The sequence below is a fragment of the Novosphingobium endophyticum genome, assembly GCF_014640675.1.
Taxonomy (GTDB): Bacteria; Pseudomonadota; Alphaproteobacteria; order Sphingomonadales; family Sphingomonadaceae; genus Novosphingobium; species Novosphingobium endophyticum.
The window spans coordinates 57,672-115,342 of sequence record NZ_BMHK01000001.1 but is presented as its reverse complement, the minus strand read 5'-3'; the positions used below and the strand labels follow the sequence as shown (position 1 = coordinate 115,342).

Here is a 57,671-nt window from a genome sequence, read left to right as displayed (position 1 = left end):
CACGGTTTCGAACCCGTTGGCGATGACGCGCGGCAGCACCAGCGCCGCAAGCCGGGCGTCATCGGCCTCGCGCAGGTAGTGCCCGTTGAGGTTCTGCAGCTTGGCAAGATCGAAGCGCGCGGGTGACTTGCCGACGTGGGCGATGTCGAACCACTCGACCGCCTGCTTGCGGGTGATGATTTCGTCGTCGCCATGGCCCCAGCCGAGGCGCAGGAGATAGTTGAACAGTGCCTCGGGAAGAATGCCGAGTTCATCGCGGTAGGCGTCGACACCGAGCGCGCCGTGCCGCTTCGAAAGCTTCGCGCCGTCAGATCCGTGGATCAGCGGGACGTGGCCGTAGGCCGGCACCGGCCAAGCCATCGCGTTTATGATCACGAGCTGCCGGAAGGCATTGTTCAGGTGATCGTCGCCGCGAATGACGTGTGTGACGCCCATGTCGTGATCGTCGACGACGACCGCGAGCATGTAGGTCGGCGTCCCGTCGGAGCGCAGGATGACGAAATCGTCAATCTCCGCATTCTGGACGGTAACCCGGCCCTGAACGAGATCCTCGATCACCGTCTCGCCGTCGCGGGGCGCCTTTATGCGCACGACGTAGGGCCGGTCGGCCGGGAACGTCGAAGGATCGGCGTCGCGCCATTCGCTGGCGATCCGGAACGGGCGGCGCTCTTCCTGGGCCTTCTGGCGGCGCTCGGCGAGTTCCTCGGATGTCAGATAACAGCGGTAGGCGTGGCCCGTTTCCAGCAGCTGCGCGGCCACTTGCGCGTGGCGGGCGGAGCGCGCGAACTGGAACACCGGCTCCTCGTCCCCCTGCAGTCCCAGCCAGGAGAGCCCGTCGAAGATCGCCTCGATCGCTGGTTCGGTCGACCGGGCACGGTCGGTGTCCTCGACACGAAGCAGGTATTTGCCGCCATGATGGCGGGCGAAGAGCCAGTTGAACAGCGCCGTGCGGGCGCCACCGATGTGCAGATAGCCGGTAGGCGAGGGGGCAAAGCGCGTCACGACGGCCTTGGTGCCGTTCGCTCCGCCCGATGCACTGCCGCTTGCCATTGTCACTACCTTCCTCTCCTATGCGCGCCATGGCCAGCCAAGCCACGACGCAAGATGAGCACACGCCTCCGGAAACGCCCGGTAGCGCTGCAATGCAGCATGGGCAATGGAACAGCGAGAGCCACTTGTCGAGGGGTTTGGCCGGCATCGAGCGATTTCTTTGCAATGCCGGATTCGACAGGGGGCCATGGCTCGTCGTCGCGTTCGGGACCGGAATCGCGGCCTGGTTCGGGTTGCCGCACGCGGGTTACTGGACCTGGTTGATCCTGGGATGCCTGGGTCTGGGCATGATCGCGAAATCGCCGTGGCGTGGTCGGGACGGGTTTTCGCACCTGAGGCAGGCGATTTTCGCGCTTTTCCTGCTGGTTGCCGCCGGCTGCCTGACGGTTTGGGCCAGATCCGCCATCGTCGGTCAGGAGCCGATCGCCGGACCGCTGTCGGGCACGTTCAAGGGCAGCGTCCTCGAAGTGGAAGAGCAGCCGGCCCTTGAACGGACCCGTCTGGTTCTGGCCATGCGCGAACCCGGTTCGGCCCGGGCGATCAAGGTGCGGGTAAACGTGCCCGAGGGTTTCCATTCGGAAAATGTCGCGCCGGGTGCGGTGATTCGCTTCGAAGCCCGGCTGATGCCGCCCGCACCGCCGATCTTTCCCGGCGCATACAACTTTGCGCGCACCGCGTGGTTTTCCGGGCTGTCCGCAAGCGGAACGGTGACGCGGCCGGTGGAAGTCCTCAAGGCGGAAGCGGGGGGCGGCCTGCTGGCCCGGGCCAGGGTGGGGCTTTCCCGCCACGTCCGCGCGCGCCTGGAGGGATCGGAAGCGGGGATCGCCGCTGCCCTGGCGACCGGAGACCGGGGCGGCATCGCCGAGGACGATGCCCAGGCCATGCGCGATGCCGGCCTTGCGCACCTGCTTTCGATCAGCGGGCTGCATGTGAGCGCGGTGATCGGGGCCGTCTACCTGCTGTCATTGCGTGTTCTGGCGCTTTCTCCGGGACTGGCGCTTCGCGTCCGTCTGCCGGTGGCCGCCGCCGCATGCGGCGCCCTGGCCGGGATCGGCTATACCTTGCTGACCGGCTCCGAGGTGCCGACCGTGCGGTCCTGCATCGGCGCCCTGCTGGTCCTCGCGGCGCTCGCGCTGGGACGAGAGGCGCTTTCGCTCAGGATGCTGGCCGTCGCCGCCATGTTCGTCCTGTTGCTCTGGCCCGAATCGCTAACCGGACCGAGCTTCCAGATGAGCTTTGCCGCGGTTCTGGCCATCGTCGCGCTCGCCACGGCAGGGCCGGTGCGACGCTTCCTGGCGCCGCGCGAGGAGGGCATCGCGTTTCGCGTGCTGCGCCATCTGGCGATGCTGCTCTTGACCGGATTCGTTATCGAGCTGGCGCTGATGCCGATCGGCTTTTTCCACTTTCACCGCGGCGGCGTTTACGGGGCCCTGGCCAATGTCGTGGCAATCCCGCTGACTACATTTCTGGTCATGCCGCTCGTCGCCATTGCGCTCGTGCTCGACATTGCCGGTCTCGGCGCTCCCTTCTGGTGGCTTGCGGGGCAGTCCATCGATCTGCTGCTGGGGCTCGCGCACTGGATCAGCTCGCGTCCTGGCGCGGTATCGTTGCTGCCCGCGATGGGGACGGGTGCTTTTCTGTTGTTCGTGGCCGGCGGTCTCTGGCTTGGCCTGTGGAGCGGACGGATCAGATTGCTTGGCCTGGTTCCGGCGGGGCTGGGCGCCTTCTGGCTTACCATGCTTACGCCCCCGGACGTGCTGGTCACGGGCGATGGGCGTCATGTCGGCCTCGTCGTGGACAAGGGCGCCCGCCTCATCACCTTGCGGGACACGCGCAGCGACTATGTGCGGGACAACCTTCTCGAACTCGCCGGCATGGAAGGCGAGCCGCAGCCCCTCGCAAGCTGGCCGAGGGCGCGGTGCAACCGGGATTTCTGCTCGGTCCGCCTCGTGCGCGAGGGGATGGCCTGGGACCTGCTTATCGCCCGAAGCCGAGACGCAGTGCCCGAACGCGCCCTTGCCGCGGCCTGCGACAAGGCGGACATCGTCATCGCCGATCGCTGGCTGCCCCGCAGTTGCCGGCCCCGCTGGCTGAAGGCGGATCGGCGGATGCTCGATGAAACCGGCGGCCTTGCGATCAGACTGGCCGACCGGAAAGTGGACACGGTAGCCCGCGGGCAGGGCGACCACGGCTGGTGGCGACGCCCTCAGTGGAGCCGGTAGCAAGGACGCTAACGGTCGTCCCCGGTATCAGTGATAGCGGCGCAGCAGCCCCGCAAGCTTGCCCTGGACCTCGACTTCGTCCGGCCCGAAGATCTGTGGCTCGTAAGCCGAATTGGCCGGGACGAGCCGCACCATGCCGCCATCGCGTTGCAGATACTTGAGCGTCGCTTCCTCGCCGCGGACCAGCGCGACCACGATCTCGCCGTCGCGCGCCGTATTGGTACGGCGGATGAGCGCGAAGTCCCCGTCGAGGATGCCGGCCTCGATCATCGAGTCGCCTGACACCTCGAGCGCATAGTGTTCGCCGGCACCCAGCAGGGCGGCCGGAACCGGCAGGGTAGTCTGCCCTTCGAGCGCTTCGATCGGTACGCCGGCGGCAATGCGCCCATGGAGCGGGATCTCCACCACGTCGTTCGCCGGCTCGGGCATACGCTGCGGCGCGCGGATCGAAGCGGTGGGATCGTTTGCGGGGGCAGGCTGCGCCGCCGCCTTCGTCGACACGTCCTCGGGCTGGCGCAACACTTCGAGCGCGCGGGCCCGGTTGGGCAGGCGGCGGATGAAGCCACGCTCCTCAAGCGCGGAAATCAGCCGATGCACGCCCGATTTCGACTTGAGATCGAGCGCTTCCTTCATTTCCTCAAAGCTGGGCGAGATGCCGCTTTCCTCAAGCCGGGCCTGGATGAACCTGAGCAATTCGTGCTGCTTGCGCGTCAACATCTTCGCTGCCTCTTCTGCTGCCTGCCCCGGCGATGTTCCGCCTGTGAACAATGAGAGAACAATTAAGCAACGAATTCTGGAACGTCAAGCAATACCGCCATTCTGGAGGAGGAACCCGCGAACCTCTTCACCCGCGTCCGCCTCTGGGGCATGGGCGGCGCGGTCGATCAGGACGTTGCTCGCGGCCAGCGCGGCCAAGGCGCCGCTGTCCTGCAAGGTCGTCGGCATAACCGTTTCGCCATCCCAGAACCCGCGCAGAAATTCGCGCCTCGAGCCGTTGGCCCTGACCGGTGCGCCGAGCCGGGTCGCGATCTGCATGGGCAGGGGCTTGTCCGCGCCCAGCAATGCGCGCAGCAGCGGCAGTACGAAATGGTAGGCCGTCACCATGCTGGAGGCGGGATTGCCAGGCAGGCCGATGATGATCTGCCGCGCCGAATCGCGCTCGCGCGTGGCTACGAGCAGCGGCTTTCCGGGCTTGATCGCCACTCGCCAGAAGTCGAGCCGGGCGCCCCATTGCTCCAGCGCGGGGCGGACCAGATCGTGGTCTCCCACCGAGGCCCCGCCGCTGGTGACGATGACGTCGCAGTCGGCGGCAGCGTCGAAAGCGGCGGTCAGCGCATCGAGGGTATCAGCGACCGGCCCGATCCGGCGGGCCTCGACCGCGAGGCCGCGAAACAGCGCGGCGAGCATGGTGCCGTTGCTGGCGGGGATCTGATGCGCTTCGCAAGCTTCCGGATCGGCGGCGAGTTCGTCTCCGCTGTCGATCACGGCCACTTTGGGCATGCGGCGCACGGGCAAGTGCCGATGCCCGGCCGCGAGCGCGAGCGCCGCCTGCGCGGGGCCGATTTTCACCCCAGCCGCCATTACTTCGTTTCCGAAGCAGAAATCCATGCCGCAGCGGCGGATATGCTTGTGGGGAGGAGAGGGAAGCTCGCCGGTAAGCGAAATCCGCCCGTCGTCGCGCGCGAGATCTTCCTGAAGGATCACCGCTTCGGCTCCGGCGGGCAGAATCGCGCCGGTGGAGATGCGCACGGCCTCTCCGTGGCCGACCGTGCCCGCATAGGGATGCCCGGCCGCGCTTTCACCGATCACGCGCCAGGGACCGGCAAGGTCGCTGGCCGTCACGGCATAGCCGTCCATCGCCGAAAGGTCGGCGGCCGGCTGCGTGCGCCGCGCCTGGAGCGGTTCGGAAAGATAGCGGCCGATGGCGCCTTCGACGTCGACACGCTCGACCGGCAGCGGCTCGACAAGAGCGAGCAGGCGAGCCTGGGCTTCCTCCAGCGGGATCGGTGCGTTCTTCTTGCTCATCGCTCGAGATCCGGCGCGCGCCAGACGCCGGACTTGCCGCCGCGCTTTTCGATCAGGCGGATCTCGCCGATGACCATGCCCTTGTCGAACGCCTTGGCCATGTCGTAGATTGTCAGGAGCGCGACGGAAACGGCTGTAATCGCTTCCATTTCGACGCCGGTCTTGCCGGTGATCGCTGCCGTCGCCGTGGCGCGGATGGCGCCTTCCTCGAACCCGAAATCGACGTTTATCGCATCGATTGCAAGCGGGTGGCACATCGGGATCAGCTCGCTGGTCTTCTTGCCCGCCATGATCCCGGCGATGCGCGCGGTGCCCAGAACATCGCCCTTTGGCGCATTGCCCGCGCGGATCGCTTCGAGCGCCTGCGCAGACATCGCGATCCGGCCCGAGGCTATGGCAAGGCGCTGGGTTTCCGCCTTGGCGCCGACGTCGACCATGCGGGCGTTTCCGTCCGAATCGACATGGGTGAGGCTCTTGTTCATGTCAGCAGTCGCAATTCCGTCATGAGGGTTCGATGGCAGACTTCTGCCGCGCAGGACAGCCCGCACGAACGATCTGACCTACACGCCGCCCAGCAGCGCGCGCGTCGCCGCTTCCACATCGGCCTGACGCATCAGGCTTTCCCCGACCAGGAAGGTGCGAGCGCCGCAGGCCGACAGCCGTTGCAGGTCTGCGTGGGAGTTGATGCCGCTTTCGCTCACCAGCAGCGTGCCTTCAGGGGCGAGCGGAGCGAGGCGCTCGGTCGTGGCGATGTCGGTCACGAAGCGCTTGAGGTCGCGGTTGTTGACGCCGATCAGGCGTGACATGAGCCGCGCGGCGCGCTCCATTTCCGCTTCGTCGTGAACCTCGACGAGGCAGTCCATGCCCCGTTCGAGCGCGGCGGCCTCGATCTCGGCCATCAGCGCATCGTCAAGCGCGGCGACGATGATCAGGATCGCATCGGCGCCGATCGCGCGGGCCTCGGCGACCTGCCAGGGATCGACCATGAAGTCCTTGCGGATGACGGGCAGTGAAACGGCCGCGCGGGCATCGACAAGGTAGTCTTCGTGCCCCTGGAAATAGGGGGCGTCGGTCAGGATCGAGAGGCAGGTGGCGCCGCCTTCTTCGTAGGCAAGGGCATGTTCGGCCGGCCGGAAATCGGGGCGGATCAGACCCTTGGAGGGACTGGCCTTCTTGATCTCGGCGATCAGCGCGAAGCCGGTTTCCGCCTTGCGGCGTAGTGCCGCCTCGAACCCGCGCGGAGCGGTCTGCAGCGCGGCGCGCGCATCGAGGTCGTCAAGAGTGGCGAGCGTCTTGCGCGCCGCGACTTCCTCGCGCTTGGTGTCGCAGATCTCGGTGAGCTTGTCGGACATTGTCGGCCTATCTGAGCGCTGCGATCCAGCAGTTGAGCAGGGCATTGGCGAGGCCCTTGTCGATAGCCTCGGCCGCTTCCTCCACGCCTTCCTGCCAGGACTGCGCCTCTCCCGCGACGATCAGGGCGCCTGCGGCGTTGAACAGAACGGCATCGCGATACGGGCCGGGCTCGCCCATCAGCAGGCGGCGCAGGGCGTCGGCATTGTAGGCGGCGTCGCCGCCACGTATCGCCTCGACCGGAGCGGCCGACAGCCCCGCGTCTCCCGGCGAAACGCGGCGCATCGAGAGTTCCTGGCCCCGGATCTCGGCCAGTTCGTTGCCGCCGGCGAGACTGAGTTCGTCCAGCCCTTCGTCGCCCGACACGACAAGCGAGTGCTCGGTGCCGAGGCGCAGGATCGCTTCGGCATAGATTGGCACGTAGGCGGGCCGGGCAATGCCGACCAGCTGCCGCCTGACCCGCGCGGGATTGGCGAGCGGACCCATCAAATTGAAGATCGTGCGGCGGCCGAGCTTCCTGCGGATCGGCATGATCCTGCCCATCGCCGGATGGTGCTTCCCGGCGAAGAGGAAGCAGATGCCGAGGTCGTTGAGGGTCGCTTCGGCCGTTTCCATCGCACGGTCGAGATCGAGGCCGAGGGCTTCGAGCGTATCGGCCGCGCCTGCCTTGGAGCTGGCGGCGCGGTTGCCGTGCTTGGCGACGGGCACGCCGCAGGCCGCGACGACCAGCGATACGGCGGTCGAGACGTTGAGCGTGTGGTGTCCATCGCCGCCGGTGCCGCAGACGTCTATGGCGTTCTCCGGCGCGGATATGGGGAGCATCCGCGCCCGCATCGCCCGCGCCGCGCCGGCGATCTCGCTGGCGGTCTCGCCCCGGTCGGAAAGGGCGATCAGAAATTCGGCGATGGCAGCTTCGGACACTTCGCCGTCGAGAATCGCGCCGAAGGCCGCTTCCGCTTCGGCTTCCTCGATCGGGTGGAGCGGATCGGGCAGGGTCATGCGACGGCCTTTGTCTGGATGCCGCAGAGCTTCAGGAAATTCGCCAGCATCTCGTGGCCGTACTGCGTGGCGATGCTTTCCGGGTGGAACTGCACGCCATGGATCGGCAGGCTCTCGTGGCGGAAGCCCATGACGTGGCCGTCGTCGGAGCGGGCGTTGACCTTGAGAACGTCGGGAATGTCCTCGACGATCAGCGAGTGATAGCGCGTGGCGGTAAAAGGCGAAGGGATGCCTTCGAAAACGCCGGTATTGTCATGCGTGACGGCCGACGTCTTGCCGTGCATCAGCCCGCCGCGATTGACCTTGCCGCCGAAATACTGGCCGATCGACTGGTGGCCGAGGCACACGCCGAGCAGCGGTTTTCCGGCATCGGCGGCGGCGCCCACCAGGTCCAGGCTGATCCCGGCTTCGTTCGGGGTGCATGGCCCGGGCGAGATCAGGAAGCCCTTTGCCCCGCTGGAAATCGCCTGCCCGGCCGAAAGCGCGTCGTTGCGCACGACTTCAACTTCGGCGCCCAGTTCCATGAGGTAATGGACGAGGTTCCAGGTGAAGCTGTCGTAGTTGTCGATGACAAGGATCATGGTTTCGCCTTCGCGCGTTTCTCGACGACGATCAAGGGGCCGAGCGGCGGTCCGCCGTCGACGCGGCCCATGTGCGGATCCCAGAGGGACGAGACGCTACCGTCGAGGAACAGTGCGTTCGGGCATTTCAGGTCGTCGCGGAAATAGCGCGCGAGCTTGCCGAAGGAGATCGGCTCGTCGGAAATGACGAAGTGCGCGCGCCCCTGCCGATCGACGCCGACGCCGTTGCGCAGCTTCTTCGATACGCCGTCGTGGTCGATCGCCGGATGCAGCTTGCCCGCGATCACCAGCATGGGGCCGGACTGGGTCCCGAAGTCGGGACGCCTGGCGACGTTGCTTGCAAAATCGTCGCTGGTGCGCACGTTCCAGTGTCCGCGGGCATCGCCGTAGAAGACGCCATTGGGCAGCATATGGAAATTGCCCGGTCCGTCATTGCGGTTGAGCTTGTGGAGGCGCTCGCCCTCCTCGACGTAGTAGCCGATCGGCTGACCCGCCCCGTCGAACATGCCGCCATTCGTGGCGAAGGCGAGTTCGTGGCTCTTTTCGGGCCGGTCGATGGCGAGCTGCGAGAGACTGCGATAAGGCGCGCCGCCCTTGGGGCCGAGCACCATCTGGATGGTGTGCCGGCCCGGCGTGGCGGTACAATGGGTCAGCGCCACCCCTTCGAACGTGGCGCTCTCGCAGGGCGGCGGGGGCGCCGCGTCTTCCTGCCTCGCGTTGGAGGAGCAGGCGGCGAGAAGCAGGAGGGCGAAGGCAGTGGCGCTTCGGATCACTGCCCGAAACCCGGCTCTCCAGCCACGCGCACGGCCTCGCGCGCGGCGGCGAAGAGCGCGCCGCTCTTTGCGTCGCATTCGCGCTGTTCATAGTCCGGGTCGCTGTCGGCGACGATGCCCGCGCCGGCCTGGACGTGGAGCACGCCGTCCTTGAGCAGGCCGGTGCGCAGGACGATGCACGAATCCACCGATCCGTCCGGCGCGAAATAGCCGACGCCGCCGGCATAGGCGCCGCGCGTTTCGGGTTCGAGTTCGGCGATGATCTCGCAGGCATGGACCTTGGGCGCGCCGGAGACGGTGCCGGCCGGAAAGCCCGCGAAGACCGCGTCGATGGCATCGTGCTTTTCGGTATCGAGCTGGCCGACGACGTTCGAGACGATGTGCATGACGTGGCTGTAGCGCTCGATCGTGTAGCTGTCGGTCACTTCCACCGTGCCGCGCCGGGCCACGCGGCCCACGTCGTTGCGACCGAGGTCGAGCAGCATCAGGTGCTCGGCGCGCTCCTTCGGATCGGCTAGCAGGCTGACCTCGTTGGCCTTGTCCTCCGCCGGCGTGTGTCCGCGCGGGCGGGTGCCGGCGATCGGGCGGATCGTGACTTCCCCGTCGCGCACGCGCACCAGGATCTCCGGGCTCGAACCGATCAGCGCGAAGCCGGGAAGGTCGAGATAATAGAGGAACGGCGAGGGGTTCACGCGGCGAAGGCTGCGGTAGAGCGCCAGCGGCGGCAGCGTAAATTCGCAGGTGAAGCGCTGCGCCAGCACGACCTGGAAGATATCGCCCGCCTCGATGTAGTTCTTGGCCTTGAGCACCATCGCCTTGTAGTCTTCGGCTGCCATGACGGGCCGCTTCACGGGGTCGGGCAGATCGGCCTGGACCGGCGAGACAGGCGCTGGCGCGGCGAGGCGGCGCAGCGCCTCGTCGATGCGTTCGGTGGCTGCGTCCGCGATGCGCTCGGGCGCCCCCCCATCCGGCCAGAGCGGCGCGACGCAGAACATCTCGTCGCTCAGGCGGTCGAAGACGAGGATCAGCGAGGGGCGCACGAACAGCATGTCGGGCACGTCGAGCGGGCTCTGCGGCGCGCGCGGAAGCTTTTCGACGAGGCCGATGGTCTCGTAGCCGAAATAGCCGACAAGGCAGGCGAGCGCACGGGGCAGTTCAGCCGGCACGTCGATACGGCAGGATGCGACGAGGCCGCGCAATTCCGACAGGCTGTCGCCCGGCAATGTCTCGAAAGCCTCGCGGTCCGATTGCCACTTGCGGTTGATCTCGCAGGCGGCTTCGCGGGCGCGAAACACCAGGTCGGGATCGAGACCGATCAGGCTGTATCGTCCGCGCGTCTCGCCGCCTTCGACCGATTCCAGCAGGAAGTCGCCGCGCCCGTCCTCGAAGAGCTTGAGCGCCGCCGCGACGGGCGTTTCGGTATCCGCGACCAGCTTGCGCCAGAGCAGGGCCGGCTGCCCCGCCGCCAGCCTTGCCAGTACTTCTTCCCGGTCCGCCTCGCGTCGCATGTCAGTCATCGAAGCCCGCGATTACTCAGCGCTGCCCGTGCCGGCGAGCTGGTCGCGCACGGCCTTGATCGTCTTTTCGTGCTTCTCGACGCCGACGTCCCTGCGGACCGCCTTGCCGAGCGCGTCGGCGAAGGACTGGCCGAGCTGCCGGCCGAGTTCGCTTTGCGCGTCGGCCACAAGATCGTCGGATTCGATTTCGGCGGGTGTGATCTTGCCGAGCGAAACCACGAACCAACCGCGTTCTTGCGGCGCCGACTGCACTTTCACGGTGTTTTCGGCCATGTGGAACAGGAGCGAGACCGGCGGGGGAACCTGACGGCCGCTTTGCAGCGCGGCGGTCAGCGTCGGGCGCGACATGGAGACGGATTCCGCCGGCGGTAGGCGCTTGCCAATGGCGGCCACGGCCTTGTCCAGCGGCGTACCCTTGCGCACCGCCGCCTGGACCTTGAGCGCGGCAGCCTTGGCGGCCTGCGAACCCTTGTCGAACGCCCAGGCCTGCTTGACGTCGTCCTTGATCTCCTTCAGCGGCGCCGGGGCCGAGGGCGTGATTTCGGTAACGTCGTAGACCATGAAGGTCTTGCCGCGTTCCACTTCGGCGACCTGCGGTTCTTCCTGCTCCATCGAGAACGCGGTCTTGAGTACCGGGTTCAGGACTTCAGGCGCGGTCTCGCCCGGCTTCATGTAGACCCGTCCATCGGCGGTGAGGGGCGCGCTGGATTTTATTTCCGTGCCGAGTGACGCGGCAACGTCGGTCAGACTGGCGCCGCCGGCGAACTCGTCCTCGATGCTTGCGATCTTGTCGGTGAAAGTGGCGCGGCGCTTTTCCTGCGCGATCTGGGCGGAAATCTCGTCCCTGACCTCGGCAAGCGTGCGCTCCGCTTTCTGCTGACGCTCGTCGACGCGGATCACATGCCAGCCGAGCGGGCTCTTGCCGGGCGCCGCGAGCTTGCCGTTCTGCGTCGCGAACACGGCGTCCGCCACGGCGGGTGAGAACTGTTCGGACAGTTCATCCTTGCTGAAGAATTCGAGCCTGGCGGCGGAAAGCCCTTTTTCGGTGGCCGCTGCCTCCAGCGACTTGCCACCTTCTACTTCGGCGACGATCGCCTTGGCCGCCGCTTCGGTGGGCACGATCATCTGGGTGATCTTGCGCTTGTCCTGCGCGGCGTACTGCGCCTTGTTCGCCTCGTAGCGGGCCTTGATTTCCGCGTCGGTGGGCGCCGGCGGGTCCTTGATCGCGTCTTCGCCGAATGTGGCGTATCGGATCACGCGGCGTTCCGGCCTGACGAACTCGTTGATGTGGGAATTGTAGAAGGCCTTCAGTTCGGCGTCGGTCGGCTCCTTGTCGGGCAGGAACGCGCTGGAGGGGAATGCGGCGATCATGCCGCTGCGTGTTTCGCCCAGAAGCGAGGCATAGTGCGCGGCGGCGTACTTGGGCATCGTCGTGCCATACTGGGCGGGAACCATCAGTTGCTGCGAAACCAGTCCCTGGGCGATGTCCTCGCGTAGGACCTGTTCGGATAGACCCTGCTGGGCGAGCGCCTGGCGGAAGGTGTCCTGACTGAACTTGCCGTCGACGCCCATGAAGCCGGGGATCTGCGCGATCTCGCTGTCGATCAGCCGGTCGCCGGCGACGATGCCGTTCTTCTTGCCGAAGACGAAAAGCGCGGTGCGCTCGATGAGGTCGTCCAGAACCTGCTCGACACCGCCCTGTGCGACCATCATCTTCATCGTCGCCGTCGGCTGTTCGCGCTTCACGCGTTCCAGCGCGGCGTTGGCGGACTGGGCCAGTTGCGGCGCTTCGATATCTTCATTGCCGACGGACGCGACGCTGGAAGCGCCGCCGATTCCCGACGAGGAACCGATTCCCGCGATATCGCCGCTTGCGAATGCGATGGCGATGAGCACGAGCAAGGCCAGCGCAAGAGCGGCGCCAATCTTGGATTTGAGCGTTTTGCGGAAAATGGTGAGCATGAACCGTGCCGATCAGCGATTGGTGAGCGAAAAACGGATTTTCGCATGAAACGGGCGCAGGCTTTAGGGGGCCTCACGCATTCCTGCAATGCCGACTCGCACTTCACGTGAGCCACGGCGCACAGGAAAGTTTTACCTGAACAAAGCCTGCACGTTTTTTGACAAGCCGGGTATGCCTGTCCTAGCTGCGCCGCGCAAACGAAGCCCTGATTCTTTCGGTCGACGGATTCGGCGGCTTCGTGCCGGGGTTGATTCAAGGGTTTGAAATGGCTGGACTGCCTTACATTGTCGGAAACTGGAAGATGAACGGGACGCGCGCGATGCTCAATGAAGCGCGCGCGATCGACCGGGCAGCGGCGCGCTTTCCCAAGGTGCAGGTCGCGGTCGCGCCGCCGGCGACGCTCATCTACCGCATGCGCGAAGCGGTCGACATCATCGGTGTCGGCGGGCAGGACTGCCACGCTCAGGAAAGCGGCGCCTTTACCGGTGATGTCGCAGCGCCGATGCTCAAGGACGCGGGCGCCGATTTCGCCATTATCGGTCATTCGGAGCGTCGCACCCTCCATGGCGAAAGCGACGCCGACGTGCAGGCCAAGGCAGAGGCCGCGCTTGCGTCAGGCCTCGGAGTGATTCTCTGCGTTGGTGAAACCGAGGCCGAGCGCGACGCGGGCAATGCCGAGGGCGTCGTCTGCGCCCAGCTCGAAGGCTCCTGCCCCAAGGGCGAAGGCGCGCCGGAAAAGCTCTCGGTCGCCTATGAGCCGGTCTGGGCGATCGGCACCGGCCGCGTGCCTTCGGTGGGGGACGTGGCGGCCATGCACAAGGCGATCCGCGAAAAGCTGGTGACGATCTATGGCGCGGGCGGTGCGGATGTGCGCATTCTCTATGGCGGTTCGGTCAAGGCCGACAATGCCGCGGAGCTGCTTTCTATCCCCGAAGTGGGCGGCGCGCTGGTCGGCGGCGCGAGTCTGACGGCCGAAAGCTTCCTGGCGATCGTCGGCGCGGCGGCTTCGCTGGTGGCCGATTGACGAGGGGCGGGTTGCGCGGCCGGCGTGATGCGCCTATCTGCGCGAGCGTGTGATGCGGGCGTGAAGCTCCCCAGAAAGCTGAGACTGAGATGTTCCTTTTCCTGACCGTGATCCAGGCGCTGATCGCAGCGGCTCTCGTCGGTGTGATCCTGATGCAGAAGTCGGAAGGCGGCGGCCTGGGCGTCGGCGGCAGTCCTTCGGGTCTGATGTCCGCTCGCGGCGCGGCCAATTTCCTGACCCGCGCGACGGCGATCCTAGCGGTTCTCTTCGTGGTACTCAGCATCGTGCTCGCGGCGCTGGCCGTCGATGTGACGACCGGACGCGATATCGACACCTCGCTTGAGCGCGGCGCAGCGCCCGCCGCGCCGACCCAGCCGGCCGACCCGCTTTCGGGCGGCGCCAATCCCGGCGCGGCTCCCGGCGAAGCCAATGGCGGTTCCGCTCCGGAGCCTGCCGACGATCCGCTCTCGGGTGCTGCACAGCAGTAATCACGGCATCGTCTTGTAACCGGAATGCCGCCTGACGCGGTCAGGCGGCGTTTCAAATACATTGAACTGTGGATTCAGGCTCAGGGCGCTTGCCCATGGGCCCCCATGCAAGTTAAGGCCCGACTCCCATGGCGCGGCATATATTTATCACCGGCGGCGTGGTCTCCTCGCTTGGCAAGGGTCTCATGGCAGCGAGCCTCGCGGCGCTCCTGCAAGCGCGCGGATTCAAGGTGCGGATTCGCAAGTTCGACCCCTACCTCAACGTCGATCCGGGCACGATGAGCCCCTATCAGCACGGCGAGGTCTACGTTACCGACGACGGCGCCGAAACCGACCTCGATCTGGGGCATTACGAGCGCTTTACCGGCGTTTCAGCCAGCCAGGCCGACAACATCACCTCGGGCCGCATCTATCAGGACATCATCGCCAAGGAGCGCCGCGGCGACTATCTCGGCGCGACCGTGCAGGTGATCCCGCACGTCACCGACGCGATCAAGGATTTCGCGATGGCCGAGACCGATGATCTCGACTTCGTCCTGTGCGAGATCGGCGGTACTGTCGGCGATATCGAGGGGCTTCCTTTCGTCGAGGCCATGCGCCAGCTTCGCAACGAACTCGGCCGTGAGCAGACCTGCTTCGTCCATGTCACGCTGGTGCCCTACATCGCCGCCGCCGGAGAGCTGAAGACAAAGCCGACGCAGCACTCGGTCCGCGAACTGACGGGCCTCGGCATCCAGCCGGACATTCTCCTGTGCCGCTGTGATCGCGAACTGCCCGAGACCGAGCGCCGCAAGATCGCGCTGTTCTGCAACGTGCGCCGCGAGGCCGTGATCCCGGCGCTCGATGCGCCCAACATCTATGCAGTGCCGCTGCAGTACCACACGGAAGGTCTGGACGCGGAAGTCCTGCATCACTTCGGCCTCACATCTCCGGCCCCGGACATGGCCCGTTGGGACGACATCACCGACCGCTACGAACACCCCGAAGGCGAAGTGACCATCGGCGTCGTCGGCAAGTATGTCGGCCTGCCCGACGCCTACAAGTCATTGAACGAAGCGCTCGTCCACGGCGGCATGGCCAACCGCGTCAAGGTCAACATCAAGTGGATCGACGCCGAGCTGTTCGAAAAGGCGGATTCCGAGATCGCCGCCGAACTCGAACCGATGCACGGCATTCTCGTGCCGGGCGGCTTCGGCGAGCGCGGGACGGAGGGCAAGATCGCCTCGGTGCGCTTTGCCCGCGAGCGGGGTGTGCCGTTCCTCGGCATCTGCCTCGGTATGCAGATGGCCTGCATCGAGGGTGCCCGCTCGGTCGGGATCGCCAAGGCCGGCTCGACCGAGTTTGGCCCGACGGATGAGCCGGTGGTCGGCATTATCACCGAATGGATGGGCAAGGCCGGCCTTGAGAAGCGTGCTGCCGGTGGCGACCTCGGCGGTACCATGCGCCTCGGCGCCTATCAGGCGCAGTTGTCGCCCAACAGCCATGTGGCCGCGATCTACGGTTCGACCTCGATCAGCGAGCGACACCGCCATCGCTACGAAGTCAACGCGGCCTATCGCGAGAAACTCGAGGGGGGAGGACTCATCTTCTCGGGTATGTCGCCCGACGGCCTGCTGCCCGAGATCGTGGAGCGGCCGGAGCATCCCTGGTTCGTCGGCGTGCAGTTCCATCCCGAGCTCAAGTCAAAGCCCTTCGATCCGCATCCGCTGTTCGCCGGCTTCATCGCCGCGGCCCTGCAACAGGCGCGCCTCGTCTGACCCATCGCCTCGGGCCGGCGAGGATTTGCCGCAGCATCTCGACTTCGCAAACAATATGGACACCAAAAAGGACCGGCTCGAAAGCCGGTCCTTCATGTATCCACGCGTATCGTTGACGCTTCGGAAGGCCTGGATCAGAGCAGCTTCCAGGTAAGCGGCAGGACCACGGAACTCGTGCCGGCCGGCGGCGCGGGAAGGTTGCCCACGCGGCTGAAGACGGCGACGGCTTCCTTGTCGAGGGTGCTCGATCCGGAGCTGCCCACCAGTTCGGCCTTTTCGACCTTGCCCGAAGCCGAAACGTAGACCTTGACCTTGGCGGTCCCTTCCTCGCCGCGCATCTGGGCGGTACGCGGATAGGTCTGCTTGGCGGCGACGTTGCGCTTGACCGAACCGACCCAGTCGTTGGCAAGGCCCGGAGTGGCGGTCATCGCCAGTACGGACAGAGCGGCAGCAATTTTTACAACAAACTTCATCGTTCACTTCCCTCCTTGGTCATAGTCGGGCCGGTGGCCCCCATTTCATTGTTCAGAATTCGGTCCAGTCGTCTTCCAGGGCCAGGGCCGCGTTGCCGGCGAACGCGGGAGCCGCAGCCGCCCGTGCGGGCTGCACTTCGCGTGCCGTCCGGGCGATTTCCGTGACCGGCCCCGCCTCGGAAAGTCGATCGTGGGATACCGACGGCTCGCCCGAGGAAGCCCCGTCCTCGATCCGGAAATTGGCCATTTGCGTCATGAGTTGCTGCGTTTCCTGGGACAGGTTGCGGCTGCCCGCAGAGCTCTCCTCGACCATCGCCGCGTTCTGCTGCGTGAAGGCATCCATGCCGGCGACCATCGAGGAAATCTCGGTGATGCCATCGGCCTGCTTCTGGGCAGCGCTGGCGATTTCCTCGACGAGCGAGGATACCGCGACCACTTCGCCCACGATCTGGCGCAGGGCATCGCCGCTGCCTTCGACGAGCGACACGCCGTCGCTGACCTGGCGGCTGCTGCGGTCGATGAGCCTGCGGATGTCGCTGGCTGCGTCGGCCGAACGCTGGGCGAGGGCGCGCACTTCGGTGGCGACGACGGCAAAGCCCTTGCCGGCTTCGCCCGCCCGTGCCGCTTCCACGCCGGCATTGAGCGCCAGCAGGTTGGTCTGGAAGGCAATGCCATCGATGACGCTGATGATGTCCGCCATCTCGCGCGAGGTCGTTTCGATGCCGCGCATCGCATCGACGGCCTGGTGTGCGATTTCTCCGACCTTGTCGGCGGTTTCGCGCGCGACATTCAGTCGCGTGCTGGTCTGCCGCGCATTATCTGCTGTCACCTGAACCACGTTGGTGAATTCGTTCAGCGTGCGCGCCGTGTTGGCGAGCGAGTTCGCCTGCTGCTCGGTGCGTTCGGCCAGATCAGACGTCGCCATTGCGATTTCATCGGTGCCGATGCTGATCGAGTTGCAGCCGTCGATGATCCGGCGCATCGTTTCACCCAGGCGAGAGACCGCCAGGTTGAAATCGACGTGAAGCTGCGCGAGCGGACCATCCTCGATCTCGGGAACACGATTGACGAGGTTGCCTTCCGCGAGCTGCGCCAGCCCGTTGGCGATGGCCTCGACGGTGTGCTGCAGTTCGCGGGCGCGCTTCTGTTCTTCCCGGGCGCGTTCCTGGTCGGCCGCGGCCAGCCCCTGGAATCGTTCGAGTGCGCGGGCGAGGCTGCCCAGCTCGTCCTTGCGGTCGCCGCCCGAAATCACGACGTCCGTGTCGCCATCGATCAGGGAGCGAACGGCAACGTCCAGACGCTTTACCGGACGTGCGATGGAGCGCATCAGGTACAGCAGAAGCAGGATCGCGCCGGCCAGGCCGCCAGCGGCGGCATAAATCATGATCTTGCGCGCCTTGGCGAAGATTTCCTGGCCGTGAGCGGAAGCGGCATCCGCGTTGGCGGTGTTCAGTTCGACGAGCTTGAGGAGCTGATCTTCCAGATTGTAGAACGCATCCAGTCCCTCGCCGTCCAGCATGTCCTGTGCCGCGACCTGATCGGTCTGGGCCAGATCGAGCAACGCGTCATTCTGCAGGGCATAGGCCTTCCAGCTCTCGCGGACCTGATCCAGCGCCTGAACCTGTTCCGGATTGCTGATATGCTTGGCATAATCGCCGAGCACCCCGTCGATCACCGCGCCGGCATTGCGCAGCACTTTGACCTGGCGGTCCCAGGCCGGCGTCCCGGCGGCCTTTACGGTATCGGACTGGTAGATCCGGTACTGCGAAGTGTAGGCATGGAGATCCCCAAGTGCCTGCGAGGCCGGCAGCGCGTGGCTGGTCAGCGTGTTCGTCAGTGAATTGACTTCACCGATCTGCTTGAGCGCGAAAACACCCATCCCCCCCATGATCGCGAGGAGGAGGCTGAAGGCGAGCACAAGTCGGTGACTTATCTTCAAACGCTTCATCGGCTTGTCGACCTCATCTCAATCTCATCTCAATTGCGAGTGTCGATATAGAACGGTAGAAGTTGGGTTCGATTTAAGTGCGGCGAAGGGCCAACACCGTATCGAGAGGTGCAGTGCCCTTAATCGAACTTTCCCAGATGCTGCGTCATCTGGTTAACCGCCGATTCACTTGAAGCCTGTTTGGGAGAGGCGGACCGGTGCCTGACGCATCAAAAAGGGCGGCCCGGATTTCCGGACCGCCCCCAGACGTCAGTCAGTTCAACAGACGCGCGCTGTCAGGCCGCTGCCGTGCCCTCTTCGGAACCATTGTCGACAACCGTGAGCGTGTTGCCGCCAATGGCGATCTTCTTGGGCTTCATTGCTTCGGGCACTTCGCGCACGAGATCGATTACCAGCAGGCCGTCGGCAAGGTCCGCGTGGTCGACGCGCACATAGTCGGCCAGTTCGAAGCGACGCTCGAAGCCGCGCTGGGCGATGCCGACGTGAAGATATTCACCTTCGACCGCGTCATCCGGCTTGTTGCCTTTCACGATCAGCAGATTGGCCTGTGCGGTGATGTCGATGTCGGCCGGCTTGAAGCCAGCTACGGCAAGCGTGATGCGATAGGCATCTTCACCACGGCGTTCGATGTTGAACGGGGGGTACTTGTCGCCGGCATTTGGGCGGTTCTGGTTTTCGATCATGTCGAACAGACGATCAAAACCGACCATAGTGCGGCGATAGGGCGTAAAATCGATGCGGTTCATGACAAAAATCCTCCAACGAGCAATCTTCGTATTGGCGGGGTCCGGGAACCCGGCACCCCTTGATCGAGTCATTCCCGGCAAGGGCCATGACTCGCCTTCATAGATATGATAGCGGCGCCCCGTTTCAAGAGTGGCACGCGCCGTGTTTCAAGGAGCTTTTCCGCATGAACCAGCCCAGGGTCGAGATCTACACCAAGTGGGGTTGCCCCTATTGTGTTGCGGCCAAGTCGCTGCTCGACGACAAGGGGGTGGCTTACGAGGAGTACGACGTGACCATGGGCGGGGCGAAGCGAGCGGAGATGGTCGAGCGCGTTCCCGGCGCCCGCACCGTGCCACAAGTTCTGATCGAAGGGACGCCCTACGGCGGCTTCGACGACATCAATGCGCTCGATCGGCAAGGCAAGCTCGATCCCATTCTCGGCCTGTGAGTCGGAGCGACCGGCAATGACCCGCGCAGCCCTGTTCCAGATGACGAGCGGCATCGATCCCGCAGCCAACGCCGCGGCCATCGTTTCCGCCGCGGCCGAGGCGAAGGCTGGCGGGGCCGCCATGCTGTTCACGCCCGAGATGTCCGGCATGCTCGACCGCAAGCGCGCGCGCGCCGCCCAAGCGATCCGGAACGAGCAGGAAGACCGGGTGCTCGCCGCTGTGCGCGAGGCGGCGGCACGCGAGGGCATCTGGATTCATCTGGGCTCGCTTGCGGTTGTGCGCGAGGACGGACGCTGGGCAAACCGGGCCTTCGTGATCGACGCGGATGGCAATATCCGCGCGCGCTATGACAAGCTGCACATGTTCGACGTGGACCTGGCGTCAGGGGAAACGTGGCGGGAATCGAGCGCCTATGCCGCCGGCGACGAAGTGGTCACGGTGGAAACGCCGCTCGGCCGCCTCGGCCTGACGATCTGCTACGATATTCGCTTCCCGGCCCTGTTTGAGGCGCTGGGACAGGCGAAATGCGACATGATCGCCATCCCGGCTGCTTTCACCGTGCCGACCGGCAAGGCACACTGGCACATATTGCAGCGCGCCCGCGCGATCGAGGCGAGCGCCTATGTTCTTTGCGCGGCGCAAGTCGGCACGCATGAGGATGGCCGGGAAACCTACGGGCACTCGCTTGTCGTCGATCCCTGGGGCGAATTGCTCCTTGATATGGGCGGGGAAGCGCCGGGCATGGGTTTCGCGGAGATCGATCCGGCGCGCATCGCCGAAATTCGGGCGCAATTGCCGAGCCTTGCCAATCGCCGCGCAATCGCCAAATAGGCACCATCATGATTGTCTACGATCTCCACTGCCATTCCGGTCAGCATCGATTCGAAGGCTGGTTCAAGTCTTCGGACGATTTCGTGGAGCAGCAGGAGAGGGGGCTCGTGATGTGCCCCCACTGCGGTTCGGCGGATGTCGGCAAGGCTGTCCAGGCCCCTCGCGTGGGACGCAAGGGCAATCAGCTTTCCGCAGTGGTGCGCAGGAAGCAGCGGGACGAAACGACCGACGAGCCGACGGCGCCGGTGGCGAACGTGCCGCTTCCCCCGGCGGCGGTCGAAATGATCCACAAGCTGGCCCGAATGCAGGCCGACGCGCTCAAGTCCTCGCGCTACGTAGGCACGGACTTTGCCGAAGATGCCCGCGCGATGCACTACGGCGAGCGTGATGCCGAGACGATCCACGGCCAGACCACCTTGGCCGAGGCGCAGGAACTTGCCGAGGAAGGCATCGCAGTGGTGCCGCTGCCATTCCCGGTCGTGCCGCCCGAACAGGCAAACTGATGGCGCCGATTGCCAATCTCGCCGGGCCAAGCTAGGACGCGCCCGAGTGCGCCCGTAGCTCAGCAGGATAGAGCATCAGATTCCTAATCTGGGGGCCACTGGTTCGAATCCAGTCGGGCGCACCATATTTTCTCCCTCCATGGTCGGGCGCGGGTATCCGTCCACTTGGCTTTCGTCGCAAAAGCTCGGTCAGCCTTGCGAACCCTTGCGGGTTCGAGCTTGATCCTACGGAGCCAATCGACCTTCGATCGGGTCGGCGCGCCATTCCGGACATATTTGAAGTGATGCGCCGCCTATAGCTGAGCCGAGACCATCAGACGGTCGCCGCCGGCTTCGTAGCGGATATCGAAACCGGCTGCCCGCAAGTCCGCGAAGCTCACGTATTCTGACGCGGCGGTCGAACCGGCCATGCGCTCGAACGTGTCGGGTGCCATCTGGGTGCGGACAGGCGCCAGCAGATCGGACAGCCGGACGGACAGGTCTCCGCTCATGCCAATGCGCACGGAGAGATTGCCGCTCGGCACGCCCTCCAGGCTCAGCGCGGCCACGTGGATGATATGATCGCCCACGATCCGGTCGGGTACCCTGGCCACGCGTGGCAGGTCCGGCGTTCGCGGAGACGACCTGCCGGCGGTTGCGGCCAGGGCGTTCGCCGAGGCACGGGCGAGACTCTTCGCTTCGGGATTGCCGGGGCCGATCCGTGCGAGATCGAACTTGCGAACCTCTTCTGGTGCGGATGAAAGGCTGAACGGCTTCGATTGCGACAATGCTCCCGGAGCAGGAACGGCAAGAACTTGCGGCGACGAACTGACGGCAAGCGGCTGCGCGTCCGGATGAGGGGCCGGTGTCGACGGCTCGCGGTCCGTTGCCGCGTCGCTGCCGAGCGTCGCTTCCGGTTGCATAACGCCTGTCAGGCCGTGTTCCATCGTTGCCGGGGGCAGGACGATGCGGACTGCATCGAGCGGCGCGCCCCGATCGACGGGAGTTCGTTCCGAGCCTTGCGGAACCGTGGTCCTGATGACCGGGCCGTGGGCGCTGTCTTGCGACGATTTCGATGCAACGAAATGCGGATTCCCGATGAAATTCCGGGCTACGGCTCTTGGCGTAATTTCCGGTACGATTCCCGCCGGTTCCTTCGCCGCGCTGCGCGCGAACGAGGTGATTTGCGGCGCCAGCGCATTGGACAGGCCAAGGCTGCCAGCCCTCATCACATCCGCCGCCCCTTGCGCGGAATCGAGGAACGTCGTCGTTATCGATACGTCTCGAGCGATCGCTGGAAGCGCGAGGAACGGGGACTTTGCCTCAAGTCTCCCCGCCAATGCGTCTATAGTTCCGTAGCCCACGGTCGCGGTCGGGTAAGCGACGGAAAGGCCGGCGATTCCCGAAGCCAGTGCAAGGGCAAGAACACGCCCGTCCGTAACGATCGATTGCGATCTGCTGAAATCCATTCGCGCTGCGATTTGCATGACGCCCCCCCAGGCCCTGTTTCGATCGCGACCCCCTGATGTCAAACGAAAGGTATCGCTCAAAAGCGGAAAATTGACAAAACTAATATTTGCGCGAGCGGCAGCGGAAAGCCGGAAGGGACATGATCCCGTTTCAACTATCTCATAAAAACAGTTGGATATGGCGAAAATCGCGGCTCATACGCCTCTTAGGAGTTACCGATATTGGGTACCTGCAGTGTGCGAATATCGGACATCTCGCTGTTAATTTTAGTTAACATCCTTGTCGCTGCTAAGTTGCTGTGGTGACGTGTTTTCAGCTGGTTAAGCCAACACCGAGTCGCGACGCGGCGGAAAAGGAGGCGGCCAGTCCGGTACGGGCGCGATGGTATGGGTTAGTTCGTCTCATTTCGTGCAGAGCATACCCGCTGACCATTTCGCTGCTGGCTGTTCTTTCGGTGTTGGCCCTTGGGCAGCAAAGACAGGGGTGTGGTCATGGATTTTCAGGATGTGCGCGGTTCCCAGGGCGATGCGCCGGAAACCAACCTGACGGACGATAACGCCGCGGCCGCAGTTGCCGCGCAAGGCCAGGGGCTCGTTCTGCTGCCCAACGCGGATAACGTCGTCATCCTGCCCGAGGGCGCCACGCTTGACGATCTTTCGGTCCGGGGACGCGACATTCTCGTCACTATGCCGGACGGCCGCGTCTTCGTCATTCCCGACGGCGCGGTATATGTGCCGCAGATCGTCATTGGCGACGTCGCGGTGCCGCCGCTCAACCTTGCCGCGCTGCTGACCGGTAGCGAACCGCAACCTGCGGCAGGCCCGGTCCAGAGCTCGGGCGGCAACTTCTCCGATCCGACCGGCCGGATCCAGGCGGCGTACGGTCTCGGCGACCTTCTGCCTTACACAGAACTGTCATTCGCGGCGCAGCAGGACGAGGAAGTTCTGCCGCAGCTCGTCGAGGACGAGCCGGAGGATAATCAACCCGCCGTCCTCATCCAGGTCGATGGCGAGACGCCCGGGGTACAGGACGCGATCGACAGCGTGGACGAGGCGGGTCTTGAGGCCGATCGACCCAACGGCAATCAGGAGAGCCCTGGTTCCGCCGCCGGCAATGGGTCCGATGGAACCACCGGCACCATCCTCGTCACGTCCCTCGACGGGGTTGCGTCGATTACGATCAATGGCGTCGTCGTCACGGGCGCCGAGGGGCAGCAGGTCCAGGGGTCGGCCGGTGTGCTCACGCTCGGTGCGCTGAACGGCGGTCAGATCGCTTACACTTACACCCTGTCCGACAATACCGCCGGCGATGCCTCGACGGACGAGTTTACGGTTGTCATCACCGACAACGACGGCGATACCGCGACCGCGACGCTTACCCTCGACATTGCGGACGATGTGCCCACGGCGCGGGCGGATTCCGACACTGTCCCGGCCGGTGATTTTGCGGCGCAGAGCGGAAACGTGCTGACCGGCGAAGGTACGACGAGCGGCGCGGCCGGCGTCGACACACAAGGCGCGGACGGGGCATCTATCACCGGCATCCACGCCGGCACTTCAGGCGAATTCTCGGGCACGGATTCAGCGGTAGCCGGTCAATACGGCATGCTGACCGTTTCCGCCGACGGCTCCTACAGTTACGTGCGCACTCCGGGCACCCCGGGCGCCGTCACGGACGTGTTCACGTACCGGCTGGCCGATGGTGACGGGGACGTCTCCACCGCCACGCTGACCATTTCCGTCGATAACAGCGCTCCGGCCATCGTCTCGGTACCCGAGGTTGGTGACGGCACCGAAGTCAACGAAAACCGGCTCCCGTCGACGACCGATACGCGCAGCGATGAAGCTCCAGGCTCGCAGTTCGTCAGCGGCTCGGAATCGACGACCGGCACGATCACCTTCCATTCCGTCGATGGCGTTGCGAGCGTCTCGCTGGGCGGCACGGTCATCACGCCCGGTGGCTTGCCGCAGGTCGTCTCCAGCGACGCCACGGGCACCCTGACGGTCACCGGCTATGTCTACGATCCGGCGACCGGCGATGGCAGCATAACTTATGTTTACACGCTGAACGACAACACCGCGAACACCGATGACTCGACCGTTTCGTTCGAGGTCATCGTGGTTGATGCGGACGGCGATGAGGCGTCGGATACGCTCGACATCCAAATTATCGACGACGTGCCGGATGCGGTTGACGATACGGCGGTAAGCGTTGCCGAGGATGCTTCGGGGACTGTGGGCGGCAATGTGCTGGCCAATGACACGCTGGGGGCCGACGGGGCGAGCGTGACGTCGGTCACGATTGGCGGCACCAGCTATGCCGTTGCCGCTTCGGGCACGACCAGCGTGAGTACCGCCAGCGGCGCGTACACTTTCGATGCGGCAGGCAACTGGACGTTCGATCCGGCCTCGGGGCTCGACCACGTGGGGGGCGTGGTCGATGCCTCGTTCACTTACACGCTGACCGATGGCGACGGCGATACCGATACGGCGGTGCAGCCGATTTCGATCACCGACGGCGCCGGGCCTTCGGCGGACGAGCCGGTCAGCCTGACGGTGGACGACGAGAACCTGGCCGAAGGCTCGAACCCGGCGACCCCGGTGACCGCCTCGGACGCCATCGTGTTCACGGCGGGCTCGGACGCGATCGCCACGATCGCCTTCGGCACCGACCTGTCGGGCCTCGACCCGAGCCTGACCTGGGCGCGGGTGGACGACGGCACGATCACCGGTTCGGACGGAGGCACGCTGATCGTCACGCTGGCGCTCACCCGCAGCGGTGACACCGCAACGGTCACGGCGACGCTGTCAGGCAACTACGACGCGCATCCGACAATCGATGTCGACGATTTCCAGGCACTTGGCTCGGTCGATGTCGTCGCCACCGACAGCGACGGTGACACTGCGACCTCCTCGGTCTCGGTCTCGGTCTCCGACGACGTGCCCGAGGCGGCTGGCGAAAGCGTTTCGCAGGCGACTGAAAATGTCGCGTTCACCATCGATGCACTTGCCAATGACACCTTCGGTGCCGACGGCGTCGATACCACCGACGCGACCAAGGTGTTCGTCTCCTCTCAGGCGAGCCAGGGCACGGTGACTTACGATGCCTCGACCGGGCTATTCACCTATACGCCTGCTCCGGGGGCGGGCAGCACCAGCACGGCCGACAGCTTCGAATACACGATCGTGGACGGTGACGGCGATACGTCGAGTGCCATTGTCAACGTCACCTTGCAGCCCGACTCCGAACCCGAGGGTGGCGAGCGCGTGGCGACGGTGGACGATGACGGTCTGCCGAGCGGTAACGCGGCCTCGGTGACTGGCGACATCGACGCGAACGTCGACGATGATGCGCTCGACATCAGCGAGGCGAGCTTTACCGGTACCGTTGCCTTCGACGTGGGCAACGACACGCCGGCGACCGTGACTTTCGCCGCATCGCGCGACGGCTCGACCGGCATGGTCGGATCCGAGACCGTTACTTACGCCGTCAGCGGCAGCACGCTCACCGCCACGGTTACCGGAGGCGCACGCGACGGCACGGCGCTGTTCCAGATCGAGATTCTCGACAGCCAGACCGGACAATACAAGGTCACGCTGCTGACCAATGTCCTGCACGAAGGCGGGCCGAACGATGAGGGGCAGAACGCGTTCGCCTCGATCGACTTCACGGTAGCCGACAGCAACGGCGACACCGCCACGACGAACCTCGCGATCGTCTTCAACGACGATGCACCGACTGCCTACGACGACACCAATGCGGTGGAAGAGGGAGGATCGATCGGCGGCAACGTGCTGAGCGACGGCACCGCCGATGCTTTCGGCGCCGATGGCCCCGGCGGCATCGTCTCCTTCGCCCAGGGCGAGCAGACCAAAGGACCGGGCGAGACGATCGAGTCGGCGCTCGGCTTCCTGACGGTGAATGCCGATGGCAGCTACAGCTACCAGTCGAAGCCCAATTCGACCGCCGGCGATACGCAGGACAGCTTCACCTACACGATCGTCGATGCCGATGGCGATACCTCGACCGCGACGCTGACGATCGACATCACCGCGTCGTCCGGCAACGTCTCGGACAGCGACGTCATCGTCGATGAATCCGGTCTCGCGAGCGGCAGCCAGATCGTGCCTGACGGCGAATTCGACACCGATGGGCAGATCACCGTTTCCGGGGGCACGCCGCCCTACAGCTACGTACTGACCAGCCCCTCTGACGGGACCTACGGCACGCTCGCGCTGAACGCGGCTACCGGCGAATACAGCTATACGCTCGATACGCCCTTCACGGACTCGGTCAGCGAAAATTCGCGCAATGTCGTGAACGGTGCCGAGAGCTTCGGTTATGAGGTCTACGACGACCTCGGCAATCTGATCGGCAGCGGCTCGATCTCGGTCAGCATCGTCGACGACGTTCCGACCGCGGCCGATGATGCGGCGGTGAACGTTGCCGAGGATGCGGTGGGCACGGTCGGCGGGAATGTTCTTGCCAACGATACTCCGGGCGCCGACGGCGCGATGCTGACTTCGGTCAATATCGGCGGAGTGGAACATGCCATTGCCGCGTCAGGCACCACCACTATCCCGCTTGCCAACGGCACCTACACCTTCCAGGCGAATGGCGCGTGGACATTCGATCCCAATCCGGGCCTCGACCAGAGTGCCGGCCCGGTCGATGCTTCGTTTACCTACACGCTGACCGACGGGGACGGAGACTTCGATCAGGCGGCGCAGCCGATCTTCGTCACCGATGGTGCCGGCCCCACCGTTGGCCCCGACATCGCGCTGCGGGTCGATGACGAGAATCTCGCGGACGGGTCTGATCCGGCGGCGCCGGTTCAGTCTTCGGGCGACATCGTCTTCACGCCGGGTTCCGACCCGATCACCAGCATTGTCTTCGGCGACATATCGAACCTTGGAGGCGGGCTGACCTGGGTGAGGGTCGATGATGATACGATCACCGGTTCGGACGGGGGGCGTCTGGTCATCACTCTTGAACTGACGACCCTTGGCAAAACCGCCACGGTAACGGCCACGCTCAACGACGAATACAACGACCACCCGATCATCGACGCCGACGACCTTGCCGATCTCGGCACGGTGGAAGTGATCGCGAGCGATGGCGAGACCGGCGGCGAACAGGACAGCGTCAGCGCCACCGTCTCGGTCTCGATTTCCGACGACCTGCCCACGCTGTCCACCTCGGCGCCTTCTGCCGGTGCGCTGACAGTGGACGAGAGCGATTTCGCCGTTGACGCGACGGCCGACTTCTCCGGCCTGTTCACACCGGACTACAATGCGGACAATCCCGGCACCGTGGGCAGCTACACGCTCGGCATCAATGCCGGCGCCACCGGTCTGGTCGACACACTCTCCGGCGAGGATGTCGTCCTTGTCATGAACGGCGGCGTGGTCGAGGGGCGGACCGAAACCGGCAACGATCTGGTGTTCTCGGTCTCGGTCGATGGGGGCGGAACGGTTACGCTCAACCAGGAACGCGCCGTGGTGCACGCCGACGGAGCGAACCCGAATGACCCGGCCAACCTTGCAGCGACGAACCTGATCACGCTCACAGCCACGGCGACTGACAGCGACGGAGATACCGCCAGCGCGACCGCCAATATCGGCGGGGCCTTCACGTTCCTCGACGACGGGCCTTCCATCGATGCCACCGTGACCGATGGCGACACCGTAATGCTCGTCACGCAGGACGCCGATACGATCGGGGCATCCACGGATTCGGCAACCTCCACGGCCAATTTCGGCGGTGCCTTTACCGTCGCTTCGTCATCCCATGGCGCGGACGGCGCGGGCAGCATCGTCTGGGAATACGCGCTGGAGATCGAGAATTCCGTTTCGAACCTCAGCCACGAAGGCGCGGCGATCAACCTCTACCTGATCGCCGGCAAAGTGGTCGGTTCCACGGCCGGCGACGCGGCTTCTGTGAACGCCGGGAACACCGTGTTCGACATCGCGGTTTCCGGTGCGACCGGCGTGGTCACGCTCAACCAGTACCAGGAAATCGACCACGCGCTGCCCGGCGATAACGCCGCGCCTTATGACGGCCAGCTCGCAACGCTTGCGGAGAACCTCGTCAATCTCGTCGGCAAGGCCACCATCACCGACGGCGATGGTGACGAAGCGAGCGATACGGTCAGCCTCGACCTCGGCGGCAATATCGGGTTCGCCGACGATGGGCCGAGTGTCTCCGGCGCCGAACTCGGCAGCAGCGTATCGGTGGACGAAACGGTGGCGGGCGATCCCGCGGGTTTCCCGATCAGCAACACCAGCGCCGCTCCGATGCTGATCTTCACCAGCGAATATGGCGCGGACGATGGCGGCACGACCACGTATGCGATCGCAATCGTGGGCGATGGCACGACCAGCCTGCAGACCGCCCAGGGCGACATGGGGATCACGCTTCTCCAGACTTCGGGCACGGTCATCACCGGCGTTTACGACACCGACGACAAGACGGCGTTCACGGTGACGATCAACGCCGACGGCACGGTCACGCTCGTGCAGAACGTACCGCTCGAGCATCTGACGGACGGGCCGGTCGATCCCGATGACTACAACGACGCGCTGGATCTTTCCGGCCTGATCGAGGCGACGGTCACGGTGACGGACGACGATGGAGACAGCGCATCCGACAGCGCCCAGATCGGCGGCGCGATCACCTTCCATGATGACGGCCCGAGCGCCGCCAACGACACCGACGCGGTTACCGAGGACGGTCCGCTGGTGGCGAACGGCAATGTCATCACCGGCGCCGGCAGCGATGGCGATCCGGGCGGGGCGGACAGCTTCGGCGGTGACGGGGCGGGGGCCGTCACCGCCGTCACGGGCAATGCCGCCGGCACGGTTGGTGGCAACACGGGTGGCAGCTATGGCACTCTCGTGCTGAACGCGAACGGCGGTTACAGCTACACGCTCGACAACGCCAATGCCGCCGTCCAGGCGCTCGCTTCGGGCGAGACGCTGACCGATACCTTTACCTACACGATCACCGACGCGGACGGAGATGCCGACACCGCAACGCTCACCGTTACCATCAATGGCGCGAACGACGCGCCGGTGGTGACGGGAAGCACGGTGGCGGTTTCCGAAGAGGGGCTGCCCGGCGGCATTGCCGACGACGCGCCGCTCTCTCCGACCGATGCCGACACGACGGACAGCGCCACCGCGAGCGGTTCGATCACCATCAGCGACGCGGACGCAAACGACACTCTGACGGTGACGCTCGGTACGCCGGTCGCGACGCTTTATGCGCCTGACGGCGTTACCGCGTTGACCTGGGATCTGAGCCCCGACGGTCAGACGCTCAAAGGCTATTCGGCGAACATCAACGACCCGGAAATCCTCGTCACGATCGACGACAACGGGAACTATACCGTTACCCTTGGCGGACCGATTTTGCACACCGACACGGGAATCGAGGATCTTACGTCGTTCGTGGTTCCGGTGGCCGTCAGCGACGGCACGACCACCACGAACAGCGGGATTACGGTTACCGTCGAGGATGACATGCCAGTGGCGGCGAACGACGCCAATACGCTGGACGAGGATACCGCTTCGGTTGGCGGCAATGTTCTGGCCAATGACGCCTTCGGCGCCGATGGCTCGCATGCGACGCAGCAGATCTCGGTGGTGAGCGGGACGGCGGCCGGCACGATCGGAGGCGCTACCGCGGGGGCTTATGGTACATTGCAGCTGAACCTTGATGGCAGCTACACTTACGAACCCGATACAGCGGCCGTGCAGGGGCTCGACGATGGTGAGCAGGTCACCGACACGTTCAGCTACACGATCAAGGACGCTGACGGCGATACCAGCACGGCGCAGCTGACCGTCACGGTCACCGGCGCGAACGATGCCCCGGTGGTAACGGGAAGCGCGGTCGCGGTCTCCGAAGAGGGGCTGAACTTCGGCAATCCGGATGACGATCCCGTCTCACCGGACGATGCGGATACGACCGACAGCGCCACCGCCAGCGGTTCGATCACCATCACCGACGCCGACGCGGGTGACACGCACACGGTTGCGCTCGGTGCGCCGAGCGAAACGCTTTACACGCCCGACGGCGTGACGCCGCTGACCTGGCATGTCAGCGGTGACGGTCACACGCTGACAGGCTATTCGACCGACTTCAACTTCCCGGAGGTCGTGGTCACGATTGACGACAACGGGAACTTCACCGTCACTCTGGGCGGTCCGGTCCTGCATGCCGACATGACGACAGAGGATCTGACATCTTTCGTCGTTCCGGTGACGGTTGGCGACGGCACGACCACCACGAACAGCGCGATTACGGTCACGATCGAGGACGACAGCCCGATTGCCGTCCCCGATTCCGAAACCGTGCTTGAGGGTAACGTCACATTCGGCGACGTGCTGCTCGGTTCGAAGGTCGGCGGGGATAGCACGGCCGCTGCGACCCACGGGACCATCACGGGCGTCGTCAGCCAGAACCTGGGCACGAGCGACACGATGGCCGACGGCTCGGGCGACTTCGTGCTGGCGGGCGAGTTCGGGACGCTCACGCTCAACCGCGACGGCGGCTACACTTACCAGTCGACCGCGAACGGGCTGACCGCGAGCGATCAGGACGTGTTCGAGTTCACCATGGTCGATGCCGATGGCGACCCGGCGACCTCGACCCTGACGATCGACGTGCTCGACGTGACGCTGGTTGCGGACAACCAGACCAGGCAGGTCGACGAAGCCGCACTTGACACGACGACGAGCGGGGATGACCTCGGTAACGGTACGGTCACCGGCAGCAATCCCGGCTCCGCGGCGGAAACGGTGACGGGAACGCTGAATGCCATGGGCCCCACCGGCGCCGTCACCTATGTCCCGCAGAGCGTGACGACGGCCTATGGGATCTTCGACTTGAACAGCGACGGCACCTACACCTACACGCTGACCAATCCCTACACGACATCGCCTGACTCGAACGATGGCGCGGTTGTCGAACCGGCTGTGGAGACGTTCACCTACACCGCACAGGATGTGTTCGGGAATTCGGTGACGGGCACGGTGACGATCGACATCAAGGACGATGTGCCGACGGCGACCACGCCTGCTTCGATCGCGGTGACCAATACCGCAGGCGGAAGCAACACGGCATATCTGGACGCGGACCTGAGCGTTGCCAACAACTATGGGGCTGACGGCGCGGGGGCGGTGATCTTCACCACGGCCAGCATTGCCAGCCTGGAAAGTCAGAGCCTGACTTCCGGCCTCGTGTCGCTTGAATACGCGATCTCGGCGGACGGAACCGTTTTGACGGCGTCCAAGTCGAGCGACAGTTCGTTGGTCTTCACGATCGAACTGCAGCCCGGTGGCTCGGCGGACCAGTATGTCGTGACCATGGCGCAGAAGGTCGATGCGACTTCCACCATCGATTTCGATGGCGGCGGCTATAGCCCGGTCGGCGGAAATGCGTCCTGGTTTGGTTTCGTCCAGCCGGGCGACAACAACAGCCAGGATCTCCTGCTGACCCCGGTCGGTGGCGGCACGGTAAATACCAGCGCCAACGCTTTCGGCGTGGCCGGCGGTCAGTCGATTGGATCGGGCGAAGCATTGAGAGTGGACTTCGTGATCGATCTGACGGGTACGCCCGTCAACGGCGGTAATTTCCAACAGCCCTCCGGTCAGACGCAGAATTTCGATGGTCACTATGTCGCCAACGGCAGTTCGGCATTCTTCACGAACATCAACAATTCATCGACAGTGAATATCTCGGCATACGACGATGCCGACAGCGGAACGATCAAGAACGTCGGTGACGGCGTTCAGGATACGATTACTGGCGTGGTGATCGCATACAACGGTTCCGAGCTGCTTGTAACGACCAACGGATCATATTCGGTAGGCGGTCATAGTTTCGGCGTGACGTTCAACGCTACCGGTTCGGTGAATGTTTCGGGCATTGTTGAAGACACTCGCATCTCGGCGCTCACTGCGGACGGCTACAACAGCATTCAGTGGAAGCACGACGGTGGAGACACATTCAAGATCGGCGATTTCGGTGCGACGACAGTAACCAACGAGTCGGTCGACTTCACCGTTCCGGTGTCGATCCAGGACGGTGACGGCGACACTGTTTCGTCGGGTAGCCTGAACATCACGCTCGATCCGGTGGCCCCACCAATCGCCCTCGACCTCGACGGCGACGGCGTCGAATTCCTCGGCCTGAACGCCGGTGTCGCCTACGACTACGGCAGCGGCCTGGTCCAGACCGCATGGGTGGCGGGCGACGATGGCTTGCTTGCGCGCGATACCGGTAGCGGCCTCGACATCGTCTTTACCGACGACGCTCCGGGTGCCAAGACGGACCTTGAGGGCCTGCGCCTTGCTTATGACAGCAACGGCGACGGCCAGTTCACCGCTGCCGACGGGGCGTTCCGCGACTTCGGCGTCTGGCAGGACGCCAACAGCAACGCCCTCGTCGACGAGGGCGAGTATCAGTCGCTGTTGAAGATGGGCATCACCTCCATCGACCTGATTTCGGACGGGGTGGCATCGAGCGAGGCTGGCGGTGACGTCACCGTTCATGGCACTGGTCAGTACTCGATGAAGGGCACGACTTTCGCGCTTGCGGACGTCTCGCTCAAGGTGGGCGAACGCGTCGAGGCGCGCACCGCCGAGATCGCGGCCGTCAGCCTCGCCGCCGCCGGTTTCATGGCCACGCAGGGGGTGCATGCCGAACCGCTGCTCCCGATCGCGGCCGAAGCTGTCGCCGGGGTGCTGCAGACCTTCCAGATGGATACGCCGGAGCTGCGCGTGGCGCTGCCGGACCCGGCCGATGGCACGCCGCCGGTCTCCCTGATCGAGGACCATGCGCCGCAAGATCAGCAGGCCGAAACGTCCAGTCATCACGCGGTGGATGCCGGGGGCGAGAGCGCACAGCACGGGCTCAGCGAAGTGGTGCAGCCTCAGGACTTCGCTCTGCAGCCGCTTGCGGATGCGGACGAGGGCCACGCCCTGTTCGGCACGACCGCGATCTCGTTTGGCGGGGTCGAGGGAGGTCTGATGCAGGCGTTGCTGCTGGCGGTGCAGGTGAAGCAGGCCGGCAACGCGGAACAGCAGTCGGTTGATTTCCCGGCGGTGCAGGAAGCGCTGGCGCAAGGCGGCGACCAAAGCGCCGTCGATGCGCTGATCGAACACTTCGCCGGGCAGGATGGTGCGCAGGATGCGACCAGCGCGCCGCAAGCGTCGGAACACGCGCTCGACGCGATGCTGGCCGGCGCGGGCATGGAAGGGTTTTACGCAGCGGGCGCGGCCGACGGTTTCGACATGGCGGCCCTGGCTGCCACGATCGAAGCGCATTCGGTGCACGCCTGAGACGGACATGGAATTTTTGTGGGGGTGAAAATGCTGAATTATCGGAAATGGCCCGCGTCGGCCTTGGCGCTGGGATGCTTGCTGGCGCCGGGCGTGACGCTCGCGCAGGATGCCGGGAGTGATCTCATGTCGCTGGACAGGAAATCGCTGAAGGTCGAGGTCCAGTCGCGCTTCGATGCAGCGCTCGCGCAGACCGAGACGGCAAGCGTTGTGTCCGCCGATAGCCCGGCCTTCATGTGGGCCTCGCAGGCCAAGGTGCAGTGCGGCATCGCGCGCGGGTTCCTGAAGAGCGGCACGAAGGACCCGGTGAGCCTCGGCAAGTGCGACGAAGCCTACCGGCGGATGATGGCGCCGCAGATGGTTTCGGAAGCACCCGGCGCTCCGCTTGCTCCGCCGGCCGCCGGGCCATGTCTGGCCGGTCCGTACATCGTCTTCTTCGATTGGGACAGCAGCCGGATTTCGCCTGACGCGGTGACGGTCCTCGATTCCGCCGCGGCGTCGACCGTGGGTTGCGGATCGGCGACCATCCGTATCGCCGGCTACACCGATCGTTCGGGAAGCGAGCAGTACAACATGGGATTGTCCACGCGTCGCGCCGAGGTCGTGCGTGGTTACCTGGCCGGCAACGGCGCCACAGCGCAGCTGACGACGCAGGCTTTCGGCGAGGGCAATCCGCGCGTTCCGACAGCTGACGGGGTGCGCGAGATTCAGAACCGCCGCGTCGAGATTACGGTCGAGTGACCGGGAGGGATATGAGCATGTCGTTCAACAAGATTATCGGGGCTAGTATCGCGCTCCTCCTGTCAGGCACGGCTCCGGCGGCGCTCGCGCAGTCGGAAACGCCTATGACCATGCAGGAAGCCATCAAGGTGGCGGTGAATTCCAGCCCCGAGGTCGCGCAGGCCCAGTTCAATACCGAGGCGATCCAGTTCGAGCGTAAGCAGGCGCAGGGGCTCTATGCTCCCCGTGTCGACATCGAGGCATCGGCCGGTTGGCGGCATCTGGAGAACCCGACGCGCCGCGCGCTGGGGATCACCGACCAGGAACTCTACCCGCTCAGTGCCGAAGTGCGTGCCGAATGGATCGCGCTGGACTTCGGCCGGCGGCGCGGCGAATTGCTGCGCCAGTCGGCCCGTGTCGATGGGGCCTCGCTGCGCGTGGTCGAGCGTTCGGAGTTCATCGCTCTCCAGGTGGCGCGCCAATATCTCGACATCATGCTGCAACAGCGGGTCGTCGCGGCGAGCGAGGACAACGTGGCTTTTCACCAGGCGCTGGTGGGCGACCTGTCGACGGGCGTGGAGCAGGGGTCGATCTCGATCGCCGACCAGCAGCAGGCCGAGGAACGGCTGCAGGCCGCCCTCGTGCGTCAGGCGGAAGCAGAACAGGACCTGACCGAAGCCAGGATCACGCTGCGCCGCCTCACCGGGCTGGACATCGACAATGTCGTCATGCCGCCGGAGCTTGCCGAGGGCATGCCGGCGTCTCTCAGCGAGGCGGTGGGCCTTGCCCGGACGCAGAACCCGCTCGTCCGTGAGGCCGGCGCCGACGTCGATGCCGCGAACGCCTATGCGGCCAGCGTGCGCGGCGAAGGCTTCCCGAAAGTCGGCCTCGACCTGAGCGGCCGCACCGGCGACGACATCGATGGCTTCCGGGGCACTACCAACGACGTGCAGGCGCGGGTGTTCCTGCGCTGGAACGTGTTCGACGGCGGCATCAACCGCGCGAACTATCAGGAAATGGTGCGCCGCGCGAGCGAGGCCCGCTATCGTCTCTTTCAGGTGACGCGAGAGGCGGAGGAAGACGTGCAGACCGCGTGGTCTACCCTGCGGACGCAGGGCCGGATCAACGAACAGCTCACCAGGCAGAGCACGGTGTCCGACGATCTGCTGCTGTCCTATCGCAGCCAGTTCAATGTCGGCCGCCGATCGCTGCTCGATGTGCTGGACGCGCAGAACACGCGCTACAACGTGCAGGTGCGCCTCGAAACGGCGCGGTTTTCCGAGATGTTTGCCCGCTATCAGGTGCTGGCGGCGACCCATCGCTTCCTCACGGCGCTCAATGTCGCGCCGGGCGCGGGTGCTGGGATGAACGAGCGCGAGCGCTTCAACTACGGGCCGCCGCCTCCCGCGGAAACGCAGTACCGCACGTATCCGTGAAACGGGGCACGACGCGACTTTGGAGGCAAGTCCTGCCTCCCGGATGAACATGATGGCTGAACAATCAGAATTGCAGGGCGGCGGGGAGGACGAGCTTGTCGCCTGCATCATGCACCTGGCGGAGCGGGCAGGGGTGGCCTGCGTGCCGGTCATGTTCTCGTCGCTGGCACGCGATGCCGAAGGATACCTGCCGCTTCACCAGGCCGAGGCGGCGCTGGAGCTGCTCGGCCTCAATTGTGATGTTTCGCGCGGGCGCAAGCTGCCGGTCAAGGTCGAGCGCTATCCGGCCATCGTCTCGCTGGCGGGAGACCGGCTCGTCGTCGTCCAGGAGGTGAAGGATGGGGACGCGCTCGTCTGGAGGCCCCAGACCAGTGTGGCGACGTGGGAGCCGCTTGCCGGCATCGCCGATCTTCACAATGGCTGGATGGCGAGCGTCTTCGGTGAATCCTCGACCCTGCGCGATGCCGGAGCGCCGTGGCAGGTGCGGGCGAAGAACCACTGGTTCTGGAGCGAACTCTACAAGCTACGCGGTCAGTTCTGGCCGGTGATGCTCGCCTCGGTCATCGTCAATGTGGTGGCGCTGGCCTACCCGTTGTTCTCGATGAACGTCTATGACCGAGTGATCCCCAACCGGGCCCAGGCGACGCTCTGGGTGCTCGCGAGCGGGGTGCTGATTGCGTTCGTCATGGATTTCGCGATCCGCCGGGCGCGGACCCGCGTACTCGACCAGCTCGGCCGCGATCTGGACCTCAAGCTGTCGCAGAAGATCTATTCGAAAGTGCTCGCCTCGCCGCTGGCCGGGCGCAAGGGGCACACAGGCAACATGGTCGCGCGTGTCTCGGAGTTCGCGATCGTTCGGGACTTCTACGCCTCGACCACGATCGTGCTGATCGTCGACATGGCATTTCTCGTGCTGTTCGTCGCGGTCATCGCCCATATCGCCGGCTGGCTGGCGCTGGTACCGCTGATCGGCGCGGCCTGCATGGGCGTGCTGGGCCTCAGGCTGCAACGCAAGGTCAGCCGGGCGGCGCTCGACGCACAGGTAGACAGCGGCCTGCAGCAGACGCTTCTTGTCGAATCCATTGCAGGGATCGAGACGCTCAAGAGTCTGTCGGGCGAGGGCGTCATGCTCGGCCGCTGGCGTCAGCTTTCGGAGGCCGGCGCGCATTCGCAGCGGCGCCTGCGCGACATCAGCTCGGCCGCCATCGCCATGGCCTCCACCTTCCAGCAGGTGACGAGCATCGCGTTGGTGGTCGGCGGGTACTATCTGTTCGATGCCGGCAAGATCACCATGGGCTCGATCATCGCCATCGTCATGCTGGCGACCCGTTCGCTTTCGCCGGCGTCGCAACTGGCCTTCCTGCTGACGCGCAGCCAGCAGGCGCGCAAGGTGCTGGACTCGCTCCAGCAGGTCTGGACCGGAGATGACGAGCGCACGATGGGCAGTTCCTCGCTCACCCCCGAGGTGCGCAGCGCCAACATCCGCACCGAGGCGCTGGAATTCACATATCCGCAGTCATCCGTGCCATCGCTCAGCGGCATCGACCTTCAGGTGAATGTCGGCGACCGGATCGCGATCATCGGCAAGGTCGCTTCCGGTAAGTCCACCTTGGGGCGGGTTCTGTGCGGTCTCTATCAGCCTACGGGCGGCTCGATGTTGATCGACGGCATCGACAGCCGCCAGTATCGGCCGCAGGACTTGCGCTCCGCGTTCCGCTTCGTCGGGCAGGATGCCGCGCTGTTCAGCGGATCGATCAAGGACAACCTCACGATCGGCGCCGGCATCGTGCGCGACGAGGAGCTGTTGAAAGCGCTGCGCCAGGTGGGTGCGGATGAGTTCCTCTCGCGCGACGAAAGCGGCTTCGACCGCGCCGTCGGGGAGGCGGGCGGGCAACTTTCGGGCGGACAGCGCTCGTTCCTGGCGCTGGCGCGGGCAATGGTGAAGCCCTCGCGCCTGCTGTTCCTGGACGAGCCCACCGGCGCGATGGACAGCCAGACCGAGCAACTCTTCGTCGATCGCCTGTCGCAATCCCTTTCGCCGTGGCAAACACTGATTGTCGCCACGCACAGACCGGCGCTTTTCTCCATCTGCAACCGCCTGATCGTGCTCGATAAGGGCCGCATCGTCGCGGACGGTCCGCGTGACGAGATTATCGCATCGGCGGGCAAGGGGGCAGGATCGTGAGCGCGGTGAGTGTTCCCGGACTTGTGGCAACGGCGAGGCGCCCTTCGCGCCGCCGGCCAGCCATCGTTGCTTCGATTTCCGTCGCAGTGCTGCTGGGCATCGGCGCCGGTACGCAAGTGCCCGTCGTTCGCGATGTGCTGGGATTGGGCACAGGCGGATCGGCAGCCGCGTCCGCCGCTGCGCCCGAGGAGATCCGCGAGGTCGAGGCCATGACCGTCGACGACAAATCGCAGATCATCGTCGAGGGTCTTGAAGCTGAGGAGCGCAACGCGGCCATCGCCGTTTCCGGCCTGCCGGTGGAGCGCGCATCCGGCTTTGTCCTCGCCGGAGACAGCGGCAACACATACGCGACCGCGCTCAAATGCCTGGCCCAGGCGGTCTATTACGAGGCGGCGCTCGAACCGGTGGATGGCAGGCGGGCCGTTGCGCAAGTCGTGCTCAATCGCGTGCGCAGCCCGCTCTATCCGGCCAGCGTCTGCGGCGTCGTCTATGAAGGATCGCACCGCACGACGGGTTGCCAGTTCAGCTTCACCTGCGATGGCTCGCTGCTGCGCGCACCGACGCAGGGGCCCTGGCGCGAGGCGCAGGATATCGCGCGGCAGGCGCTCGCGGGTCATGTGCAGGCGAGCGTCGGCACGGCTACCAATTACCACGCCGATTATGTCCTGCCGAAGTGGGCGTTTCGCCTTGCCAAGATCGACAAGATCGGCCGGCACATCTTCTACCGGCTTCACGGCAAGTGGGGGCAGCGGGCGGCGTTCACCGGCGCTTACAATGGCGTGGAACGCATTCCGGCCCTCGACCGCGACACGCTGCGCGCGCGGATGCTGGCATCCGGGCAGAGAGCAGATGATCCGGCGCCGCTGCCGGGGCTGACCGTCCCGCCGGCAGTGACCGACCGCCATGCCGCGAATGACGTCGGCGGCCGCCTCGACGTGACCAGGGAATGGCGCCTTTCCATTCCCGACCCGGTTTCGGCCAGCTCGAAGTACAAGGCCGCGATCGCCGGCGATACGCCGCCCGCCCCCGAAGCGGAGCAGGCCTCGGCCCCTCCAAGAACGGCGCTGGCGCGATGAAGGGCTGGATATCCTCTCTCAGAACCAGGGTCGGGTACGACGGTTGGGACGTCAACCGCCGCCTGATCGTCCTCTGCGCCCTTGCCATGGCGGTGCTTATCTTCTGGGCCGGCATTGCCCGCGTCGATGAAGTGACGCGCGGCATGGGCAAGGTGGTTCCTTCCAGCAAGGCGCAGCTCGTACAGGCGGCCAGCCCGGCGACGGTGACCTCGATCCTCGTCCGTCCGGGGCAGATGGTGAAGAAGGGGCAGCTTCTCGTCAGTCTCGACGATTCCCAGTCCTCCTCCGCGCTTGGCCAGCTTCAGGCTGAGAACGAACGCCTTGCGGCCCGCGCGGGGCGGCTCGAAGGAGAGGGCACCGGGACGGACACCAGCTGCGGCGATGGCACGATCTGTGCCGAGGAGGCGCGGCTCTCGCATGTTCGCCGGGCGGCGGCGCAGAGCCAGCAGAACGCGCTTACCGCGCAAGTCGAGCAGCGGCGGCGCGATCTGCGCGAGGGGCAGGCCACCGTCGACTCGCTGGAGAGCAGCGCTCGTCTGGCGCAGGATCAGGTGAACATGCTGGCCCCGCTTGCCCAGAAGGGCATCGTGCCGAAGACCGAACTTCTTACCGCCCAGCGCGACCTCGTCGATACCCAGGGCCGGCTCTCGGCGGCGCGGCAGGGTGTGGGCAGGGCGCAGGCGGCGATCCGCGAGGCCGAGGCGCAGCTCAGCCAGGCCCGGCTGGATTTCCGGCAGGACGCGCTGAGCCAGCGCAGCGAGATCGCCACCAAGATCGCGGTCAACGCGGAGACCATCAAGGGCGCCGAGGCCCGCCTGCAGCGCAACGAACTGCGCGCGCCCGCGACGGGCTATGTCAATGACGTGCAGGTCACCACGGTCGGCGGCTTCTTCAACGCGGGCGAGACGCTGATGCAGATCGTTCCCGTGGGCGACAAGCTGCTGGTCGAGGCGCGGGTCGATCCCAGGGACATCGCCTTCATCAAGGTGGGCGATCCGGCCAATGTGAAAGTCACTGCCTACGACTTCTCGATCTACGGCGGGCTTACGGGCCGCGTGCGCAATATCAGCGCGGACAGCATCTACGACGAAGTGGAGCGTAAGGCCTATTACAGCGTCATGGTGGAGACCGACCGGGCCTTCATCGAGAAGAACGGCGCGGTGCTGCCGATCATGCCGGGCATGATCTGCGACGTCGAGATTGTCACCGGCCGCAAGAGCATTCTGACCTACCTGCTCAAGCCGGTCCTGCGCGCCTTCGACGAGGCGCTGACGGAGCGCTAGGAGGCGGCCGTCATCCCGGCGAACGCCGGGACCGCTGGCGGTGTCTGCGCGCGGCCTCTCACGTATGCGCCGGTGAAGTCGAGCCGAAGCGGTGAGCCCGCGCCGAAGTACCGCCACCGGTCCCGGAGCAAGTCCGGGATGACGATTGCTTTCACCGCGCGGCGATCAGCCGGGGTGTGCCTTCATCGCGCGCATAGCCGTGCAGCCACTTGCCCGACGCGCTGAACGACATGATCGGCCGGTAGTCGTGGCTCGTGGACGCATCGAGCGGCGCATCGGTGGTGTTGTCGAGCAGCCAGTAGCGGTCATCCACCTTCACCACCAGCACCGCGTGATCGGCGTTGCGCACCAGATCGCGCGCGATGGTGAGGTACATGTCCGTTCGCGGCACGCCCAGCGCGGCGAGGGCCTGCATCTTGAAGACGGCGATGTCCTCGCAGTCACCCGCGCCCCGGCGCAGCGTGGCGCTGGCCGTCGCCCAGTGATCCGCCTTGCCGTAAAGGTCGCGGTCTTCGCGGTAGCGGATGCGCGCGTTGGCCCAGGCGTTGACGGACGAGAGCATCGCCATGCCCGGCGCGCGGCTCGTCAGCGAGGAGAGCGCGCGCGCGGGCAGGGTAGAGCGGCTTACCTTGTTCCACTGCGCGTCGAAGCTGGTCCTGCCGAGCGGCAGGCGGGCGCTTGCCAGAAACTCGCCGGGCCGGGAGGGACGCGCAGCCAGCCGGGGAGCGAACCGGTCGCAGCGCACGCCGCCGGCCGCCGGTTCCATTTTCTTGCCGATCGTCGCTCCCCCGGTCTGCCGCATGGCGATCAGCTCCAGCCGGCTGGGAGCGCCGCCGAGCAGGGCGGATGACTTCGACGCGGCGAAAGTGACGGGGGCATCGTTTGCGCATGGGGCGGCCGGCGCCGCCAGCCCGGAGACGGAGGCCAGCGGCAAGGACAGCATCATCGCCGCCGATGCATGCGCCGGCGCGCTCGCGAACTGTAGGGCGAGAACCGGGGTGCATACGGCAAGCGGATGGGACCACTTCATGCGGCAGATTTTGCCGCTCAGCGGTCAAGGCGAGGTATACGGTGATGGTTAGCGGGATTTAACCGTTGGGGGCGGCGGAAAAGGCCACCCCCGTCATCCCGGCGAACGCCGGGACCGCTGGCGGTGTTTACGCGCGCCCTCTCGCGCATGCGCGCGGCCTCTCGGGTATGCGTCGGTGAGCCCCGCGCCGAAGCGGTGAGCCCGCGCGTAAACACCGCCAGCGGTCCCGGGGCGAGCCCGGGATGACGGGGGGTTAAGCGCTGCGTACGCGGTGGCGGAAGGTCACGTTCACGCGTTCCGACAGGATCAGGTAGGGCAGCCAGAGCGCGGCGCTGATCAGCACCTTGTCGATATTGCCCGAGAGCAGCGATTGCAGCGCGCCGGCCACCTGGGGCGGCAGGCCCGCAACCTGGCTGACCTGCCCAGCGATGAGAAGCTGCATGACAAGGTCGAGAACCCAGGTGAAGATCAGCATCCGGGGAAAGAGCGGCGCGGCGCGCAGGGCCATGACGAAGCAGACCATGTAGAAGAAATTGAGCACGACGACATCGAGCGTCATCACCGTCATCATGGTCGAGGCCCAGAGAGGGGCGTTGACGGGTATCGCGGGCATGGAGAGCATGAATTCGGCGGTGCGGAACGGCACGTTGAGCATCATGCCCGCCAGCAGCGAGGCCATGAAGCCGGTGGGGCCGTAGGCGCGGCTGCGGCGGGCTTCGAGGTGATCGAGCGGGCGCCAACTGCCATAGCGGCACAGGCGGATGGAAGGCTGCGCCGGCAGCAAATCGCGCGGGAAGCAGGCGTGGGCGATGCGGTATCCGAGGACGGGCGCCAGTGTGACGGCGAGAAACGGCAGGATCATCGCGGACAGGCCGGCAAGGCCCCCGGCGGCGGTGGGCGCGACGGTGACCTTGGCGATGGCGAGCAGGACCATGCCGGTCAGCCAGCACGCAATCACTCTTTCCATTCCGAAGTCGAAGAAGTTGACGGCGGCAATACTGCGTCTGTCGAGCCAAGTACCCATGGCATCGCGTATCAGACGAAGGTTCCGTTCAATCATCAGGTCAACCTGCCGCATTGTCGAAGCCTCCATAGGGAGGTGTGAACATGACTTGCCTTAGTTAATTAAATGTAAATACTCCGAAAGTTGTAGACTGTCGAGTCGTGTCTGACTCGCGGCGGAATGTGGCGGAAAAGGTGTGGGCTGTCCCGAAATTAACCATATTTTTCAACGATCCATGTTTTTAAGACATTGTTAAATCGCCATAAAAATATCACCCATTATTTCAATTGACGCAATTAACTCAGGGGGTCATTCCTAATGATGCCCTGTGGGGGGAACCAACGCCAGGGAACCGATGCAAGTCACGGTTCTGTAAGAATAATGGTCGCGTCGGGTTCCAAACGTACTCTCCTTACAGAGTGGGCAAACCGGAAAGAAATGCCGGAGCCCCGTTTACATTCATCGCGCGGGGCGGCCGTCAGGCCTGGGGCCGCAAGATGTTGACCAGGAGAGCACCATGACCAAGTTCTTTCGTGATTTCGTTAAGGATGAATCCGGCGCTTCGGCGGCCGAATACGCTCTGATCCTCGCCATTGTTGGCAGTGCGATTGCAGCGTCTGCGATTTTGCTGGGCGATGCAGTTGCGGATGCCATGGATCGGGCTACGGATGATATCAATGCGACCAATACTTAAGCCATGATCTTTCTCCCGCCGCTTCGGCGGCGGGAGATTTCGATATTTGTTCCGAGGCTCTATTTGGGGGGGCGCTGCAAAATGCAGGGGCGCAATATCATACTCATCGGGATCGCCGTGGTGCTCGGCCTTGTCGCCGTGATCCTCGCTAACTCCTACTTTTCTGGCGTTGAGCAGCGGCAGGAACGGATCGCGCGTGAGCAGGAACTCACCCGGATTGTCGTGGCCGCGAAGGAACTGCCCTTCGGCACTGTCCTCAACGACCAGAACATCATGCTTGCAACCTGGCCGGCCAAATCGGTTCCGGCGGGTGCCTTCACTTCGATCGCCGATGCCGCCCGTGGCGGTAACGCGGTACTGAGGCCGATTGTCGCCGGGGAACCGATCCTGGCATCGAAGCTCTCCAACCGGCCGACGCTCTCCGCCAATCTGCCCGCCGGCCAGTATGCCGTCGCCATTCCGATCAGTGCCGTCGCCGCCGTGGGCGGTTTCGTGCGCCCCGGAGACCTGGTCGACGTGCTGCTGACGCGGCAGATCCCCGGCGACGGGGCGAACGGCAACGACAAGATGACCGACGTGGTCCTCTCCTCGGTGCCGGTGCTCGCCATCGACGTCGACGCCAGCGACAAGAGCACGGAGCCCAAGGCAGACAGCAAGACCGCGACCTTGCAGGTCGATACGCTCGGCGCGCAGAAGCTGGCGCTGGCGCGCGAACTCGGCGCTCTCAGCCTCGCGCTGCGCAATGCCGCCGACCAGACGGTCACCACGGCCTCCACGGTCATTCCCACCCAGCTTTCCGCCCGCAACATCCGCATCGCGGAAAAGAGCGGTTCTTCGGCGCCCTCGGTGCCGCAGCTTGCCCGCTCGGTCATGTCCCTGCCGGCCGCCGCGCCGCGCAAGACCGGCCCGCTGATGACGGTGTTCCGTGGCAGCGAATCCAGTGATTATGAGGTGCAACGTGGCTATTGATCGCACAAGAATGGCGGCACTGGCCCTGGCCCTTGCCGCAACCGCCGGCAGTACCGGCATCGCGCAGGCCCAGGTCTACGGCGCCGGGGCGCTCCACGCGGGAACGCTGGAAGTTCCCAAGAACAAGAGCCAGGTCGTCTCCGCCGACCGCCCCATTGCCAAGGCCATGGTCGGAAGCGCCGACATCGCCGACATCCTTCCGGTCACCGATCGTTCGATCTACGTGCTCGGCAAGGAAATGGGCACGACCAGCCTGACACTCTACGACAGCGGCGGCCGCGTCATCTCCATCATGGACATTGCCGTCGGCCCGGACGTGGACGCGCTGACCGACCAGCTCAACGCGATGATGCCCGGCAACAAGATCGACGCGCGCATCACCAACGATTCAATCGTGCTGACCGGCATGGTCAACAGCGCCGGCGCGGCCGACCGCGCGGGGCAGCTCGCCAGAGCCTTCGCCGGGGACAAGGTCATCAACCTGCTCACGATGGGTTCCAGCCAGCAGGTCATGCTCGAAGTGCGCTTCGCCGAGGTCAACCGTAACGTCGGCAAGGACATCGGCGTAAGCGCCTTCGTCAATTCGAACGGCGGCAAGTTCCGCTCCGTCATCGGTGCGGGGGCGCAACTCGTCCCCAATCCCGTGGAGCGGACAACGACCGTTCCGCTACCGGGCGGAGGCTTCGTCGAGGAGACGCGGACAATCAGCGAAGGCGTGCTCCAGCTTTCCGCGATCACCGACACCTTCGGCATTTTCAGTCGGGCCTTCTCGCTTGCCGGGCTGGACATCGACGCGACGCTCAACGCGCTCGAAACGCGGGGCCTTGCCAAGACGCTGGCGCAGCCGACGCTGATCGCGCTTTCGGGCGAGCGGGCCTCGTTCCTGGCCGGCGGCGAGTTCCCGGTGCCGGTCGCGCAGCAGGGCACCGGCGGCGGCACAGGCAGTCCCGCGATCACAGTGGAATTCAAGCCCTTCGGCGTCAGCCTGGGCTTCACGCCGACCGTGCTGGGCGACAAGACGATCAGCATGATCGTCGAGCCGGAAGTGAGCGCGATCGATCCGCAAGCCTCGATCACGCTCGGCAACATCACGATCCCGGGCCTTCGCACCCGGCGCGCCAGCACGACGCTGGAACTGCGCGACGGCGAAAGCTTCGCCATCGCCGGCCTGCTGCAGAAGGACTTTCAGACCACGGTCAGCCAGGTGCCGATCCTCGGCTCGTTGCCGATCATCGGTTCGCTGTTCCGCTCCAGCGGGTTCCAGAAGGGCGAGACCGAGCTGCTGATCGTCGTGACGCCCCGGCTGGTGGCGCCGATCCGGCCGGATCAGGTCCGCCTGCCGACCGACCGCGTCGCCGATCCGAGTGAGGCCAACACGTTCCTCCTCGGTCAGCCCTACAGCCCGCAGCCGGTCGAGCCGGCCACGCCCGGCACGCCGGGCGCGACCAATCAGGGGGACGGTTATGAATATTGAGAAAACCTCCGCGCTCGTCCTTGCCGCGGCTCTGGCCCTCTCGGCCTGCGCCACGCCGGACACGCCTCCCTACATGGGCGGACCCGACAACTTCGGCGAGGCCAACCGCCAGACGATGATGGCGCAGGTGATAGACCCGGCGCCGCAATACGATACCGCCGTGCCCGAAACCTCGGCCGAACACGCGGGGCAGGCGGTGGAGCGCTATCGCACCGACAAGGTCAAGAAGCCGGAGCGGGTGAAGACGTCCAACGCCCTTTCGTCATCGGGCAGCGGTGGCGGCGGATCAGAGTGATCGCGATGGCCTGGAAGCGCAGCGGTTTTCAATCAGGTGGCTTCAATGGGAATTCATGACCAACTCGCCCAGTCAATCCGGGAAGGCACCTTGAAGAGCGACACGGACATCCTCGTCGTCGCCGGACGGTCCTGGGTCGATGCTTTCGCGGCCGCCGTCGGCGGCGCGTTCCCCGCAGGGGTGCGCACCGAGGCGCTAGCCCCTTCCGAGCCGATACCCGATCACGTACTGGCCGGCGCGACCCAGCTCGTCGTCGAGGTGGACCCGCGCGACCCGCAGTCGATGCGCCGCCTTTCCGCGCTGCGCGAGGTGCATCCCGACGTGCCGATGATCGCCGCGATCGGCGATGCCAGCATCTCGCTGGTCCGCACGCTGGTGCGCCAGGGCGTCAGCGACGTCGTCTCGCTGCCGCTCGATCCCGAAGAGCTGATGCAGGTCGTGCTGGAGGCTTCGGTCCGGCGCGATACCCGACCGCCGGCCGCGCAGGCGCTGGCGCCGCTGGTGGCCGTCGCGCGCTCGATCGGCGGATGCGGCGCAACCTCGATCGCCACGCACCTCGCCGCCGACCTCGCCGCGAACGCGCCGAACGGGAAGGGGGCGATCATCGTCGATCTGGACCTGCAGTTCGGCAATGTCGGCGTCTATCTGGGCACCAGCGCGCGCGGCAATATGGGCGACCTGATGGACGCCGGCAACCGGCTGGATGACGACCTGATCTCATCGGTGATGGGCGATGCCGGGGCCGGGCTTTCGGTGCTTACCGCGCCCGATGCGATCCTGCCGCTGGAATCGGTCGACACCGACCAGCTTCTGCGCGTGATCCAGATGCTGCGGCAGCGCTTCGGCTATGTCGTGCTGGACCTTCCGGCCAACTGGACCAACTGGACGCTCTCGGCGGCTCTGGCCGCGAACGCGATCGTGCTGGTCTGCGAACTTTCCATCGCCAGCCTGCGCCAGGCGCGGCGGCGGCTGGAACTGTTCCATGAAGTCGGCATCGAAAGCTCGGCGGTGGAGATCGTGGTCAACCGGGTGGAAAACCGCCTGTTCAAGACGATCGACCTCGACGACGTGGCGCGCACGCTCAATCATGCGGTGCTGGGCAAGATCGCGCTGGAAGCGCCGCTCGTCAGCACGTCGCAGGACCAGGGGATGCTGGCCAGCCAGGTACACCGCAAGAGCAAGTTCATGGCCGACGTGCGCGCCATCAGCAAGAGCCTGAGGGAAGGTGCCCTCAAAAGGAAGGACTGACCATGTGGCAGCTGCGCCGAACGCCTGAAAGCCAGGACGAGCCGAACGCTCCTCCACCGCCGGGACCGCGCACGCGCGCCAGGCCGGCGCGGTTTGAGCCGGAGCAGCGGGTTCAGTCGAAGTACCTCGACCTCAAGATCGAGATCCATCGCCAGCTGCTCGACCAGATCAACCTTTCCGTTCTCGACAAGATGCCGCGCGAGGCAATCGCCAGGGAAGTCTCGACGATCGTCGGCGAGATCCTCGAGAGCCGCAGCGAGATGCTCAACCGCGCCGAGCGCCTGACGCTCTGCGACGAGGTGCTCGACGAGCTGCTGGGCCTCGGCCCGCTCGAGCCGCTGCTCCAGGACGAGACGGTCAACGACATTCTCGTGAACGGTCCGGACTCGGTCTTCGTTGAACGCTTCGGCGTGCTGGAGAAAGTGACGACGCGCTTCCAGGACGGGCGGCACCTGCTGCGGATCATCCAGAAGATCGTCAGCGCGGTCGGGCGGCGGGTGGACGAATCTTCGCCTTTCGTCGATGCGCGCCTGGCCGATGGTTCGCGTGTCAACGCCATCGTCCCGCCGCTGGCGATCGACGGCGCTCTGCTGTCCATCCGCAAGTTCTCCAAGAAGCCGATCAGCATGGAACGCATGATCGAGCTGGGGAGCATGGTTCCTTCGATCGCGGAAGTGCTGCGGGCGATCGTCATCGCCCGGCGAAACATCATCATCTCGGGCGGTACCGGATCGGGCAAGACAACGATGCTCAACGCCATGTCGTCCTACATCGACGAACGCGAGCGCATCGTGACGATCGAGGATTCGGCGGAGCTGCAACTGCAGCAGGAGCACGTCGCGAGGCTTGAAACCCGCCCCTCCAACATCGAGGGCAAGGGCGAGGTGACACAGCGCGATCTCGTCAAGAACGCGCTGCGCATGCGCCCCGACCGCATCATCCTGGGCGAGTGCCGCGCGGGCGAGGCGTTCGACATGCTCCAGGCGATGAACACCGGTCACGACGGGTCGATGACGACGATCCACGCCAACTCGCCGCGCGATGCATTGGCGCGCATCGAGCAGATGGTCGGCATGAGCGGCATCGACATCTCGCCCCGCTCGACCCGGGCGCAGATCGGGTCGGCCATCAATGTGGTCGTGCAGATCGGCCGCCTTTCGGACGGCCGGCGCAAGCTGCTCTCGCTGAGCGAGCTTACCGGCATGGAAGGCGAGACGATCACCATGCAGGAGATCTTCCGCTTCAAGCAGACCGGCCGCGACGAGGAGGGAAATGTCCTGGGGCATTTCGAGGCGACCGGCATCCGTCCCAAATTCGCCGCCGAACTTTCGGCCCACGGCGTTCATCTCGACCCGGAGCTGTTCCGGCACTCGTCGCGGTTTGACGTGTGATGACGGCGCTGCTGATCAGGCTGTTCGTTCTGGTTGCGGCTTTCGTGACCGTGTTCGTGCTTTCGCAGGTCTTCCTGCGGCTGTTCTGGGACCGCCGCGCCGAAAAGGCCGGGATCAACGAGCGCCTGCGGATGCTGCGCGCCGGATTCACGCGCGAGGCGGTAGCCTATACGCTGCTCAAGAACGCGCCGCCGAGCCTTTCGCCGAACGCGAGCTGGGTGGAACGGCGCTACGTCGGTTTCGTGCGAATGGTCATGATGGCCGCGATCAGGACCGAAGCGAGGCAGGTGATCCTGCGGATGGCCGTGGCGTTCGTCGTGGTGATGAGCCTGCTGCTGCTGTTGCTGTTCGCCTTGAGGATCACGGTGACATTTGGCGTGATCCAGTTGCTCCTCGCCCTGAGCGTGGGGGTGGCCATCGCGCTACCCATCCTGTTCATCAGCCGCAGGGCCGAGAAGCGCCGCAAGCGGATGGAGGAACAGTTCCCGGTCGCTCTCGACATCTTTTCCCGCTCGCTGCGCTCCGGCCATCCGGTCGCGTCGGCGATCGGCATCATCACCGAGGAGATGTCCGATCCGGTGGGAACGGAATTCGGCCTCGTCTCGGATGAAGTTGCCTATGGCGCCGAGTTGAACGACGCGCTCGGGTCCATGGCGCAGCGCTGGGACCTGGAAGACATCCGCATGTTCGTCGTCTGCATAACCGTGCAGAGTGAGACGGGCGGAAATCTTGCCGAGATTCTGGACAACCTTTCAAGAGTCATCCGCGACCGCGCCTCGCTTTACATGAAAGTCCGCGCGCTCAGTTCCGAAGGGCGGATGACGGGCTGGATGCTGACCGTGCTGCCGATCTTCTCGCTGGTCAGCATGTTCCTCGTGAACCCCGCATTCTATCTGGACGTGGCGCAGGACCCCATCTTCGTGATCGGCTTCCCGAGCCTCTTCGTGCTCTACTGCATCGGCGTCTACGCCATTCGCCGCCTGACGGACCTCAAGGTGTGACATGATCGAACTCATTGCAAGCAATGCCGTCCTGCGAAATCTGCTGATGCTGCTGATTTTCGCCGCGGTCATGGGGCTGGCGCTTGCCGTCATGCTGGCAAGCTCCAAGCGCGCCCGCGTGCGCGGCAAGCTCGATGTCATCAGCCATCAGGCGGCCGGAACCCAGTCCTCCTCGTCGCTGCGCCGGTCCAACGATGATGCCTGGTCCCGACTGGTTGCCCGCATCGAAAAGGCCGGTCTCAGTCTTACCGACAGCAAGTCCGACGCGCTCAGCGAGCTGATGCATTCGGCTGGTTTCGAATCCCAGGCCGCACCGCGTGTTTACACTCTGGTTCGCCTCACGCTGGTCATCGTGCTGCCCTTTCTGGTGATCGGCACCATGCTGCTCGCCGGCAAGGACATCAGCTATATCAGGCTCTACCTGATCGGCTCTGTATGCGCGGTGCTGGGGCTCTACGTGCCGAACATCTACGTTCGCGCACGTGCGGCCGGACGAAGGCGCGAAGTGCTGAACGGCTTTCCGGACGCGCTCGATCTGATGCTGGTGTGCGTCGAGGCCGGGCTGGGGCTGGAGGCGGCCTTCGACCGGGTCGGACGCGAGATGGTCAATTCGCATCCTCTGGTCTCGCGCCTTCTCGTTACCACCACGCTGCAACTGCGCGCTGGCTCCACGCGCGAGGCGGCGCTGCGCAACATGGCCCATATGGCGCGCATCGATGAGATCTCGTCGTTCGCCACGCTGCTGATCCAGTCCGACAAGCTGGGGACGAGCATCAGCACGACCTTGCGCGTCTATGCGTCGGAAATGCGCGAGAAGCGCAGGATGCGTGCTGAGGAGAAGGCGCATCGCATTCCGGTTCTGATTTCGATCCCGCTCGTCGCCTGCATGCTGCCGGCGATGATCGGCACGCTCGTGCTTCCGGCGGCGGTGCGCGTGGTGAGAACTCTCCTTCCACAGATGACAGGGGGCTGACATGGTTGGCAAGACAAGTGTACGGCTGATTTGCATCGTGCTCATGGCAACGTCGCTTGGCGGCTGCGGTCGGGCGCTCGAATTGCTGGGACTGCGGCACGGACCGGGCGCTGACGTGCAGGTCAGGACGGCGGACGTCCAGGATGCGGCGGGGGCCGTTGCGGCAGGCCGCGCGCATCTTGCCGCCGGAAGGACCGGGCAGGCAATCGAAGAGTTCCAGCGGGCGCTTGCCGCCGGCGGGGAAATCGGCGCCGCCGCGAACGGCATGGGCGTGGCCTATGCGCGGCTTGGCCAGTTCGAACAGGCCCATCGCTTCTTCGCCCAGGCTATGGCGGTGGAGCCCGAAAACACGAAGTATCAGGGGAACATGACGCGGCTGATGCGCTCGGCCTTGTTGGCGGAGCGCCACGAGACCGATTTTGCGGCGCAGGTGGCGGCGCGCACGCTGGTCGATGCCCATGATCTTCAGGCTGCCGCGAAACCGGCGTCGGCGGAGCAACTGGACGCGAGGAATGTCCGCAGTGCCGCTCGGTCCGGATCACAAAGCTCGATCACGCGCATATCGCGCGGCGAGGTCATGATCCGGTCGGCGGCGCCGGGCAGTGACGTTCGCGGCGGAGCCTTGCCCGTCGTGGGCGCGCGCGGCAGCAAGATCGACAACTTCAAGCCAGCGGTGCGGATCGAGTTTCTGAACCGGCCCAAGGGCAAGGACGCTCCGGCGGCGACGAAACCTGAGGAAGAGGCTCCCGCCAAGACGGCGAGCGCCGATCTCGAGGAGTTCAAGCCGCTGGTGCGGATCGATTTCCCGACCGCCAGGCCGGCGGCAGTGAAGTAGTCCGCCGATGACGACGGTTTTCTGGACGGAACTGGCGCTGCTGCTGCCCGCCTGCCTCTATGCCGGGTGGTCGGACGCGTTCGAGCGCCGCATCTCCAACTGGCTCTGTCTCCTGACAGTTGCGGCCGGGCTGATCGTTGCCGTTGTCACGGGGGGCGTTGCCGAACTCGGCAGTCACGCGCTGCATTCGGCCGCCGCGCTGGTGATCGGCATGGTGCTCTTCCGGTTCGGCATGGTCGGGGGCGGGGACGCCAAGTTCTACGCCGCCTGCGCTGCCTGGTTCGCCTGGCCCGACGCGCCGAGACTGCTTCTCGCGGTATCGATCTCGGGGCTTGTGCTGTTCGTGGCATGGTTCACGATCCGGCGCATCATGCGCAAGCCGGTCCGCGCGAAGTCGGAAAACAACTTCGACAAGCTCCCCTATGGCATCGCTATAGCAACGGGCGCCGTGATAGTGGCCCTGGCCTGACTCATTTTCCGAGCGTGGTTGAGGGATCGATGGGCTGGCCGTTGCGCCTGACCTCGTAGTGAAGGTGAGGGCCGGTGGACCGGCCCGTGGACCCGACAAAGCCGATCACGTCGCCGGGCTTTATGGCCTGGCCGGGCCGGACGTTCAGGCGCGAGAGGTGGGCGTAGCGTGTTTCGATCCCCTTGCCGTGGTCGATCCTGACGGCAATGCCGTATCCGCCCTGCCAGCCAGCTGCCGAGACGGTGCCCCCCGATGTCGCGTGGACCGGTTCGCCCATCGCGGCACCCAGGTCTATGCCGGCGTGCAGTCGGTACTCGCCGAGCAGCGGGTGATGGCGCATTCCGAACCGGCTCGTCAGGCGGCTCGATCGCAGCGGCATGCCTTTGGGCGCATCGCCCGCGCCGACGCTCGGCGGCGGCGAGAGCAGACGCACGGTGTCTCTCAGCCGGCCGGTCGAGGACATGATATAGGCCCGGCTTTCATCGAGCGAGGCGGAGGCCAGGTATCGCACCGGCTTCTGCCCCGAAAGATCGACTGCGCGCCCGATGGTGATGGTGGCGTGCGGAACGGGCGCCGGTTCAGAAAGGGCGGAAGGCTGGGCGCAGCCCTGTCGATCTGCGCTTGGCGAAAGGGCGCAATCCGCCGCCGCCGGGATGTTGGCGATGGCCAGCCTGCCCTCGGCATTCTCGCCGGCATGGGCGGACCCTGCCCAGAGCACGCATGCCGCGCTCGCTGCCAGCGCCGTCAGGCCGCCCCTTACGAGAGCTGACGGATCCCGGCTCATGGTCTGCCTCCGATCATGTCAGAAGCCCGGATAGCATGCGCTGGTGTTCACCGGCGTCGAGAGCATTCCCGAACCCATGAAGAAGTCGAAGTTGCCGCTCGCCGTAACCCTGTATCCGCACGTGTCCTGCGCTGCGGCAAACGCGAGGCCGTTGAGCGCGGGGCCGGTGTAGTAACCCGTCGCAAACGGCGTGATGTCCGCCAGTGAGCAATCGGATCGCTGCGCCGACAGGCACCTTGCCGAGGTTTCGGTCGCATGCTGCAGCTTTACCACCGTGTACATCATCACGCCGGAAGCGAGCGCGCCGAAGACAAGGATCAGGACCAGCGGCAGGACAAGGGCGAACTCGGCGGCCGAACTGCCTGCTTCGTTCCCCGCGAATTGACGTATGCGCTTCATCCCCCTGGCCCCCCTTGGCCTATCCCACTCTCATCCATCCGTCCGCCGTCATCGCGCCGCCCATGTAGGAAATGGCCGAGACGCCGGGAAAAATGGGATTGAACGTGTAAGTGGCCGTCACGTAGACGAAATCCGCCGGGATTGCCGTCGCGCTGTAGGGCGTGCAATCCGCCGGCTTGGTGCTCAGGTCGCCCACCTCTACGAGCGCGTTGTTGTCGCCCGGATCGTGACAGAAATAACCCTCGTCGGGCTCGGAGATCGTGATCGTGCCACCGATCGACACTTCGTTCGCCGCGGCTTCCATCTTGGCCTTGAGGTCCGCGCCGCAATTGACGGTGGCGGGTAGCAGGGTGTCTTCGCTGCACGCGGTGGCCGCGCGAGCGACCGCCGCCTGCGCCGCCATCCTCACCTGAACCGAGCAATAGACGAACCACCCGAAGTCCAGCACCTGCACGATGAGCAGCGCGAGAAACCCCGATACAAGCGCGGTCTCGGCCGCGACGGCGCCGCTGCGGTCGCGCAGCAAGCGGAAAATCCCGGCGTTGCGGCCCCTCACTTCACGAGCCATTTCGGGCCTCCCGCTCCGGTGCCGTCGGTCGGGACGTCAAGGCCAGCGTCATCACATTGATCAGTGGCATTCGCGTAAATCTGGCCCGTGCCTCGGATGTCCACTGTGCCGGCTACGAGGACAAAGCAATTGTAGCCAGTCCCCGCCTTGTTAACGACACCCCAGAATGCGACATCAGCATTAGGGGCGTAGAACAGGCCCGACAGGTTGTAGGCGGGCGTGTTTCCCGACTCCTGGACGTCCACATTGGTGGTCAAGCTCGGATCCTGATAGATCGCAACTCCGGACCAATCGCCTGACGTCGGCGCAGCAACTTCGATGGTGCTGCCGCCTACGTTCTTGTTACTGTTGACGTGGTCCGTCGGATAATGATGATAAAGGGGATTGTTGTCTCCGGAGAAAACGAGCGTAGAGCTATTTGCCGTGAGCTTGTGGCTGTTGGTAATCAGTCGACCGTTCATGATTACGAGCGTAACATTGCTGATATTCACATCGCCCGTAAGTACGACATCCCCGCAGAATATCTTGTTGCCAGCCCAGCCGTATGATCCTGCGATCTTGTTGGTTGGAGAGAGAGTATCGGATGTGTTCCCCGATGCAAACGCCTGCGGATAATTGGCGGGCGTCCCGCCACACGGGTCAGCCGGAATGTTATCGCCGCGATCTTCGTAGGGATCCTCCAGCGGCTCCGCACCCTCTATCTGTTCCACTCCGCAAACATCGCTGGTTCCGACCGCGATAGCGGAACCAGCGTTCAGATTGTGCCCGGTGCATTGAATGGCGCTGTTGGAAAATATGTCGCAGCCGTTCAGGTTCGCGTGCGGGACGCCGTTGGCAAGGATTCCATCGCCGGGTGTGCTGGACAAGGCTACGATGCAGAACTCGTGCGAGGCTCCCCCATTCGAGTCCCCCGCCACGGCCAGCGCGGCCACCCCTTGGCCGGTCCCGCCATTCGAGTCCCCGGTGAACTGGACGATCGGCGAAAAGAACAGCGGCGAAATGTAGCTGATCGCGACTTGCGTGCAGGTGCCCGTGCCTGAAGGACAGGTTACGCGTGAGGCTCCCACGGTGATGTTGTTCTCACCGTCGACGAAGCCGTAGCTGGCGGTCGTGCCTTTCGCCAGCTGGACATAGTCGTCGTCGCCCGTGGAGGCGGCGGCGATCGCTGCGGAGTCGGCGGCGTTCTGCATGGAGCGCTGGACGTAGTACCAATAGCCCGCGTCCACCGCGAGCGCAGTGGTACCCAAAATCGGCACGAGCATGAGGGCTACCATGGGGCTCACCGCGCCCCTGGAGCACTTCACTAACCTGCCGGCCAAGCCATGAGTGAACATTGCAGTAAACATTCGCCGCCCCCGCCAAATGTTTGGATTGTGGAGCAATAGGTTAAAGTTTCAAGGTAAGTTAACTATCACACCTTATCATTGTAAAAGTCAACGACTGTCAGGATATTGCGGGCCGGCTTAATGCTTCGATGTGTCAGCCTGATACAGAACGCGCGAAAAGAAAGTACTGCTTTAGAGGTATATTCGTCCGATATTCTGCCGGGTGGAGCCTTGCGAGGTTGCCGCATTGCGTGCCTTTCCGGGCGGAAAAGTCGGAGACAAGTAACGGATCACGTTGGGAAAATCCCGCTGGAATCCTTGCGAGTACGCTAGCGTTGGATTTACCCTATGTTCGCGGGATCGCAATTGTCCCGAATCGTACCTGACCGGATCTCTGCATGAAAAAGATTGCCGCAGCCATCATCGGCCTCGTCGTGGTCGCCGCGTTCGCGATCTGGCTGTGGCAGGGAAGGACGGGCGAAGAGGAAGGCGAACTCGTCCTTCACGGCAATGTCGATATCCGCCAGGTCGCGCTTGCCTTCGACGGCAACGGGCGTGTCGTGGAAATGGCGGCGGAGGAAGGCGATGCCGTCCGCCGGGGCGAGGTTCTTGCCAAGCTCGACACGGCGGCCCTGTCGCTCCAGGCGGAGCAGGCAAAGGCCGAGGTCGCGGCAAACCGGCAGCACTTGCTGCGCCTGCGGCGCGGTGCGCGGCACGAGGAAATCCGCCAGGCGCGCGACAGGCTGGAGGCGGCGCAGTCGGAGGCTTCCCGCGCCGCCGCCGATCTCTCGCGGATGCGGGCCATTGCGGACAAGACCGAGGGCAAGGGCGTCAGCCGGCAGGAACTCGATCGTGCAGCCAGCGCCGCCAGGGTAGCCGCCGCGCGGGCGAGCGAACAGCGCGAGGCGCTGCGTTTGGCCGAGCGCGGCCCGCGCGCGGAGGACATCGCCTCGGCCGCAGCCCAGCTCGAGGCGTCGCAGGCCCGGCTTGCGCTGTTCGAACATCAGGTGTCGCAGGGAGAGTTGCGCGCGCCCGCCGACGCCGTCGTCCGCTCGCGTCTTCTGGAACCGGGAGACATGGGGTCTCCGCAGAAGCCCGTCTACGAGCTGGCGCTGACCAGCCCCAAATGGGTGCGTGCCTACGTCGACGAAGCCGATCTCGGCCTTGTCCGGCCGGGGCTTGCCGCAAGGGTGACGACCGACAGTCACCCCGACCAGCCGGTTCCCGGCAAAGTCGGCTACATCTCGTCGGTCGCCGAGTTCACGCCGAAATCGGTTGAGTCCGAGCAGCTGCGCACCAGCCTTGTGTATGAGGTGCGCATTATCGTCGACGACAAGGCGGGCCGCCTCAGGCTGGGCCAGCCGGTTACGGTCACGATCGACACGGAACCGGCGAAGTGACCGGGTCTTTCGCGTCCATCGTCAGCGAAGGATTGCGAAAGGCGTTCGAGGCGGCCGACGGTTCGGCCCTAGATGCGATCGACGATGTTTCGTTCTCGATCCCCCCGGGCACGCTCACGGCGTTCGTCGGCCCGGACGGCGCGGGCAAGACGACATTGATGCGGATGATGGCAGGGCTGCTCACCCCCGATGTCGGCTCGCTGCGGGTTCTGGGGGTCGACGTGCGCCGCGATCCACAGGAAGTGCAGAGCCGCATCAGCTATATGCCGCAGCGTTTCGGCCTCTACGAGGATCTTTCCGTTCAGGAGAACCTCGATCTCTATGCCGACCTGCACGGCGTCACGCCCGAGGACCGCGCGCGGCGGTTTTCGCGGCTGTTGCGGATGACCGGCCTTGAGCGTTTTACGCGGCGTCCGGCGGGCAACCTTTCGGGCGGCATGAAACAGAAGCTGGGCCTTGCCTGCACGCTGGTACGGGTTCCCGACCTGCTCCTGCTCGACGAGCCGAGCGTCGGCGTGGACCCTCTCTCGCGGCGCGATCTGTGGCGGATTCTTGCGCAGCTCATCGAAGAGGAGGGGCTCAGCGTCGTGGTCAGCACTGCCTACATGGACGAGGCCGAACGGTGCGAGCAGGTCTTCGTGCTGAACCAGGGCAGGCTGCTGGCACAAGGGACGCCGCGCGAACTTCGCGGTCGGGCCGAGGGGCTGACATACGTGGCCGAGCCGCGCGAGGGCATGCATGCCCGCGAGCTTCAGGCCCGTCTGATCGACGCGCGGGAGAGGATCGCCGATGCCGTGCCGCGCGGCGGTGCGGTGCGCTTCATCCGCAGCCCCGAAAGCGGCGATGCGGATCTTGGCGACCTGCTGCACGACGCGATCATGCGCGAACAGCCGGCAGAGCTGGAAGACGCGTTCATGCTGCTGCTGCGCGAACATGTCGCCGGCGCCGGAAGCGATGCCGGTTCACCCGCGCTGGCCGTGGACGACGGTTCGTTGCCGAGACACGCGCGGGATGGCGGAGATACCGTCATCCGCGTGCGCGAACTGGTGCGCAAGTTCGGTGACTTCACCGCGGTCGCCAATACCTCGTTCGACGTCAGGCGCGGAGAGATTTTCGGCCTGCTTGGCCCGAACGGCGCGGGCAAGACGACCACGTTCCGCATGCTGTGCGGCCTGCTTCCCGCGACCAGTGGAGAGTTGGACGTTGCCGGCGTGAACTTGCGGACGGCTCGCGCGGCCGCGCGCGCGAGGATCGGCTATGTCGCGCAGAGATTCTCGCTCTATTCGAACCTATCGGTGCGGGAGAATCTCGAGTTCTTCGCCGGCGCGTACGGCCTGCGCGGCAGGACGCTGAAGCGGCGCGTCGGGGAAACGCTGGAGCGCTTCGGCCTCGATCCTTCGGCCACCAGCGGCCTGCTGCCTCTGGGGTACAAGCAGCGCCTCGCCATGGCGGCGGGCCTGATCCACGAGCCGGACATCCTGTTCCTGGACGAGCCGACCAGCGGCATCGACCCGCTCGCACGCCGCGCCTTCTGGCGGGCGATTACCGCGCTTTCGCAGGCGGGGGTGACGGTCGTCGTAACCACCCACTTCATGGAAGAGGCCGAATACTGCGACCGTATTGCCATCCAGGACGCC

At 65.2% G+C, this 57,671-nt stretch carries 45 protein-coding genes and 1 tRNA gene (2 of these 46 cut by a window edge); 26 read left to right on the top strand and 20 right to left on the bottom strand.

From position 1 onward, the window contains the following. Nucleotides 1-1,050 carry the 5' portion of a glutamate--tRNA ligase gene (gltX, locus tag IEX32_RS00465; protein ID WP_188767545.1) on the bottom strand. It extends 405 nt beyond the left edge of the window, so 1,050 of the gene's 1,455 nt are visible here — the first part of the coding sequence; its start codon is at nt 1,048-1,050; the stop codon falls past the left edge of the window. Nucleotides 1,051-1,079: 29 nt separating this feature from the next. Here gltX and IEX32_RS00460 point away from each other — a divergent pair, with 29 nt between their 5' ends. Then, nucleotides 1,080-3,272 (top strand): ComEC/Rec2 family competence protein, encoded by a 2,193-nt coding sequence (locus tag IEX32_RS00460; protein WP_188767147.1) that lies wholly within the window; start codon nt 1,080-1,082, stop codon nt 3,270-3,272. Nucleotides 3,273-3,299: 27 nt separating this feature from the next. On the opposite strand, the gene lexA is transcribed toward IEX32_RS00460, so the two are convergent. The 9 genes from lexA to IEX32_RS00415 all read right to left on the bottom strand — a co-directional run bounded on the left by lexA (nt 3,300) and on the right by IEX32_RS00415 (nt 12,479). Beyond that, nucleotides 3,300-3,989 (bottom strand): transcriptional repressor LexA, encoded by a 690-nt coding sequence (gene lexA / locus IEX32_RS00455; protein WP_188767138.1) that lies wholly within the window; start codon nt 3,987-3,989, stop codon nt 3,300-3,302. Between the two features lie 84 nt (nt 3,990-4,073). Then, nucleotides 4,074-5,297, bottom strand: coding sequence for a molybdopterin molybdotransferase MoeA (locus IEX32_RS00450; RefSeq protein WP_188767136.1), 1,224 nt, complete (start codon nt 5,295-5,297; stop codon nt 4,074-4,076). Then, on the bottom strand, nt 5,294-5,779 hold the full coding sequence (gene moaC, locus IEX32_RS00445) for a cyclic pyranopterin monophosphate synthase MoaC (RefSeq protein WP_188767134.1): 486 nt from the start codon (nt 5,777-5,779) through the stop codon (nt 5,294-5,296). Before moaC ends, IEX32_RS00450 begins: the two co-directional genes overlap by 4 nt. A 78-nt stretch (nt 5,780-5,857) precedes the next feature. Next, nucleotides 5,858-6,649, bottom strand: a complete 792-nt coding sequence (trpC, locus tag IEX32_RS00440; RefSeq protein ID WP_188767132.1) for an indole-3-glycerol phosphate synthase TrpC — start codon at nt 6,647-6,649, stop codon at nt 5,858-5,860. A 7-nt stretch (nt 6,650-6,656) separates the two neighbouring features. Next, complete coding sequence (gene trpD / locus IEX32_RS00435; RefSeq protein ID WP_188767130.1) at nt 6,657-7,646, bottom strand: anthranilate phosphoribosyltransferase; 990 nt, start codon at nt 7,644-7,646, stop codon at nt 6,657-6,659. Further along, nucleotides 7,643-8,227 (bottom strand): anthranilate synthase component II, encoded by a 585-nt coding sequence (locus IEX32_RS00430; protein WP_188767128.1) that lies wholly within the window; start codon nt 8,225-8,227, stop codon nt 7,643-7,645. The genes trpD and IEX32_RS00430 overlap by 4 nt, the downstream gene beginning before the upstream one ends. After that, on the bottom strand, nt 8,224-9,000 hold the full coding sequence (locus tag IEX32_RS00425) for a phosphodiester glycosidase family protein (RefSeq protein WP_229735756.1): 777 nt from the start codon (nt 8,998-9,000) through the stop codon (nt 8,224-8,226). The genes IEX32_RS00430 and IEX32_RS00425 overlap by 4 nt, the downstream gene beginning before the upstream one ends. Then, on the bottom strand, nt 8,997-10,508 hold the full coding sequence (locus IEX32_RS00420) for an anthranilate synthase component I family protein (protein ID WP_188767543.1): 1,512 nt from the start codon (nt 10,506-10,508) through the stop codon (nt 8,997-8,999). Before IEX32_RS00420 ends, IEX32_RS00425 begins: the two co-directional genes overlap by 4 nt. 21 nt (nt 10,509-10,529) lie before the next feature. Then, nucleotides 10,530-12,479 carry a peptidyl-prolyl cis-trans isomerase gene (locus IEX32_RS00415; RefSeq protein ID WP_188767118.1) on the bottom strand — a complete coding sequence of 650 codons (1,950 nt, stop codon included), beginning with the start codon at nt 12,477-12,479 and terminating at the stop codon, nt 10,530-10,532. A gap of 266 nt (nt 12,480-12,745) precedes the next feature. Between IEX32_RS00415 and tpiA the strand changes: the two genes are divergently transcribed. The 3 genes from tpiA to pyrG all read left to right on the top strand — a co-directional run bounded on the left by tpiA (nt 12,746) and on the right by pyrG (nt 15,749). Next, nucleotides 12,746-13,504 (top strand): triose-phosphate isomerase, encoded by a 759-nt coding sequence (gene tpiA / locus IEX32_RS00410; protein WP_188767117.1) that lies wholly within the window; start codon nt 12,746-12,748, stop codon nt 13,502-13,504. Nucleotides 13,505-13,593: 89 nt separating this feature from the next. After that, a complete protein-coding gene (gene secG / locus IEX32_RS00405; protein ID WP_188767116.1) occupies nt 13,594-13,992 on the top strand; it encodes a preprotein translocase subunit SecG in 399 nt (132 codons plus the stop codon). Nucleotides 13,993-14,120: 128 nt separating this feature from the next. Further along, entirely contained in the window at nt 14,121-15,749 is a 1,629-nt protein-coding gene (pyrG, locus tag IEX32_RS00400) for a CTP synthase (RefSeq protein ID WP_188767113.1), read from the top strand. A 134-nt stretch (nt 15,750-15,883) separates the two neighbouring features. Here the strand turns inward: pyrG and IEX32_RS00395 are convergent, their stop codons facing one another. From IEX32_RS00395 to IEX32_RS00385, 3 genes are all read right to left on the bottom strand, one after another. Next, a complete protein-coding gene (locus IEX32_RS00395; protein WP_188767111.1) occupies nt 15,884-16,222 on the bottom strand; it encodes an energy transducer TonB in 339 nt (112 codons plus the stop codon). 52 nt (nt 16,223-16,274) lie between these two features. Next, nucleotides 16,275-18,170 (bottom strand): methyl-accepting chemotaxis protein, encoded by a 1,896-nt coding sequence (locus IEX32_RS00390; protein ID WP_188767109.1) that lies wholly within the window; start codon nt 18,168-18,170, stop codon nt 16,275-16,277. A 275-nt stretch (nt 18,171-18,445) separates the two neighbouring features. Beyond that, a complete protein-coding gene (locus tag IEX32_RS00385) occupies nt 18,446-18,916 on the bottom strand; it encodes an Hsp20 family protein (RefSeq protein ID WP_188767108.1) in 471 nt (156 codons plus the stop codon). 164 nt (nt 18,917-19,080) lie between these two features. Between IEX32_RS00385 and grxC the strand changes: the two genes are divergently transcribed. From grxC to IEX32_RS00365, 4 genes are all read left to right on the top strand, one after another. Further along, nucleotides 19,081-19,344, top strand: coding sequence for a glutaredoxin 3 (grxC, locus tag IEX32_RS00380; protein WP_188767106.1), 264 nt, complete (start codon nt 19,081-19,083; stop codon nt 19,342-19,344). A gap of 16 nt (nt 19,345-19,360) precedes the next feature. Further along, a complete protein-coding gene (locus IEX32_RS00375; protein WP_188767104.1) occupies nt 19,361-20,176 on the top strand; it encodes a carbon-nitrogen hydrolase family protein in 816 nt (271 codons plus the stop codon). 8 nt (nt 20,177-20,184) lie between these two features. Then, complete coding sequence (locus IEX32_RS00370; protein WP_188767102.1) at nt 20,185-20,679, top strand: DUF1178 family protein; 495 nt, start codon at nt 20,185-20,187, stop codon at nt 20,677-20,679. A 48-nt stretch (nt 20,680-20,727) separates the two neighbouring features. Next, nucleotides 20,728-20,804 (top strand) — tRNA-Arg (locus IEX32_RS00365). 168 nt (nt 20,805-20,972) lie between these two features. On the opposite strand, the gene IEX32_RS00360 is transcribed toward IEX32_RS00365, so the two are convergent. After that, a complete protein-coding gene (locus IEX32_RS00360; protein ID WP_188767100.1) occupies nt 20,973-22,127 on the bottom strand; it encodes a hypothetical protein in 1,155 nt (384 codons plus the stop codon). 492 nt (nt 22,128-22,619) lie between these two features. On the opposite strand from IEX32_RS00360, the gene IEX32_RS00355 reads away from it, so the two are divergent. Genes IEX32_RS00355 through IEX32_RS00330 form a run of 6 tightly spaced genes read left to right on the top strand, consistent with a single transcriptional unit; the run spans nt 22,620 to nt 40,176 of the window. Next, nucleotides 22,620-33,476, top strand: coding sequence for a DUF5801 repeats-in-toxin domain-containing protein (locus tag IEX32_RS00355; protein WP_188767098.1), 10,857 nt, complete (start codon nt 22,620-22,622; stop codon nt 33,474-33,476). Nucleotides 33,477-33,506: 30 nt separating this feature from the next. Next, nucleotides 33,507-34,217 carry an OmpA family protein gene (locus IEX32_RS20535; RefSeq protein WP_229735755.1) on the top strand — a complete coding sequence of 237 codons (711 nt, stop codon included), beginning with the start codon at nt 33,507-33,509 and terminating at the stop codon, nt 34,215-34,217. Between the two features lie 17 nt (nt 34,218-34,234). After that, nucleotides 34,235-35,632 carry a TolC family protein gene (locus tag IEX32_RS00345; RefSeq protein ID WP_229735754.1) on the top strand — a complete coding sequence of 466 codons (1,398 nt, stop codon included), beginning with the start codon at nt 34,235-34,237 and terminating at the stop codon, nt 35,630-35,632. A 52-nt stretch (nt 35,633-35,684) separates the two neighbouring features. Further along, nucleotides 35,685-37,817, top strand: coding sequence for an ATP-binding cassette domain-containing protein (locus IEX32_RS00340; RefSeq protein ID WP_188767096.1), 2,133 nt, complete (start codon nt 35,685-35,687; stop codon nt 37,815-37,817). Continuing rightward, complete coding sequence (locus IEX32_RS00335; RefSeq protein WP_229735753.1) at nt 37,814-38,893, top strand: cell wall hydrolase; 1,080 nt, start codon at nt 37,814-37,816, stop codon at nt 38,891-38,893. The genes IEX32_RS00340 and IEX32_RS00335 overlap by 4 nt, the downstream gene beginning before the upstream one ends. Next, a complete protein-coding gene (locus IEX32_RS00330; RefSeq protein ID WP_188767090.1) occupies nt 38,890-40,176 on the top strand; it encodes an HlyD family type I secretion periplasmic adaptor subunit in 1,287 nt (428 codons plus the stop codon). Before IEX32_RS00335 ends, IEX32_RS00330 begins: the two co-directional genes overlap by 4 nt. 151 nt (nt 40,177-40,327) lie before the next feature. Here IEX32_RS00330 and IEX32_RS00325 read toward each other — a convergent pair whose 3' ends face one another. Then, the gene (locus IEX32_RS00325) at nt 40,328-41,206 is read right to left on the bottom strand and encodes a transglutaminase-like cysteine peptidase (protein ID WP_188767089.1); all 879 of its coding nucleotides are present in this window, start codon (nt 41,204-41,206) and stop codon (nt 40,328-40,330) included. A 253-nt stretch (nt 41,207-41,459) separates the two neighbouring features. Further along, complete coding sequence (locus IEX32_RS00320; RefSeq protein ID WP_188767088.1) at nt 41,460-42,284, bottom strand: DUF2569 family protein; 825 nt, start codon at nt 42,282-42,284, stop codon at nt 41,460-41,462. Between the two features lie 442 nt (nt 42,285-42,726). Between IEX32_RS00320 and IEX32_RS00315 the strand changes: the two genes are divergently transcribed. The 10 genes from IEX32_RS00315 (at nt 42,727) to IEX32_RS00270 (ending at nt 51,558) form a co-directional block, all read left to right on the top strand. Beyond that, complete coding sequence (locus tag IEX32_RS00315; RefSeq protein WP_188767087.1) at nt 42,727-42,903, top strand: Flp family type IVb pilin; 177 nt, start codon at nt 42,727-42,729, stop codon at nt 42,901-42,903. 81 nt (nt 42,904-42,984) lie between these two features. Further along, the gene (cpaB, locus tag IEX32_RS00310; protein ID WP_188767086.1) at nt 42,985-43,872 is read left to right on the top strand and encodes a Flp pilus assembly protein CpaB; all 888 of its coding nucleotides are present in this window, start codon (nt 42,985-42,987) and stop codon (nt 43,870-43,872) included. A 10-nt stretch (nt 43,873-43,882) separates the two neighbouring features. Further along, nucleotides 43,883-45,346: a type II and III secretion system protein family protein gene (locus IEX32_RS00305; protein WP_188767527.1), complete on the top strand. Its 1,464-nt coding sequence runs from the start codon at nt 43,883-43,885 to the stop codon at nt 45,344-45,346. Next, the gene (locus tag IEX32_RS00300; RefSeq protein ID WP_188767085.1) at nt 45,336-45,641 is read left to right on the top strand and encodes a hypothetical protein; all 306 of its coding nucleotides are present in this window, start codon (nt 45,336-45,338) and stop codon (nt 45,639-45,641) included. The genes IEX32_RS00305 and IEX32_RS00300 overlap by 11 nt, the downstream gene beginning before the upstream one ends. A 90-nt stretch (nt 45,642-45,731) precedes the next feature. Then, nucleotides 45,732-46,889, top strand: a complete 1,158-nt coding sequence (locus IEX32_RS00295; RefSeq protein WP_229735751.1) for a CpaE/TadZ family protein — start codon at nt 45,732-45,734, stop codon at nt 46,887-46,889. A 2-nt stretch (nt 46,890-46,891) separates the two neighbouring features. Then, complete coding sequence (locus tag IEX32_RS00290; RefSeq protein WP_188767081.1) at nt 46,892-48,280, top strand: TadA family conjugal transfer-associated ATPase; 1,389 nt, start codon at nt 46,892-46,894, stop codon at nt 48,278-48,280. Next, nucleotides 48,280-49,281 carry a type II secretion system F family protein gene (locus IEX32_RS00285; protein WP_188767080.1) on the top strand — a complete coding sequence of 334 codons (1,002 nt, stop codon included), beginning with the start codon at nt 48,280-48,282 and terminating at the stop codon, nt 49,279-49,281. Before IEX32_RS00290 ends, IEX32_RS00285 begins: the two co-directional genes overlap by 1 nt. A 1-nt stretch (nt 49,282) precedes the next feature. Next, the gene (locus IEX32_RS00280; protein ID WP_188767078.1) at nt 49,283-50,254 is read left to right on the top strand and encodes a type II secretion system F family protein; all 972 of its coding nucleotides are present in this window, start codon (nt 49,283-49,285) and stop codon (nt 50,252-50,254) included. 1 nt (nt 50,255) lies between these two features. Continuing rightward, nucleotides 50,256-51,089, top strand: a complete 834-nt coding sequence (locus IEX32_RS00275) for a tetratricopeptide repeat protein (protein ID WP_188767077.1) — start codon at nt 50,256-50,258, stop codon at nt 51,087-51,089. A gap of 7 nt (nt 51,090-51,096) precedes the next feature. Next, a complete protein-coding gene (locus tag IEX32_RS00270) occupies nt 51,097-51,558 on the top strand; it encodes an A24 family peptidase (RefSeq protein WP_188767075.1) in 462 nt (153 codons plus the stop codon). A gap of 1 nt (nt 51,559) precedes the next feature. Here the strand turns inward: IEX32_RS00270 and IEX32_RS20530 are convergent, their stop codons facing one another. Genes IEX32_RS20530 through IEX32_RS00250 form a run of 4 tightly spaced genes read right to left on the bottom strand, consistent with a single transcriptional unit; the run spans nt 51,560 to nt 54,643 of the window. Next, nucleotides 51,560-52,342, bottom strand: a complete 783-nt coding sequence (locus tag IEX32_RS20530) for a M23 family metallopeptidase (RefSeq protein WP_229735750.1) — start codon at nt 52,340-52,342, stop codon at nt 51,560-51,562. A gap of 18 nt (nt 52,343-52,360) precedes the next feature. Next, the gene (locus IEX32_RS00260) at nt 52,361-52,741 is read right to left on the bottom strand and encodes a TadE/TadG family type IV pilus assembly protein (protein WP_188767073.1); all 381 of its coding nucleotides are present in this window, start codon (nt 52,739-52,741) and stop codon (nt 52,361-52,363) included. A gap of 19 nt (nt 52,742-52,760) precedes the next feature. Next, a complete protein-coding gene (locus tag IEX32_RS00255; RefSeq protein WP_188767071.1) occupies nt 52,761-53,309 on the bottom strand; it encodes a hypothetical protein in 549 nt (182 codons plus the stop codon). Then, a complete protein-coding gene (locus tag IEX32_RS00250) occupies nt 53,294-54,643 on the bottom strand; it encodes a pilus assembly protein TadG-related protein (protein ID WP_268236697.1) in 1,350 nt (449 codons plus the stop codon). The genes IEX32_RS00255 and IEX32_RS00250 overlap by 16 nt, the downstream gene beginning before the upstream one ends. Before the next feature lie 389 nt (nt 54,644-55,032). Between IEX32_RS00250 and IEX32_RS00245 the strand changes: the two genes are divergently transcribed. Then, the gene (locus IEX32_RS00245; RefSeq protein ID WP_188767067.1) at nt 55,033-56,034 is read left to right on the top strand and encodes an HlyD family secretion protein; all 1,002 of its coding nucleotides are present in this window, start codon (nt 55,033-55,035) and stop codon (nt 56,032-56,034) included. Next, nucleotides 56,031-57,671, top strand: the 5' portion of a protein-coding gene (locus tag IEX32_RS00240; RefSeq protein WP_188767065.1) for an ATP-binding cassette domain-containing protein. Its footprint extends 141 nt past the window's final position; 1,641 of the gene's 1,782 nt are visible here — the first part of the coding sequence; its start codon is at nt 56,031-56,033; its stop codon lies off the right edge, out of view. Before IEX32_RS00245 ends, IEX32_RS00240 begins: the two co-directional genes overlap by 4 nt.

Bases quoted from the DNA above. Each gene is read 5' to 3' on its own strand.
- IEX32_RS00460 (WP_188767147.1), top strand. From the start codon at position 1,080: ATGGCCAGCCAAGCCACGACGCAAGATGAGCACACGCCTCCGGAAACG.
- lexA (WP_188767138.1), bottom strand. From the start codon at position 3,989: ATGTTGACGCGCAAGCAGCACGAATTGCTCAGGTTCATCCAGGCCCGG.
- IEX32_RS00450 (WP_188767136.1), bottom strand. From the start codon at position 5,297: ATGAGCAAGAAGAACGCACCGATCCCGCTGGAGGAAGCCCAGGCTCGC.
- moaC (WP_188767134.1), bottom strand. From the start codon at position 5,779: ATGAACAAGAGCCTCACCCATGTCGATTCGGACGGAAACGCCCGCATG.
- trpC (WP_188767132.1), bottom strand. From the start codon at position 6,649: ATGTCCGACAAGCTCACCGAGATCTGCGACACCAAGCGCGAGGAAGTC.
- trpD (WP_188767130.1), bottom strand. From the start codon at position 7,646: ATGACCCTGCCCGATCCGCTCCACCCGATCGAGGAAGCCGAAGCGGAA.
- IEX32_RS00430 (WP_188767128.1), bottom strand. From the start codon at position 8,227: ATGATCCTTGTCATCGACAACTACGACAGCTTCACCTGGAACCTCGTC.
- IEX32_RS00420 (WP_188767543.1), bottom strand. From the start codon at position 10,508: ATGCGACGCGAGGCGGACCGGGAAGAAGTACTGGCAAGGCTGGCGGCG.
- IEX32_RS00415 (WP_188767118.1), bottom strand. From the start codon at position 12,479: ATGCTCACCATTTTCCGCAAAACGCTCAAATCCAAGATTGGCGCCGCT.
- tpiA (WP_188767117.1), top strand. From the start codon at position 12,746: ATGGCTGGACTGCCTTACATTGTCGGAAACTGGAAGATGAACGGGACG.
- secG (WP_188767116.1), top strand. From the start codon at position 13,594: ATGTTCCTTTTCCTGACCGTGATCCAGGCGCTGATCGCAGCGGCTCTC.
- pyrG (WP_188767113.1), top strand. From the start codon at position 14,121: ATGGCGCGGCATATATTTATCACCGGCGGCGTGGTCTCCTCGCTTGGC.
- IEX32_RS00395 (WP_188767111.1), bottom strand. From the start codon at position 16,222: ATGAAGTTTGTTGTAAAAATTGCTGCCGCTCTGTCCGTACTGGCGATG.
- IEX32_RS00390 (WP_188767109.1), bottom strand. From the start codon at position 18,170: ATGAAGCGTTTGAAGATAAGTCACCGACTTGTGCTCGCCTTCAGCCTC.
- IEX32_RS00385 (WP_188767108.1), bottom strand. From the start codon at position 18,916: ATGAACCGCATCGATTTTACGCCCTATCGCCGCACTATGGTCGGTTTT.
- grxC (WP_188767106.1), top strand. From the start codon at position 19,081: ATGAACCAGCCCAGGGTCGAGATCTACACCAAGTGGGGTTGCCCCTAT.
- IEX32_RS00375 (WP_188767104.1), top strand. From the start codon at position 19,361: ATGACCCGCGCAGCCCTGTTCCAGATGACGAGCGGCATCGATCCCGCA.
- IEX32_RS00370 (WP_188767102.1), top strand. From the start codon at position 20,185: ATGATTGTCTACGATCTCCACTGCCATTCCGGTCAGCATCGATTCGAA.
- IEX32_RS00360 (WP_188767100.1), bottom strand. From the start codon at position 22,127: ATGGATTTCAGCAGATCGCAATCGATCGTTACGGACGGGCGTGTTCTT.
- IEX32_RS00355 (WP_188767098.1), top strand. From the start codon at position 22,620: ATGGATTTTCAGGATGTGCGCGGTTCCCAGGGCGATGCGCCGGAAACC.
- IEX32_RS20535 (WP_229735755.1), top strand. From the start codon at position 33,507: ATGCTGAATTATCGGAAATGGCCCGCGTCGGCCTTGGCGCTGGGATGC.
- IEX32_RS00345 (WP_229735754.1), top strand. From the start codon at position 34,235: ATGTCGTTCAACAAGATTATCGGGGCTAGTATCGCGCTCCTCCTGTCA.
- IEX32_RS00340 (WP_188767096.1), top strand. From the start codon at position 35,685: ATGGCTGAACAATCAGAATTGCAGGGCGGCGGGGAGGACGAGCTTGTC.
- IEX32_RS00330 (WP_188767090.1), top strand. From the start codon at position 38,890: ATGAAGGGCTGGATATCCTCTCTCAGAACCAGGGTCGGGTACGACGGT.
- IEX32_RS00325 (WP_188767089.1), bottom strand. From the start codon at position 41,206: ATGAAGTGGTCCCATCCGCTTGCCGTATGCACCCCGGTTCTCGCCCTA.
- IEX32_RS00320 (WP_188767088.1), bottom strand. From the start codon at position 42,284: ATGCGGCAGGTTGACCTGATGATTGAACGGAACCTTCGTCTGATACGC.
- IEX32_RS00315 (WP_188767087.1), top strand. From the start codon at position 42,727: ATGACCAAGTTCTTTCGTGATTTCGTTAAGGATGAATCCGGCGCTTCG.
- cpaB (WP_188767086.1), top strand. From the start codon at position 42,985: ATGCAGGGGCGCAATATCATACTCATCGGGATCGCCGTGGTGCTCGGC.
- IEX32_RS00305 (WP_188767527.1), top strand. From the start codon at position 43,883: ATGGCGGCACTGGCCCTGGCCCTTGCCGCAACCGCCGGCAGTACCGGC.
- IEX32_RS00300 (WP_188767085.1), top strand. From the start codon at position 45,336: ATGAATATTGAGAAAACCTCCGCGCTCGTCCTTGCCGCGGCTCTGGCC.
- IEX32_RS00290 (WP_188767081.1), top strand. From the start codon at position 46,892: ATGTGGCAGCTGCGCCGAACGCCTGAAAGCCAGGACGAGCCGAACGCT.
- IEX32_RS00285 (WP_188767080.1), top strand. From the start codon at position 48,280: ATGACGGCGCTGCTGATCAGGCTGTTCGTTCTGGTTGCGGCTTTCGTG.
- IEX32_RS00280 (WP_188767078.1), top strand. From the start codon at position 49,283: ATGATCGAACTCATTGCAAGCAATGCCGTCCTGCGAAATCTGCTGATG.
- IEX32_RS00275 (WP_188767077.1), top strand. From the start codon at position 50,256: ATGGTTGGCAAGACAAGTGTACGGCTGATTTGCATCGTGCTCATGGCA.
- IEX32_RS00270 (WP_188767075.1), top strand. From the start codon at position 51,097: ATGACGACGGTTTTCTGGACGGAACTGGCGCTGCTGCTGCCCGCCTGC.
- IEX32_RS20530 (WP_229735750.1), bottom strand. From the start codon at position 52,342: ATGAGCCGGGATCCGTCAGCTCTCGTAAGGGGCGGCCTGACGGCGCTG.
- IEX32_RS00260 (WP_188767073.1), bottom strand. From the start codon at position 52,741: ATGAAGCGCATACGTCAATTCGCGGGGAACGAAGCAGGCAGTTCGGCC.
- IEX32_RS00255 (WP_188767071.1), bottom strand. From the start codon at position 53,309: ATGGCTCGTGAAGTGAGGGGCCGCAACGCCGGGATTTTCCGCTTGCTG.
- IEX32_RS00250 (WP_268236697.1), bottom strand. From the start codon at position 54,643: ATGTTCACTCATGGCTTGGCCGGCAGGTTAGTGAAGTGCTCCAGGGGC.
- IEX32_RS00245 (WP_188767067.1), top strand. From the start codon at position 55,033: ATGAAAAAGATTGCCGCAGCCATCATCGGCCTCGTCGTGGTCGCCGCG.